We start from the raw sequence: 56,774 nt of genomic DNA on the forward strand, positions 1-56,774 counted from the left end.
TGCCAGCCCCAGGCTCGGCTCGTCGAGCATCAGCAAGCGCGGCTGACCCATCAACGCCCGGCCCACCGCCAACATCTGCCGCTCCCCGCCCGAGAGCGTGCCCGCCGCCTGCCGCCGCCGCTCCTTCAAGCGTGGGAACAAACCGAACACGGTCTCCAACTCGCTCATGTAGTGACGCTCCCCGCGCTTCTTGCGCGCGTACGCCCCCAACTGCAAATTGTCCTCCACCGTCATGCTCGAGAACAGTTCGCGCTTCTCCGGCACCAAGCACATGCCGCGTGCCACCCGCGCCTCGATGCTCAACTCCTCGATCGACTCGCCCAGGTACGCGATGTGGCCCGACGCGTGTCCCGTGATCGGCAACGCGCCCATCAAGCCATTGAGCAACGTCGACTTGCCCGCCCCGTTCGGCCCGATCACCGTCACGATCTGACCCGCCTGCACCCGCAAGCGCGCCCCGTGCAAGGCCTCCACCTTGCCGTAGCGCACCGCGAACTCGCTCACCTCTAGAATTGGTGCGCTCGTCGGGTTCGCGTGGGGGCTGCTCGTGCTGCCCCGCGCATTGTCCTGGCTCGTTGCGGCCACCGGCGTGCCCTCGCTGCGGTTTGCGTTCATGCTTCCACCCCACCCAAGTACGCCTGCAGCACCGCCGCGTCCTGCTGCACCGTCTCGGGCAGCCCCTCCGCTATCTTCGTGCCGAACTCCATCACCACCAACCGGTCCGTCAGGTTCATCACGAAGTCCATGTCGTGCTCCACCAGCAACACGCTCATCCCCTCTTCCTTGAGCTTCGTGAGCAAGCGCGCCAGCTGCTGTTTCTCCAGATACCGCAGCCCCGCCGCCGGCTCGTCCAACAGCAGCAGCACCGGGTCCGCACACAGCGCGCGCGCAATCTCCAGAATACGCTGCTGGCCCAGCGCCAGGCTGCCCGCCTCCTCGTGCAGGTGCGCGCCCAGCCCCACCCGCTCCAACTGCCGGGCCGCCTCCGCCATCAGTTGCGCTTCCTCCGCGCGGTTCATCCTCAGCACGCTGCGCCACACGCCCGCCCGGCCCCGCAGGTGAGCGCCCAGCGCCACGTTCTCCAGCACCGACATCCCCGCGAGCAGCCGCACATGCTGGAAGGTGCGCCCCACCCCGCGCCGTGCGATCTCGCGCGCGCGCAGCCGCTCGATGCGCTCGCCGTTGAACGTCACCGCCCCCGCGGTGGCCTGCAGCACCCCCGTCACCAAGTTGAAGGTCGTCGACTTGCCCGCCCCGTTCGGCCCGATCAGCCCGATGATCTCGCCGGCCTTCACCTCGAAGCTCACGTCGTTGACCGCCACCAGCCCGCCGAAGGTCTTGCGCACCGCTTCGAGCTTGAGCAGGCTGTGCCCCGCCGGCGGTTGCGTGCGCCGTGCCAGGGGCGCCGCGTTCGGCTCCACCGCCGTGGGTTTTGCGCTGGGCAGCCAGCGGCTCAGGTACGACCACACCCCGTCGCGCGCGTACTGCAGCAACACCACCAGCAGCACCCCGTACACGATGATTTCAAAGTTGCCGCTCTCGCCCAACAGCTTGGGCAGCAGCGTTTGCAGCCAGTCCTGCAGCAGCGTGAGGAGTGCTGCGCCCAGCAGCGCGCCCCACACCTGCGACACGCCCCCCACCACCGCCATGAACAGGTACTCGATGCCGTGATCCAGCCCGAACGGCGTCGGGTTCACCGAGCGCTGCAAGTGCGCGTACAGAAACCCCGAGAGCGCGGCCAGCACCGCCGCGTAGACGAAGATCACCACGCGCAGCCACCCCGTGTTGATGCCGAACGCCTCGGCCATCAGCGTGCCGCCCTTCAGTGCTCGGATCGCCCGCCCCGGGCGGCTGTCCAGCAAATTCAGCAGCGACATCACCGCCAGCACCACCACCGCCCAGATCAGGTAATAGATGCTGCGCCCGCTCTCCAGATGCCAGCCCAGCAGGTTCAGCACCGGGATGCCGTTGATCCCGTCGTACTTGCCCAGGAACTCCAGGTTCCCGAACAGGAAGTACAGCGCCAGGCCCCAGGCGATCGTGCCCAGCGGCAAGAAGTGCCCCGACAAGCGCATCGTCACCGCGCCCAGACACAGCGCCAGCAGCCCCGTGAGCACCACCCCGGCGATCAGCCCCAGCCACGGCGACAAGCCCAGCGTCGTGCTGACATAGCCGGTGGCGTACGCGCCGATCCCCACGAACGCGGCCTGCCCGAACGAGGTCATGCCGCCCACCCCCGTGAGCAGCACCAGCCCCAGCGCCACCAGCGCATACAGCCCGATGTAGTTGAGCAGCGTCACCCAGTATTCCGGGATCTGCACCGGCTGCGGCAGCACCGGCAACAACGCCAGTATCACCGCCAGTCCTAAGAGTCCTCTGTATTTCATGTTGTCTCTTTCATGCTGTGCTTCTCATCCTGTGCTTCGTCCGTGGCATGTCATGCTTCATGTCTCATGCCGGGGGTTTCGTCGTCCGTGCGCGCTACTCTTCGCTGTCGTCCAGCGTATGGCTGGCCAGCGAGCGCCACAGCAGCACCGGGATGATCAGCGTGAACACGATCACCTCCTTGTACGCGCTCGCCCAGAACGACGAGTACGACTCCAGCAGCCCCACCAGCAATGCGCCCGCTGCCGCCAGCGGGTAGCTCGCCAGCCCGCCGATGATCGCCCCCACGAACCCCTTCAGCCCCATCAGGAAGCCCGAGTCGTAGTAGATCGTCGTGAGCGGCGCCACCAGCATCCCGCACCACGCCCCCAGCGCCGCCGCCAGCGTGAACGCCAGCTTGCCCGCCTGCGCCGTGCCGATCCCCATCAGCCGCGCCCCCAACCGGTTCACCGCTGTCGCCCGCAACGCCTTGCCCGACAGCGTGCGCCCGAAGTACACGTACAACGCGCCGATCAGCACCACGCTGCTGCCCATCACCCATAGGCTTTGTCCCGAGATCGTCACGCTACCCAGCGTCACGCTCGCATCCGAGAACGCCGTGGTGCGCGAGCCCTCCGCACCAAACATCAACAAGCCCAGTCCCACCAGCGCGAAGTGCACCCCCACCGAGACGATCAGCAGCAGTAGCGTGCTCGCCTCCGCCAGCGGCGCAAACGCGAGCCGGTAGATCAGCGGGCCCATGGGCGTGACGATCAACAGCGCCAGCCCCACCTGCACCACCAGCGGCAGGTTCGCACCGTACCCCGCCAGCAGCGCCTGCGTGAGCCCGAACACCGCCACCGGGAACAGCACGTAACGCCCCGCCAGTACCGGCAGCGTGCGCCACGCCCGACGCCGCTCGCCCGCGTGGCTGAGCACCCGCGCGCACTCCGCCAGGAAACACCCCGCCCCCAGCACCAGCAGCAGCCAGCACGTGCCCGGCAACTTCTGCATCTGCAGCGCCGCCAGCGTGAGCGCCCCGTACGACACGAACTCCCCCGCAGGGATCAGGATCACCCGCGTCACCGAGAACACCAGCACCAGCGACAGCGCGAGCAGCGCATAGATCGCCCCGCTCGTGATGCCGTCCTGCAGCAGGATCGCCGCGATTGATAAATCCATACTTCCTCGATAAAAAAAACCCGCGCCACCGGCGCGGGGCACCTACGCTTTTACTGCTTCGCTTGACGCCTTACTGCGCGCTTTACCTGATGCCTGACTTACTGCTGCAGCTTCCACTTGCCGTCCACGATCTCCACCATCACCCGTGCCCGCTCATCCAACCCGTTGTGGTTCTGCGGCGTCGTGTTCATGATCCCGTGCGACAGCGGCAAGTCCTTCACGTTCTCCAGCGCCGTGCGCAACGCGGCACGAAACTCGGGCGTGCCGGGCTGCGCCGTCTTCAGTGCCACAGGAACCGCCCGGTTCAGCATCTGACCGGCGTCCCACGCGTGCCCACCGAACGTCGCGATGCTACCCGCGCCGTACACCTTCTCATACGCCTCGCGGTACGTCGTCGCCGACGCCTTCACCGGGTTGCTCGCCGGCAATTGCTCCGACACCAGCAACGGGCCCGCCGGCAGGAACGTACCTTCACACGCACGGCCGCACACGCGCAGGAAGTCGTTGTTCGCCACCCCGTGCGTCTGGTAGATCTTGCCCTTATACCCACGCTCCTTGAGCGCCGACTCCGGCAACGCCGCCGGCGTCCCCGAGCCCGCGATCAGCACCGCGTCCGGGTTCGCGCTCGTGAGCTTCAGGATCTGCCCCGTCACCGACGTGTCGCCCCGGTTGTAGCGCTCCACGTCCACCAACTGCAGGTGGTTCGCCGCCGCCGCCTTCGTGAACTCGCTCAACCAGCTCTCGCCGTACCCGTCCGAGAAGCCGATAAAGCCCACCGACTTCACCCCGTGCTGCGCCATGTGCTGGGCAATCGCGTTAGCCATCAAGCTGTCGTTTTGCGGCACCTTGAACACCCACGCGCGCTTGGCGTCCATCGGCTCGATGATCCCCGCCGACGCCGCCAGCGAGATCACCGGCGTGTGCGTCTCCGCCGCCACCTCCGTCATCGCCAGCGCGTTGGGCGTCACGCTCGAGCCGATCACCGCATCCACGTGGTCCTCGCTCGTGAGCTTGCGCATGTTCTGCACCGCGTGCGTCACGTCCGTCGCGTCGTCCAGCACGATGTACTCCACGCTCTTGCCGCCCATCTCCTTGGGCAGCAGCGCGATCGTGTTCTTCTCCGGAATTCCCAACGACGCCGCCGGGCCCGTCGAGGATAGCGTCACCCCGATCTTGATCTGCGCTTGCGCCATACCCGCGGCGCCCAGCAGACCCACGCCCAACAGCACGCCAGCCACAACCCCAAACTTGTTCTTCTTCTGTACGACCTTCATCTCTCAGTCTCCTCGGTGTGTTCCGCTTCTTTAGCTCAGCGCGGATCGCGATAAAAAATAAACAACTTCAATGACGGCAGCGCATTCCTGCGCCGTCGTGCTCGAGAAAACCGCCTCCTCTGTCACATACGAGGCGGACCCAAAAAATACTTTGGAATACTAATTTATTGACGATGACCGCCGCACCGCAAATCGCAGACCCGCGCGCATAACATGCCGCGACGCCGACAAACACAAGGTAACACCCGATGCCTGACGAAACGCAGACAAGATGCAAACAAGACGCGAGGGGGAATGCAAGCGAAGAGGGGCGATCATAAAAAATTTGGACAAATAAAAAGCGCTGTTGGATTTAACACCCAACAGCGCTTTCCGTGGCACTGAATGCCTTATTGTCTCCTCGTTCCCCGCCTTGCAAATGCGGTGCATCGAACTGACCGAAAGATAAACCATCGACGCCCCTTGCGACAAGCTAGCATTTACCCTAGGAAGGTGCAAAACCGTCCATTTTGGTGAAAGTCGGCAGCATTATCGCGACTGCATGCACCTAGGCAGCGCCGACTTCCACCGCCGCGTTCACGATCTGAGCGGCTTTACCCGCGCTACGATTTCGCCGACGATCCCCCGACGGAACGCCAGCACGCAGAGAATAAAAATGAGTCCGATCACGATGGTGACCGACTCGCCCAGTGAGTTGAACCACTGAACGCCCGTCACAGAGGCCAGGAAGCTCCCGATGTCCCCCAGCCTATCCTCCAGTGCCACGATGATAAACGCGCCCACCAGCGGCCCGAACAAGGTCCCCATGCCACCTACCAGCGTCATCAGGATCACCAGGCCGGAAGTCGACCAATGCGCGTCGCCCAGGGTCTCGAAACCGAGCACCAGCGCCTTGAGCGATCCGGCCAGCGCCGCGAGCCCCGCCGACAGCACGAACGCAAGCAGCTTGAAACGATCGGTGTCATACCCCAGCGAAATTGCGCGTGGCTCATTCTCCTTGATCGCCGCCAGCACCCAACCGAACGGCGAATGCACGATGCGCACGATCAACAGGAACGCTAGCACCATGATCGCGACCACAACGAAATAGAGCGTCAAATCGGAATCGAGCGAGAGCACCCCGAACAGCTTGCCGCGAGCGATGCCCTGCAGGCCGTCTTCGCCGTGCGTAAGCGGTATCTGCAGAAACACGAAATACAGCAGTTGGGCCAGCGCCAGGGTAATCATCGCAAAGTAGATACCTTGGCGGCGAATCGCCAACACCCCCATCACAAACCCCAGCACCACGCCGGCGACCACTCCGGCGAGGATGCCGAGTTCGGGCGTCAGGCCCAGCGTCTGGATCGCGTAACCGGTAACGTAGCCGGCGGAGCCGAGAAACGCCGCGTGCCCGAAAGACAGCAACCCGGTATAGCCGATCAGCAAATTAAATGCCGCGGCAAAAAGCGCAAAGCACAGCACCTTCATCAGGAACAGGGGATACACGCCCAGCCACGGCGCCACCAGCAGGCCCAACAGCAGCAACCCGTAAAGCGCTTTCTTAAGCATTGCTGTCCTTTTACTTTTCTTTACCGAACAGGCCCGCCGGACGAACCAGCAGCACCAGTACCATGATCACGAACACGACGGTCGCCGACCCTTCCGGGTAAAACACGCGCGTGAGCCCTTCCACCACGCCAAGCATCAGGCCGGTCAGGATAGAGCCCATGATCGAACCCATGCCGCCGATCACCACCACCGCAAACACGGTAATGATCATAGGCTGCCCCATCAACGGCGAAATCTGAATCACCGGAGCCGCCAGCACACCCGCAAATGCCGCCAGCGCGAGGCCGAAGGCGTAGGTGAGCGTAACCATCAGCGGCACGTTGATACCAAAGGCTCCGACCAGCCGCGGGTTTTCGGTACCGGCACGCAAATAGGCACCCAGCTTGGTCTTCTCGATCACGAACCAGGTCGCGAAACAAACCGTCAACGACGCCACCACCACCCAGGCGCGGTAGTTCGGCAAGTACATGAAGCCGAGGTTGGTCGCGCCCGTCAACAGTGCAGGTACGTCGTAAGGCTGGCCCGAAGATCCGTAGATCGAACGGAACACGCCTTCGATCACCAAGGTGATGCCGAACGTCAGCAACAAGCCATATAAGTGGTCGAGTTGATAGAGCCAGCGCAACAAGGTGCGCTCAAGCACGATGCCGAACAGGCCGACGACCAAGGGCGCGAGGATCAGCATGGGCCAATAGCCGATGCCGAAATAGGCGAACCCCATCCAGGTGACCATCGCACCGAGCATGAAGGTTGCGCCATGCGAAAAATTGATGACGTTGAGCAGGCCGAAAATCACCGCAAGGCCCAGGCTCAGGATCGCGTAGAACGAGCCGTTCACGAGGCCCAGCAGCAGCTGACTCAGCATAGCCGGCAACGGAATGCCAAAGATATCCATCGAATCGGTCTGTCCGCTTGAATAACCAAAAGAAACGCCCACGTTTGCACGGTGTGCGGTGTAAAGGCGCATGAATGCGTGCAACGCCCGGTCCTGCCTATGGCTAGAGACAGACGCGCCGCGGACCTTGAGGTCACCCGACGCGCCGCCCTTCGCTATTTACCGCTCTTCATATCGTCGATCAAGCCGACGACCCTTCTTCGACGGATGGCCGGGCAGGGGTCGAGGCATAGTCAACTCAACACCCGAGGTACTTCCACGGGGTTACTTCCAGCGAGTTACTTCCACATCGCGCAACGCGTTTCAGCCTTGGTCGTGAAAGCTTGATCGCCCGGCACTGTCGCGACCACCTTGTAGTAGTCCCACGGCTTGGTCGATTCGCTCGGCTTCTTCACTTGCATCAAGTACATGTCGTGAATCATCGAACCATCGGCGCGGATGTAGCCCTTGGCGTAGAAGTCGTTGACGCCAGCCTTCTTCATCTGAGCAGCAACCTTATCCGGATCGGTCGAACCGACTGCCTGAACTGCCTTGAGCCAGTTCATCGTGGCCGAATAGTCAGCCGCCTGCAGGCTGCCCGGCTCTTTCTTCATCTTGTCGAAGTAACGTGCCGCCCATGCGCGCGACGCAGGGTTCTGATCCCAATACCAGCTATCCGTGAGCAACAGGCCTTGCGTGGTCTCCAGGCCCAAACTGTTCACGTCGGCGAGGAAGACCAGCAGTGCCGCGATCTTCATCGTCTTGGTGATGCCAAACTCTTTGGCCGCCTTGATCGAATTCACCGTGTCGCCGCCGGCGTTAGCCAAACCGAGCACCTGCGCCTTCGATGCCTGCGCCTGCAACAGGAACGACGAAAAATCCGATGCCGACAGCGGATGGCGTGCTGCGCCAAGCACCTTGCCGCCATTGGCCAGCACCACCGTGGTGGCAGCCTTCTCAAGCGCCTTGCCGAATGCGTAGTCGGCTGTCAGGAAATACCAGGTCTTGCCATCGGGTTGCTTGGTAATGGCCGAGCCCGCTACCTTCGCAAGCGCGGTGGTGTCATACGCGTAGTGGATCGACAGCGGCGAGCATTGCTCATTGGTCAGATTGTCCGCACCAGCGCCGACGTTGATGTAGAGCTTTTTCTTTTCGATCGCAACTTGGTTGGTCGCCAGTGCCGTGCCCGAGTTGGTGCCGCCGAGGATGAAGTCGACGCCGTCACGGTCGAACCATTCGCGCGCGCGCGATGCGGCGATATCCGGTTTGTTCTGGTGATCGGCCAACAGCAGCTCGATCGGTTTGCCGTTGACCTTGCCGCCGAAATCGGCAATTGCCATGCGCACGGCTTCCACGCCGCCCTGGCCATCGATATCGGCGTACACGCCCGACAAATCCGTGATGAAGCCCATCTTGACCGTATCGCCAGCGGCGTTAGCCACCGGCATGCTGCCCAGCGCCGCAACCATGGTCAAAGCCACCGCACCCGCGAGTTTCTTGAGTTTCATGCCCTGTCTCCCTTGTCGTGAATCTTCTTGTAGGTAAAAAAAACGGATTGCGCAAACCGCGCGTATGTTACTGGCCCCTTACGAGGTCGGCGCCGCTTACGCATACGCCCCCAGCGCTATACGGCGCCACAGCGCAGAACTCCCTCAGACGCCCAGCAATTCGTGCAGCACCGGCATCTTGGCATCAAGCTCGCGAGCATTGAAATGCTCGACGATATTGCCATGCTCCATCACATAAAACCGATCTGCCAAAGGCGCCGCGAACCGGAAATTCTGCTCGACCATCACGACCGTATAACCGCGCGATTTCAGCATCAGGATCATGCGCGCGAGCGCCTGCACGATGACCGGCGCGAGCCCTTCGGAAATCTCGTCGAGCAATAACAGATTCGCGCCCGTACGCAGGATGCGCGCCACCGCCAGCATTTGCTGTTCCCCGCCCGAGAGCCGGGTGCCCTGACTGCCGCGGCGCTCTTTCAGATTCGGAAACATCTCGTAGATTTCATCGATCGACATCGATTTCGCCGAGCGCGAAATTACCGGCGGCAACATCAGGTTCTCTTCGCACGACAAGCTCGCGAAAATACCGCGCTCTTCCGGACAATAACCGACGCCGCAATGCGCGATCTTGTGCGACCGCAGCCCGACGGTTTCACGGCCATTGACCTTGATCGAGCCCGTACGTCGGCCCGTCAAGCCCATGATCGCGCGCATCGTCGTGGTGCGGCCCGCGCCGTTGCGCCCCAGCAAAGTCACCACTTCGCCGCGGTTCACGCGCAAATCGACGCCATGCAGAATGTGGGATTCGCCATACCAGGCCTGCAGCCCGGTGATTTCCAGCGCCGCTTCGCCGTTGGCCGCCTGTTGCGCAGCACTCGGCGCAAGGGTTTCGTTTTCAGCGTGCATCAGCCGTGGGCTCCCTGCAATGCAGCGTCGACGCTGCCCATGTACGCCTGCATGACCAGCGGGTTCTTCGACACTTCGCTGTAGGTACCTTCGGCCAAAACTTCGCCGCGCTGCAAGACAGTGATGGTGTCGGAGATTCCGGCAATCACGTTCATATTGTGTTCGACCATCAGAATGGTGCGACCCGCCGACACTTTCTTGATCAGCGCCGTAACGCGATCGACGTCCTCGTGACCCATGCCCTGCGTCGGCTCATCGAGCAGCATCACCTCGGGTTCCATCGACAGGGTCGTGGCAATCTCGAGCGCGCGTTTGCGCCCATAGGAAAGTTCGACCGTCGCTGTATCGGCGAAATCGCCAAGACCCACTTGCTCGAGTAATTCCATGGCCCGGCCGTTGAGTTCGGTCAACGAGCGTTCACTGCGCCAAAAATAAAAGGACGTGCCCAACTGACGCTGCAGTCCGACTCGCACATTTTGTAGCGCCGTCATGTGCGGAAATACCGCCGAGATCTGGAACGAACGGATCACGCCGCGCCGTGCAATCTCTGCCGGCTTTTCACGCGTGATGTCGATGCCGTTGAAAACGATCTGGCCGGAAGTCGGTTCGAGGAATTTCGTGAGCAGGTTAAAGCAGGTGGTTTTGCCCGCGCCGTTGGGTCCGATCAATGCATGGATCGTACCGCGCCTGACACTCAGGTTCACGCCGCTGACCGCAGTGAAGCCACGAAACTCTTTCGTCAGCCCACGCGTCTCAAGAATGATTTCGTTTTGAATCATGTCCTCTGCCACGGTGTTTTGGATCGGTGATCTGCGCTACGGCCGAGCGCAAAGAAATTCTGATGCGATTCGCGTGCAGCGCAGCATAGGCGCGCGCGCGTGTTACTGTAAAGCACAGCCGGATCGTATTGTCGCAATAATGATGCGCCGCACTTATCGGTGTTTGCACTAACAAATCGCAATCATTTGCTTTTCTGCGAAAACCCAGTACGCAAAAGGGCTTCCCGCCATCGAATCGATGCAGGAAAACCCTCGCCGTAAGCTTTTTGCATGCTGTCGTGCGTGAGCGCCGCCGCGCACGACGTGCGCTCAGCGAGCGCGTCGGGCCGCCCGTATCATCTCGCTCGCGCGTTCCGCAATCATCAATGTCGGCGAATTGGTGTTGCCCGAGGTGATACGCGGCATCACCGAAGCGTCGACCACACGCAGACCCTCGATACCGATCACCCTGAGCTGGCTGTCGACCACGGCCGACGGATCTTCGACGCGCCCCATCGCACACGTGCCGACCGGATGAAAAATGGTTGTGCCGATTCGACCTGCCGCCGACACGAGTTCGTCCTCGCTCTGGAACTCGACCCCGGGCATGATTTCTTCGGGTCGATAACGCGCCAACGCGGGGGCGGCTGCGATACGGCGAGTGAAGCGCAAACCATTCGCCGCAACGTGACGATCATGGTCAGTCGACAGATAATTCGGTGCAATGCGCGGGGCCGCAAAGGGATCTGCCGCTGTGATGTGCACGCTACCGCGCGAGCTTGGCCGCAAATGACAGACCGATGCGGTAAACGCATTGAACGTGTGCAGCGGCTCGCCAAACTTTTCCAGCGACAACGGTTGCACGTGATATTGGATGTCGGGTCGAACGATCGCCGGATCATCGGGGTTCGATTTTGCGAATGCGCCCAACTGTGAAGGCGCCATGCTCATCGGTCCGCTTTGGTTGAATGCATAACGCATGCCGATCGCCAACTTGCCCCACCAATGTGCCTGCAAGGTATTGAGCGTCGACACGCCGGTGACCTTGTACGCCATGCGCAGTTGCAGATGATCCTGCAGGTTTTCGCCGACGCCACTCAAATGATGGATCACGGGTACGCCTAATTGCTGCAGCCGCGCGGCGTCACCGATGCCTGAGCGCTCAAGCAGCGCCGGCGAATTGATCGAACCCGAGGCGAGCAGCACTTCGATGCGTGCCTTGGCGTGATAATCGGCGCCGCCTCCCAGATATTCGACACCGGTGCATCGACGCCCTTCGAAGCTCAGGTGTTTGACTTGCGCGCCGGTAATGATGGTCAGGTTGCCACGCCGCGAAGCCGGCCGTAAGAATGCCTTGGCCGTAGACCAGCGTATGCCGCGCCGCTGGTTCACATCGAAATACCCGACACCGAAGTTGTTGCCGCGGTTGAAGTCCTCGGTCGCCGGCACGCCCACTTCTTCCGCTGCCTTCGCAAACGTTTCAAGTATGTTCCAGCGCAATCGCTGCTTCTCGACTCGCCACTCGCCGCCCTTGCCGTGAAACTCGCTATTGCCGCCGTGATAGTCCTCGCTACGTTTGAATACCGGCAGCACCGAGTCCCATGACCAGCCGGAGTCTGCGGTCAGCTCAGCCCAACCGTCGTAGTCTTCGCGCTGGCCGCGCATATAGATCATGCCGTTGATCGAGGACGATCCGCCCAGCACACGCCCGCGTGGATACGACAGCGCGCGTCCATCGAGGCCGGCCTCGGCTTCGGTCTTGTAGAGCCAGTCGGTACGCGGATTGCCAATGCAATAGAGGTACCCGACGGGGATATGGATCCAATGGTAATCGTCCTTGCCGCCCGCTTCCAGCAACAGTACTGATACCTCGGGATCCTCGGTCAGACGGTTGGCCAGTACGCAGCCCGCCGTGCCTGCGCCGACGATGATGTAATCGTATTCACCTTCTAAGGTCGCCACGGCGAGTCTCCCTGCTACTGTTATTTTTTGTACTTATCTGAACGACGGCTTGTTGCCTGTTTGCGCTAGGCCCCTATCGGACCCACCTCACGATCGCCGCTCGATCTTGCGCCGCGCGTCGGAGCCAGAATATTAGATTGACTCATAACTGTTCTCTCTGTGGACCGCGTATCAGCTAGGCCAACCCTTTGCCCAAGCGTTGTGCCGATTCAACACCGTGCTCCAACACGGCCATCCGCCCACCGTGGTACAAAGGATAGAGCGTGTTGCGACGCACTTTCCAATGATTTCTTTTGAGATCAGATATAAATCCTGCTTATATTGCTGATATGGACCTTACTCTACTACGCGCGTTTGTGATGGTGGCTCGCGAGGGCAACCTGACCCGTGCCGCCGTCCAGCTACATTTGACGCAGCCGGCTGTGAGCTTGCGCATCAAGCATTTGCAGGAAATCCTCAATCTGGCTTTGTTTTCACGTAATGCGCACGGTCTGACGCTCACGCGCGATGGCCAAGCCTTGTTGCCGTTGGCCGAACGCACGCTGGCCAGTGCAACCGACCTGGAGCGCGCGGCTGCCGCAATGCGCGAGACGGTGCGCGGCCAATTGCGTATCGGCACCATTCTCGACCCCGAATTTCTGCGTCTGGGCGGATTTTTCAAACGCCTGGTGGAGGGCTATCCGCAGATCGAAACCGGTTTACGCCACGGCATGTCGGGTTGGGTGCTGGAACAAGTCGCCGCCGGCGAACTCGATGTCGGTTATTACATCGGCGAGCCCCAGGCTCCCGCGGCCGGGCAACCGGCCTTATATACGGTCGCGCTCACCCCGTTCAACTATCGGGTGCTGGCGCCGGCCGGCTGGAAAGACCGCGTGAGCGGGCGAGACTGGTCGGCACTTGCGGCCTTGCCGTGGATCTGGACGCCTCCGGCGTCGGCACACCATCGGCTGCTGTGCGCGATCTTCGGCGCATTGGGAGTTTCGCCACTCAAAGTTGCCGAAGTCGACCAGGAAAGTTCGATGCTGGATTTGGTCAAATCGGGTATCGGTTTGAGCTTGGCGCGCGACGCGATTGCGCTGCGCGAGGCCCATGCGCACGGGCTCGCAATTGCCGACAGCGTAACGGTTGCCACGCAATTGTCATTCGTGACCCTCGCACAGCGACGCGAAGAACCGGCGATCGCCGCGGCGCTGCAATTAATCAAAGAACAGTGGGCAGCGTAAGCGGACAATAAGTACACTACGCACAGAACCATACTCCGCTTCCGGGCTCAAACCCCTTCAATTCACGCTCAAGAGGTCCACATGGCTCGCAATATCGAAATCAAAGCTCGCATCGACAATTACGATGAACTGGTGGAACGCGCGGCAGCAATGGCCGAACATCCCCCTCTGTCATACCGCCAGCACGACACATTTTATGAAGTGCCCTCGGGTCGACTGAAACTGCGCCGCTTTGACGACGGATCGCCTGCCGAACTGATTTTCTATCAACGCGATGACGCCGATGGCCCCAAGGTTTCGTTCTACATGCGCAGCCCCGTCACCAATGTCGAGGCCACCCAGGCGTTGTTCGCGGCAGCACTGAAGATACGCGGTAACGTTTCCAAGGAACGGCTGGTTTATCTGGTCGACCGCTCCCGCATCCAGCTCGATCGCGTCGAAGGCTTGGGCGATTTCGTCGAAATCGAAGTGGTGCTGGCGCAAGACGACGACGAAGCCACCGGCGAAAAAGAAGCGTTCAAGATGTTCGAGAAATTGGGCATTCCCAGCGAATCTTTCGTCCCCGGTTCTTACATCGATTTGCTCAACGCCCGCTGAATCGACGACAACGCGCGACGACAACCCGCGACAATAGCCCGCGACAATAACCACGCGCCGGCAACCAAGCGACTTCAGCCGCTCAGCCCGTTCTCGCCTCCGGCACCGTTCGATCAGCTCGCGGCGGTGCCCGGCGAAAGCTGGCTGAGCGGATAAGCGCCGTTGCGCTTGAAGGTAGTCAACACGATGTTGGAGCGCACGCTATCGACGCCCGGCACTCGCATCAGTTTCTTCATGACGAAGGTCGATAGCGCATTGAGGTCGGCGCTGACGATGCGCAACATGTAATCGGCGTCGCCCACCACGGCATGACATTCGAGCACCTCTGGCAGGAGCTCGATCTGCTGCTGGAACTGCTCGATGATCGAGTCGCCTTGATGCTTGAGCTTCAGGCTAGTGAAGGCCGTTACGCTGAGCCCAAGCTTTTCCGGGCGCAGGATCACTTGGTACCCATCGATCACCCCCGCCGATTCAAGCCGCTGCAGGCGCCGCCCGATCTGCGACGGCGACAACGGTACCTGTTCGCCCAATTGCTGATGGGTCGCACGACCGAAGCGCTGCAGTACCTCAAGCAGCGCCAAATCGAAGTGATCTAACTCCAGCATGGCAATCTCCCGCAAAAATTCGATTCATTTTGCAGGATTATTGCATATGAAGCGTAAACTCATCGCCCCATGCGCGAACGGAGCGCTTTATTTGCGGCGAAGCTCACTTGATTCAATTTGCGTTTCTGAACCGCCTAGCCGCCAGGACGCCTGCCCACCAGAAATCGTGCTCGATATCGTGCAAAAGCGAATTGTGCAAGAATGACTCACACTCTGGGCGCGCGATGGCACGCCTCATTCATACCGCTTCGCAGCAAAGGCTACATGATGCACAAACTCACTTCAGAAGAACGCGCGACGCTGTTGCCCACGCTCGCGGGTTGGGTCGCCACCCCTGGCCGGGACGCGATACATAAGCAATTCGTTTTCCCCGATTTCAACGCGGCATTCGGCTTCATGTCGCGTGTGGCGCTCAAGGCCGAGCGGCTCGATCATCACCCGGAGTGGTTCAACGTCTGGAATAAGGTCGATATCACGTTGACGACTCACGATGCCGAGGGCGTGACCGCCCGCGATATCGAATTGGCTCGCTTTATCGAGAGCATCGCGCCTCAACCCTGAACAAAAACTGAAACTTAGAGCCCGGCGATAGGGCCAGAGATGGGCCAAAGACGGGCTAAATAGGGGCTAGATGCCGGCCAAAACGCACGAAAACCTGCGAAAAGCCGTCAAAACGTCAGCCGATTGTAATCTATGCCCCTCCATTCATAAGCGATTCGTAAGACTGATACGCCATTAGCGCATTTGGCTCAAGTTCACTTAGCGGAAGCGTCTTACGCCGCTGTACAATCATCAGAGCATAAGGTTTCGATAAGGCATTGGCCTGCTGGCACAACTTCATTTCGTCACCGTACGAAGGAAGTTGGGCACGCCAATAATTGATCGCCGCCTCGAGCTGCGTGATGTCGATTTCCCGCATGCCGGCGTTATGCCCGGGTTGGTCCACATGCCTCGATCCGGCGGCCGGATCGGTAGCGGAACTCGATTGTGTCGCGAGATCTGTCATAGGTCCTTCATCGGTCCTTTAGTGCCCTTCATGTCTGGCTTGCGGGCTACCCGGGTCTGCGAACGAGAGCGCCCCTTTCAAATTGTACTTGAGCGATAGCTATGCGACTCCTACTCATCGAAGACGACCGCCCGATCGCGCGCGGTATCCAAAGCAGCCTCGAACAAACCGGCTTCACGGTCGACATGGTTCATGACGGCATTTTCGCCGAACAAGCGTTTGCGCAGAACCGTCACGACCTGATTATCCTGGACCTGGGCTTGCCCGGCCTGGACGGCATGACCTTGCTCTCGCGCCTGCGCCAGCACAACCGCCATACCCCGGTGATTATCCTCACTGCGCGCGACGAACTCGACGATCGTCTACAAGGCCTGAACAGCGGCGCCGACGACTATATCTCCAAACCGTTCGAGCCCGCTGAACTCGAAGCGCGGATTCGCACGGTACTGCGTCGCAGCGGCACGCACGGCGTGATCTCTCGCCCCGAAATCACCTTGGGTGGCGTGCGCCTGTCGGGCGTAGACCGCCGTATCTTCAACCAGGACAAGCCACTCGAATTGTCGCCGCGCGAGTTCGCCGTACTCGAAATGCTGTTGCAACGGCATGGCCGCGTGGTGAGCAAGGCCCAATTGCAAGACCACTTGACCCATTTCGGCGGCGACCTGGGAGACACAGCCATCGAAGTGTACGTCCACCGCGTGCGCAAAAAACTTGAAGGCTGCCGCGTCGAGATCGTGACCGTGCGCGGCTTCGGCTATCTGCTCCAGGAAATCGCTTAAGTTCGGCTGGGCTGGGCCGAGCGTCTCTTAAAGTTAAAGCATTCGAGCATTAAAGCATTTTGGAAACACACATGCTTATGCCCACTTCCGTTCCCGCGGTCAGTCTACGGCATACGTTGCTGCGGCGGCTGATCGCGCCGCTTTCCCTGCTTGCGCTGGCCAGCGGCATGGTCGCCTTCGGACTCGCTTTTCGATATACCGAACGCACCGTCGACCGCTCGCTGACCGAATTCGCCAATGCCATGGCTCAGCAGTTTCTCAGCGCGAACACGACACCGCTTATCACCGTGCCGCAACTCGGCGATGCGATGTTCTCCGACCCCGCCGATCACCTGACTTATCGCGTGACCGACGGCGTACATGAGATCGCCGGCCAATCGAACTTGCCGCTCACCGGCACCTTCGTGCGCGATACCCGCCGCGCCGTGATTTTCGAATCGGATTTCGAGGGCGGTGCGGTACGGGTCGCGCAGATCAAGGTCAAGCGCGCAGATGGAAGCGTTGTGACCGTCGAGGTTGGACAGCGGCTTGCGCGGCTATATCGGCTTGCGGCAGAATCGCTGCTTGCCGTGATGACCCCCTTATTACTGCTGCTGGTGGCCGGCTGGCTGATCGTGCTCGGCGCCGTGAACCGACAGCTCAAACCGCTTACCCAACTGGCCGATTCATTGAACCGGCAGACGCACACGTCGCTGGAACCCGTTGACGAAACGTTCGTGCCCGCCGAAATCCGGCCGCTGACCGGCGCATTGAACGCGCTGCTGGCACGCCTCAAAACCGCACTCGATGCGCAGCGCAGTTTTATCGCCGATGCCGCGCATCAATTGCGCACGCCGCTCACCGCCCTCAAACTGCATGCGGAACAAGCCGCCACGGCGCGTGACCCTCAAGCGGTTCAAGTTGCCGTGCAGGAGTTGCGTGCTTCCGTCGACCGGGCAGTTCGTTTGTCCAATCAGTTGTTATCGCTGGCACGCGCCGAGCCGGGCGAGCACGTGGCGCAATTCTCCAAGGTCGATCTCGCATTGCTGGCGTTCGACACGGGCGCCGAATCCGTGCCACGGGCGTTGGCTCATGGCGTCGACATGGGCTTTCAGCGACTTGACGCAGCAGCCGGCGAGGCCGGTAGCGGCTCGCCCCTGTACGTGATGAGCAACGCGATATTGTTGCGCGAGGCGTTGGCCAATCTGATCGACAACGCGCTGAAATATGCAACGCCGCGCGATGACGAGGGCGGGCGTCTCACGTTGAGCGTGGGAACAAAGCGCACGCCGGGCGAACCCGCTCAAGCCGAACTGGTGGTCGAAGACGATGGGCCGGGTGTGCCACCCGAGATGCGGACGGATCTTTTCAAACGCTTTTTTCGCGGCGACGCGCAAACCAACGCCGCCAGCGGCGCCGGTCTGGGGCTCGCGATCGTGCGCGATATCACGGTGCTGCATGGCGGCGATATCTATTACGAAGACGCGCCCGGCGGCGGTTCCCGCTTCGTCATCCGGCTACCGCTTGCAATTTGAAACTGCTGGGTACTTAAAGCCAAACCAAGGCTGGATGAAGATCAGACCCAAGATTAGACCCAAGCTCAAACCCAAGATCAACCGCTTCAAGGTTTAAGACTTGGGCGCCAGCATCGTGCCCCGACACTTCGATGCGCCGCACAGGCATAAATAGTCACGCTTGAGTGCCTTGGTATAACGCGCGTCGATGACCAGGCCGTAATCGTAGAAGAGTTCCTCGCCGGCTTTGATCGCTCGACGCGCCTTGATGAACACGCGGCCATCGATTTCCTCGGCTTCGCAGTTCGGCTTGCACGAGTGATTGATCCAACGGGCGTTGTTGCCCTTGATCTTGCCGTCGATGACACCACCGCTATCGAGCGAAAAATAAAACGTGTGATTGGGGTGATCCGGATCGTGAGGATGGCGCCGCAACGCTTCATCCCAGGAGATGCGCTCACCCTTGTATTCGATCAGGCGTTCGTTAGCGGCCAGCGCGACGCTTGCGAACACCCCGCGCCCGTGCACTCCCGAGCGACGCACCACAATACGGGGCAAAGCCATGCTTCGATACCTCATTGCTAAAGATGGACTGCAAGGCGGGCTGCAACCCGGTCCGGACGACCCGTCGGGCGCAATCCGGCTGGCCCGCTCCCTTATAGTGGCAGGTCATTATTGCGTTGCCAAGATGGAGCGAAGCAGCCCGATATCAGCGTTGCCCGAACTGAATGTCGCCAAACAGATGTTTGTATTGATGTGGATTGCAGCGCCAATATTGCTTGGGAGCACTGACTTGCGCGCCCAGCTCGGCCGCAGCATGCCACGGCCAGCGCGGATCGTACAGCATTGCGCGCGCCATGGCGACCATATCGGCTTGGCCACTTGCGACAATCTGCTCGGCCTGACGGGGTTCCGTGACCAAACCGACGGCGATCGTCGGCAGGCCTACCTCACGTTTGACGACTTCGGCGAACGGTAGTTGATAACCGGGGCCCAACGCGATTTTTTGCAGCGGCGACACACCGCCGCTCGACACGTCGATCCAGTCGCAGTTGCGGGTTTTAAGTTCCCGAGCAAACACCAGCGTCTGCGGCAGATCCCAGCCGCCCTCGACCCAGTCGGTCGCCGATACCCGTACGCCCACCGGTATGCCGTCGGGCACTACCGCACGCACTGCATCGAATACTTCGAGCGGAAAGCGCATCCGGTTTTCCAGCGAGCCGCCATAGGCGTCACTGCGCTGGTTCGCCAACGGCGAGAGGAATTGATGCAACAGATAACCGTGCGCCGCATGTAACTCGATCGCCTGGAAACCGAGACGAACCGCGCGCTTGGCTGACGCGACAAAAGCCGTCCTGATCCGTTCAAGACCGGCCTCGTCCAGCGCCAGCGGCGCCGACTCACCTTCTTTGTGCGGCACCGCCGAAGGCCCAACCGTTTGCCAACCACCTTGCGCCACGCTCACCAACTGGCCGCCTTCCCATGGCGCACCGCTCGATGCCTTGCGGCCCGCATGCGATAACTGGATCGCAAGTGGAATGGGGCTATACCGTCGAATTGCCGTGACCACGCGTGCGATCGCTTGTTCGGTCGCATCCGACCACAAACCCAGATCGGCCGCGGTAATCATGCCTTCCGGTTCGACGGCCGTGGCCTCGACGCAAAGCAGGCCCGCTCCAGAAACCGCAAGCTGCCCGAGATGCATCATGTGCCAGTCGGTGGCTTGCCCCGCCTCGGCGGAATATTGGCACATCGGCGATACAACGAGCCGATTCGGCAGTGTCAGTTCGCGCAGCGAAAACGGAGAAAAAAGTATGCTCATAAGAAGACGATTTCAGGCCTGACAAGAGTAAACAACGCAGCAAACCATGCCGAGCAGCGAGCTTCCCGCACGCGGCCTCGCACGCAATGTCTCGTACTGGCCCATACACGCACTCGCACGTATTCACCCGCACTTACACAGCGTGCACCCGTGAATACTCTCTCTGCCCTGAGCGCCGCACTCAATTACCGGAAAAAATCTTCCAGGCTTTGCGCTGCTGCAATGCATCGCCTTCGTCATAGAACGAACAATCCAGGCGCACCCCGGTATCGTCATATTGAATCTTGAGCAGGTTGCAATGATGAACGGCCTGCTTGCGCGCGCTCGCACGACCCGGCTCAAAATGGCTGCAACTCAAGCACATGCGGTGCAGCGGGATGGTCTCTTTAAGCTCGAGGTCCCGAATCACTTTGACTAGCGAACGATATAGAGCCACCTGCTCGCCGCCGCTCAGAATATCGACAGCGCCCGAGAGAAAGCCCGGCCACTGCAGTGCCTTGCGTGCCGCGGTACGTCCTCGGCTTGTCAGTCGCACCGCGAGTGCACGGCCATCGTCCAGTGCTCGACGCTTTTCAACCAGCCCTTTGGTTTCCAACGTACTCACCGCGTCGCTCGTGGTCGCTGCCGTCAACGCTGTTTCGCGTGCGATCTCGCCCAGGCGAAGCGATTCCTTGCGTTGCATCAGCAGCACCAGGATTTCTCCCTGAGTCGGCGTAAGCCCGACTTGTTCGGCCCAGTTCCAGGCCTCGCTGCGCATCGCGGTACTTAACCGTAACAGACTGTGGGTGATTCGACCGGTGGCCTGGTCGCCGTAAATGCCTTCGCTCATAGTAATCAGTCGGTAAGCGGCCGTTTGACGTGCCGCTGGATTATTCGAAGGAAGGTTTGCCGTGGGCATTCAACCCCTCCACGCTTACTAGTATCTCAAACTTTGACGCTTCTCACTTGCTAAGCAATAAATACCATTTTGCGTTTACGCCTGCCACCATCAACCCTTTCTGGAAGATTACAAATAATCTCACGTTGTTGGCGCTTTGCTGTGCATAAGCTGTGGAAATTTCTTGTATGAGACCGGGAGCGAAAGTGGATAAGTTGTTCGACTCGCACGCAAGTATAAAAGTTGTCCCTTCTTTGCGCACGTAATCATGCATGGGCCCACATGGTTATCCCGCAGCCAAGTTCTTGATAGAAATTAAAAAAATTCAGTTATCCACAGAAATTGGTGTGTGTTGTTAACGATTACTATCATTAAATAATGATTCTGTTAACACCATAAAGACAAGAACGATCACCGGCGAGGCCACCGCTGAGAATCATGCGCCGCGGCCTCACCGTTGGCCGAAGGCCCAGCCACCGCCTTTCTGCGCAAACCTGCTTACAGGCCGCTGGCGGACCTCGAAGAGACCCCTCACCCCCGTGGGTTCAGATTAACGAACGCGCCTGCGCAAGGGGTCGTTTAATCGTCCAGCAGGCCAACAACCTCTGCCGAGCCCAGTCCAAAAACAAAAAAGCGAACCGAAATTCGCTTGTCATCCTCAAGTCACCGATCGCCCCCTATGCGCTCCTCATGCGCTCGCTTATCGCGGGTGCGGGTCGGTGCGACGTATTGTCGCGTATCGTCGAGACGTCTCGCCATGTGCCCCGGCGTGCCCTAGGCTCGACCGCGCCATTGCAGACATTGCTGCCTGACCGCCTCGTTCAAAGAGTGGGAGTGTTCGCCTTCCTGAATTTGACGCAGCCAGGTTGCATCGTTGATCCCCGATCGCACCATAGAGCGAATTTCCTCGAGTGCGTCCTCCGACTTCAGTACAGCCGCATGCGGCGCGAGCAGGTCCAGCGTTTGGAGAATATCTTCCGCAATGGTCTTGCGCGCGCTGTTGTGCGCATTGGCATAGTGACCTGCCAGGCCAAATCGGCAGGCCTCGAAGCGGTTGAACGTGTAGACCAGGTAATCGTCTTCCTCGGGCGTAACCGGCTTGTCGAGCAAGAGGTAGCGCGCCAGCGTCTGGATATAGGCTGCAATCGCGGCGGCTCGTTCGATGGACAAAGGTGTATCCATCACCCTGACTTCGATCGTGCCGAATTCGGGCTTGGGCCGAATATCCCAATAGAAATCCTTCATGCCTTCGACAACACCCGTCGCAACCATCTTGGAAAAATACGCTTCAAAATCCTGCCAAGTCAGCACGAACGGCGCGCGCCCGGAAAGCGGGAACGCAAATACGGAGTTCAGCCTGGCTGAATGAAAACCGGTGTCCACGCCCTGAACGAACGGCGACGAAGCGGATAAAGCGATGAAGTGCGGGATGTAACGCGACATCGAATGCAGCAGGTATAGCGCTTGATCGGCGTTCGGACAGCCGATATGGACATGCTGGCCGAATACCGTGAACTGCTTGGCAAGGTAGCCGTATAGCTCCGACAGATACTGGAACCGCGGCGAATCGAAAATCTGCCGCTCGGTCCAGTGCTGAAAAGCATGAGTTCCCCCGCCGCATAAACCGACGTTGAGATGATCGGCCGCGTCGACGAGCACATCGCGGATCGTGCGTAGTTCGTCGAGCGCCTGCGCATGACTGGTGCAGATACCGGTCGCCATCTCGATCATGCTTTCGGTAATTTCCGGCTTGATATCGCCAGGTACCTTCTTGTTGCCGACCAGTCGCATCAAATCCGACGCGGCGTTGGTCAAATCGTAATCGTGGGTATTGACGATCTGAATTTCCAGTTCAACCCCAAAGGTGAACGATTCTGAATCGTGGAATGGACCCAATGACATGCTGCAACTCCTCAAATATTTGTTCCAACCGCTATGCTCGACCCGTAAGGTCCGGCATTGATGATCGCCTTACTGTTCACATTTGCTGATCGCGTTCGCCGCTCGTGTTACTGCTGATGTCACGGCTCATTTTATTGCTTATGCTCATTGTTTCCGCTCCCCCACCCACGCCAAACAGCGATACACCAACAACGGCGCCCCAACTTGCAAAATCACAATGGCGCACATGATCACAGCACGCAGATCCGGATCGAAACCGGGGTACAGGGTGTACGTATCGTCGACTAACAGATAGGCCAGCGAAGACATCGGCGCGAGCGACAAGCCCAATGCCGTCCCTTGTTTGAAGTCAATACCGCTGGGCTTCGCAAACGCCAATACGCCAGCGAGCTTGGCCACCAACCTGGCAGCGATAAGCACCAGCGCAGCGAGTCCACCATATTCGATGAATTGCCAATGGAAGGTGGTGAGCGTCAGCACGAACAGAATCACGGTCAGCAAGCGCCCCGCCGTGCCGAAATGCTCGGGCCACAACTGCGGACGGTCATCCATATTCTTGAACAGGATACCGGCGCCCAACATCACCAGGATGATCGATAGCTTGAATACCTGCGCAACCGCTACGGCCAGCAGAATGAGCCCCATCAATGCCACGAACGAATGCTCGTCCTGGATACTGAAGCGCCGATAAAACAAATTACAGCCGCGCGCCAGCAAATAAGCAAGGATCAACGATCCACCGATCAAGTACAGCGGCGCGAGTAGCGTCGCGAAAAAATCGCCGTAAAACGTCTGATGCAGCCAGCCGGAAATAAGCTTGGTCAAGATCACGGCCAGCATGCTGTTTAACGCAGTGAGCGTAAGCAGGCGCTGAGTCACTTGGCCTTCGGCTTTCAACTCGGTCTTGAGTTGAATCACCATGGCCGGTGAAGTCGAGATGGCAATTGCTGCGATCACCATTGCAGTCAAGATCGGCAAACCGATCGCTCGCATGGCAACCAGTACGAGCACAAATGTCAGTAGCGCTTCCGCAAGACTGGTCACGATCAACCAGACGTTCTTGCGCATCCACTGCAAATTCAGGCGGCTGCCCAATTCAAACAGCAGCAAGCCGAGCGCAACATCGAGTACGAGTCTGGCCTCTACGCTGAGGTTGGCATTAATGACATCGAACCCAGCAGATCCTGCCAACAAGCCAATCACGGCATAAGCGCTAATGCGTGGCAAACGCCACGCACGCCAGCAAATTTCGCTGAGCAAGCCCGCGGCAAGCAAGGCCAAACCGGCCCAAAAAATTGAATCAGGCACAAGTGGCCAATCCGGCAAAAATGAAAATGCCGATGTCATGGGGCAAATTCCTCCAATTGTTTCAGTTGCGCCCGCTTCGCCTTGGCGACGAGCGCGATTGATAAGACGTGACCCAAAGCATGACCCGATGCGTCGTCCGAACCGGAACCCGGTCTAGAACGATGACGCGTTGACGGCGGGCTCGCGTCGGCCCGATGCCGCTTCATGGAAATTGATGGAATCGAAGCCGCGTGTAGCGTAGTCGTCCGGCAAAACTCGATTTTTCTACAAAAATGAGCAGATCTTGGAGATGTACTTCGCAGCACGAGAGGCTTGAGCGCCCTAGCCAGCCTGAAACCTCGACAGATTTCGCAGGTTTGCCGGTTCGGGAAGCGACATCATTGTGCCATAGCTTGTTCTGGACCCTACTCCAACGCTCCCTGGAGCGGGGCTGCTTTACTCCTCTTGGTTTTTGATCGGTTTTGAAACGATGCGGCGCTGCAGTTAGCTCAGACAGTCGAGTTTCAGATTTGTTTTAAATCTTTTATATGTATACATCGTAGTAGTTAACAAGCAGGGACGATTTCTGTGGATAACTGTCTTATTCGTTGATAAATCATGTGCTTAACGGCCGCACAACCGCTCTGACAAAAGTTGCGTGGCGTCGGGGAGCGCGGGATAAGTTTTGAGGCGAGGGGCGGGCAAGCCAAGTTATCCAGAATCCGTCCACAGGCAATACAGAATTCGCAGCGGTGTTTGTCCACAGCTTATCAACGGGGTTAGGCTCGCAACGTCTGCCGTAATACCCGCAATAGAAAACGCGCCGGATCCACGCCGTCGGCTAGCTTGCGATCGACTGGCCAGGGCTCGCCATCAAGTTGCGAAGCGATAAGTTCAGCGCCCAGCGCTGCCCACGTCAAACCCCTGGAGCCATAGGCCGTCGCTGTGTATAAACCGGGGATGCGGGGTATATCCGCCAAATGAGCACCATTCAAGGTACTGGCGAGCGCCAAGGCCGCAGCCTCATCGGCAACCGGTCCGATCACCGGCATGCGATCCGAGGTGACACAGCGCAAGCCTACTCGGCCGGCGAGTGTCGCCGAATCGAAATGGCTACGCGATGAGGGCACCAGATGCGCAAGCCGATCGAGATTTTCGCGCTGGCTGGTCCACCGCACCTCAGGATCGGTATCGTCTAAATCGTAGCTGGCACCGGTCATCAGTGACCCGGAGTTCAAGCGCACTAAGTAGCCGTCGCCGATCAGCGGTATTTCGGGCGCTAGATGTGCGGCGTCGGATGAGAGCGGCAACACGGTAATTTGTCCGCGGATGGCGGTCAGCGGCAAATGTCTTGAGCCAAGCAGACGCTGCGCATCGACCGCGCTGGCCACGATCACCACCGAGGCATCGGCGATCGACGCGCCGTGCGCATCGATGACATGCCAGCGGTCGCCGCGCTTTTCAAGGCGCTGCGCCGCTTGACCGAAAAGACGCTTAAGCCGCACGCCGGCCGCATCAAGTTGAGCTTTACACAAGGCTGCCGGATCCAGCCATCCGCCACGCGCAAACAACCATCCGCCAAAGGCTGGTGTCACGCCTATGTGTAAAGCGGCTTGTCTGCGGCTAACCAGCCTGACGTAGGAATCCGGCAATGCCAAGCGTTCGAGCGTCGCTTGCATCGCTGCAAACTCCTCCTCATTTTGCGCGGCAACGAATAGGCCGTCCGAATGCCAGTTAAACGACGCGCCGCAATCACGCAGATCGGACCAGCGACGCAATGCATACAAAAACCCCGCACGTGACAGGCGAGCCGCAAAGCTATCGTCTGACGTGACGATAGGGTGAAACACACCCGCGGGATTGCCCGAAGCTTCTTGCGCCGCGCTCGCTTGTCGTTCAATCAGAGTGACTTGCCACCCGCGTGCGGCGAGTCGTTCGACCAACGCGCAGCCAGCAAGGCCGGCACCGATCACGATCGCGTCGCGCGCGGCGTGAGGGCAGATTTCAGAAAAAGGCGCAGGTGGCTCGTGGCGTCTGACTCGAAATCGTGGCGCGAAAGAGGCCACGATACGGCCGCTGTTGCCGTCATCGTTATCGTGGTCATCGTGCACCGCGGTTATTTCAAAACCGTATTCACGCAGCCGTTTGCGTAACCCCGCGTGCATTGATGTAGCCACTAGCGTGGCATGCTGTGCTGCCAAGCGCGTTAAACCGCGTAATAGAAACGGGCCCTGTACGGTCTGCGCGTCGGCAGGTGAGTTGCTAATGAGTGGATCAACGAGCGAATCGACGAGCGAAGCGGAATTCGAGTTGGAAGTCGCATCGACATAAAACGCGTCGGCACGCATCGCTAGGGTCGGCAATGTCGATAGCAGCTCGCCGAAAACCAACGTGAGCACGACGCGGCCTGCGGCGAACTCTAGCCGTTGTGTTCCCGATAACAGGGTGGGCCATTGCGCGCACAGATGTCGCGCGAGCTCTCGCACCAGCGGATCGAATGCAACTGCGGTCAGTGTTTGGTGCAATGCGGTGGCGTCCGGCGGACTCGCTTCGAGCACGACGAAATGCAGTCGCTCGCATCTCAGTGAATCGTTCTGCCAGGCTGCCCAGGTGGCCAGAAAATCGAGTCCAGTGCCAAAACCGGTTTGTAGAATCGCAAAACGATCGCGATGCTGCCAGCGTTCAGGCAAACCACTATCTCGTAAAAAAACCTGGTTGGACTGTTCGGGGTGGGTCACGAAATGGGTCGGTGGAGCGCGAAAGCCAGTGCGCAAATGGGGATGCGGGATGGCAAAGCCAGTGTGGGCAAGCGCCGCCTGGGTATCAATGCGTTGGCAAAAACCAACGTTAGAACGCGGTTAGAGGGGAATTCCCAGAACATAAAAGCGCTCTTTTTCGCAATTGCTGCCCAATTTTGGGTAAAACTGGCACATTACGTGAAAACCCGCGTCAAATCTAAGCCCGGAGGTGGTTATCATAGCAAGCCTGCCGTGGTAACGTAGTGCAGTCGCGGTCAGTAACCGGTCTGCCTCTCGTTAAGCGACTTTTTTTGCGGCACTACGTAAATGCTCGACGGCACGGCCCGCATACGTATAATCGTGGCGGTTGTGCTGTTCGTATCAACCCAAACCGAGAAAGGAACCTCATGAATAAACAGGAACTGATCGATGCCGTCGCCGCTCAGACTGGCGCGAGCAAAGCTAGCACCGGCGAAACGCTGGATACGCTGTTGGAAGTGGTCAAGAAAGCCGTTGCCAAAGGTGATGCAGTTCAATTGATCGGCTTTGGAAGTTTCGGTTCGGGCAAGCGCGCTGCGCGCACTGGCCGTAACCCGAAGACTGGCGAAGCAATCAAGATTGCTGCGGCAAAGACCGTCAAGTTCACTGCCGGCAAAGCGTTCAAAGACGCCGTCAACAACAAGAAGTGAGTTGAACCCTCACGTTGTTGATGCCCGCCGCCGGCGGGTTTTTTTTCGTCCGCGTTTTGTCGATGTACGGCAACGCCGCGCGGATAGAGGTGGGTAGGATAGGTTAAGGACGTTGTATTTTTAAGCGCTGGCACACGCTATCGGGGCGGGCGGTGAATGAATTCGTTGTCGTTGCTCGCGCCACGATAAATCAGTACGCCTGATTGCTTGCTCACGCTACGGGATGGTTGGGCGATATTTTTTGCCGACTTGGGTGTCTCGATCACATCCGTCGAGCGCGGGAAATTACTGGGCAAAGGTGGAGGCAAATCGCCCACCTGATTCCAGCCTACGAGGATGGCGTAGATTTGCTGGCCGTACTGGTCGCGCAGCGCCGGCGTTGCGGAATGGTAAGCACCGACTGCCTGCCAAGTGTCGCCGTAGCGCAGCATTTGCCGGCGCAGATGCCAGGCGCCGATATACACGTTGGCGCATGGTTGCATCAGCGTGTCGAGCGAGATGCCGTATTGCGACAGCGCCGGCATATGAACGGAGTTGATCTGCATCAGGCCGTAATCGACCGTACCGTTGTTGTTGGAGTGTGTCGCGTCCGCATGGTTATGTGACTCTTGCCAAGCGATCGCGCGCAACAACATGGGATTGACATGTTCATAGGCCGCAGCCTCGTCAAAGCAATCGGCATGCGCCGCTTGGCCGATCGCGAGCGCCGCAAGCGCAAACGATACGCGGGCCCAGCGCATAATGTGCCAGGTTAGTCGTAACGGTTTCAAACTGGCGCGCTGTTGCATAAGGACGAGTGGCAAGGTCGGATCGGCCGGAAACGATGCAGCGGATTTGCGAATTCAGTGGAACAGCGCAACGAGCGGCGCAACAAGCAGCCTTTTGCCGTGAGCGAGATCAACCTTCGCCCCCGTACTTTGAGCGACAATAGTGCGCCCGTCACTTTTTTGCTCATTATAGAGGTTGCAGCATGCGTTCTTACTATCCCCGTGCAGTCCCCGGTTCGTCTTTCCGGGCCACGTCGGCCTCGCGTCGTCGTCAGGCAGGACTGACCTTATTGCGTCTCATGCTGTTGCTGGGTGCCATCGGTATCGTGTTGACGATTGCCGCGCACTACCTGCTCGCACACTGAACGTATGCCCTAATTACACCGCGCCTCAGTGCGTTGCCGAGTCGCGAACTCGCGCTAGGCTAAAATGGTCGGAACAAGGCACCGTAACGAATCACGGTAACAAATCATGAAAAAAACGCGCGGTAATAAATCGTAAGGTCGCCGCCGGCTCACGTAACCCGCGGCAAATCCGCAGCAGATATCCTGTTCGCGACCCGCACCCAGCCTTTCATCGTAACCTTCACCTCAGGATTGCCCATGCGACTTGCCCGCCTCTCTCACCGCGCCGCGCCACGAATCACGGCGAGAGGAACGATGCGTCTGTCGCGTCTGGGATTGCGTGCGGTGCTGCTGACCAGCCTGTTGGCGGGCTGCACGGTGGGTCCCGATTACAAACGTCCAGCGGTGGCAGTGCCGGCGCAGTTCAAGGAAGCTGCACCGGGATGGAAGACCGCGCAACCTGATGATCAAAGCACGCGCGGTCCGTGGTGGGAAGTGTTCAACGATCCCGAGCTCAACGCGCTGGAAGTGCGCGTGAATGCGGCGAACCAGACGGTGGCGAGTTTTGAGGCAGCTTACCGGCAGGCCAACGCGTTGGTATCCCAAGCGAATGCCGCGTATTTTCCGACCTTGGGGCTATCGGCCAGCCACACACGCTCGAAATCGTCGTCGGCCAGCTTCAGCACGGGCAGTACAAACCTGAGCACGCCGGGCCGCATCAGCAACGACAATTCGACCTCGCTCGACGCTTCATGGGAACCCGATCTCTGGGGCAAAATCCGGCGCCAGGTCGCGGGAGAGAAAGACAGTGCGCAAAGTGCCGCCGCCAATCTCGCCAATGCACAGCTCTCGGCACAGGGCACCCTGGCCCAGACCTATTTTCAACTGCGCGCGCTGGACGCTGCACAGCAACTGCTCGACTCGACGGTGGTTGCTTTCCAGAAATCGCTAGACCTGACTCAGAATCGGTATAACCAAGGCGTCGCCGCGCGCTCCGACGTGCTGACCGCACAAACCCAGTTGCAACAGGCGCAGGCGGCCGCGTTGGACAACGGCATCCTGCGTGCTCAATACGAGCACGCCATCGCGGTGCTGATCGGCGAACCCGCATCGACGTTCACGCTTGCACAGGTGCCGCTTGCGGCGACCCCGCCCGCTATCCCGTCGCAACTGCCGTCCACACTGCTGGAGCGACGCCCCGACGTAGCGGCGGCCGAACGAAACGCGGCCGCGGCCAACGAGCAAATCGGTGTTGCGATCTCGGCCTACTATCCGACTTTGACGTTGTCGGCATCAGGTGGGTTTGAGAGTAGCTCAATCAGCAATTGGCTGACGGCTCCGGCGCGTTTCTGGACTCTGGGCCCGCAGCTCGCAGGCACCTTGTTCGACGGTGGCTTGCGCGCGGCCCAGACGGATGCTGCCCGTGCGACTTATGACCAGAATGTCGCGACTTATCGCGGGACGGTGTTGTCGGCATTCCAGGATGTCGAAGACAATCTCGCCTCGCTGCGGATCCTTGCTCAGGAAGTCGAGATCAACCGCGCAGCTGCGCAATCGGCCGATCAGGCGCTCGATATTCTTCTCAATCAATATAAAGCCGGCACCGCCACCTATTTGCAGGTGATTGTTGCGCAAACCACCGCCTATTCGGCGCACCGCACGCTGGTCAACACCAACGGCAGCCGGATGGTCTCGGCGGTAGGCTTGATCAAGGCGTTGGGTGGCGGTTGGGATGCCAGCGAGCTGTCTGTCGCGAAGCACGGTTGAATCGGCCCGGTTGAATTAGCGCGGTTGAACCAGCGGGCCTGATTTAGTACGCTTGAGTCGGCATGGTTGACCAGCGCGGCCGAATCGCCGCGCAGCGCTAACGTACCGGTCAGCGCTGGCGCAGGCGCAGGCGTTGCCTAAGGCGCCGACAGCGGCGATGCCACGTCGAAGGTCCGATACGCTTCGATATACGCATCGAAATCGCTCGCTTCGTCGCGTTCAAGACGTTGCTGCTCGGCAAGTGAAGCGCGTGTCAGCTCTTCGAAGTACGCGCTTTGCCCTGCTTCGAGCGGACGCGCCCGAAAGCCCCGCGCATGCTCCTCACTGATTTGCAGCGCAAATTGCGCGAGACTTTGCTTGCGCGAGCGCAGGGTTTCCAGAACGCGTGCCGATGGCGTCAGCGACAGATCATCGAGCTTGGCGCGTTGTGTCGCAATCGCTGTGCAATGACTATCGCTCGTGCAGCGAGTGCCGCGAGCATGATCGAGTGCCTGCGCCGCTTGCTCGATTTGCTCGAACAACTCGCGCGCCCATTCCTGCATATCGAGTGCCACGCCGTTGCGGCGCAACTGCAAACCCGGGCGACGACCTTGCGTGACGACCTGCGCAAAATTGGCGTTGGCCTCGTCGTGTTCGGCGCGCGCCAGCAGCGGGCTATCCTGCAGCGCACAGAACAGTAGGAACGCATCGAGAAAGCGCGCGGTCGGTAACGCGATGCCGGTGGGCTCGAACGGGTCGATATCGAGGCAGCGCACTTCGACGTATTGAATCCCGCGCGAGGACAAGGCGCGCAGAGGACGCTCGCCTGAGTTAATCACGCGCTTGGGACGGATCGTCGAATAGAACTCGTTTTCTATTTGTAAAACATTGGTATTGATCTGTACCCACTCGTGGCCTTGCCGCGTGCCGATTTTCTCGTAGGCCGGATGCGGTTGGCTGACGGCGCGCGCGAGGCTCTCGACATAGGCCGCGAGCGTATCGTAGTTGGGCGCCATGCCCGCTTGCGCCGGGTTGTTCTGATAACCGAGATCGCTCATGCGCAAACTGGTTGCATAAGGCAGGAACAGCGTATCGGCGTCCAGCGTTTCGAGCTGATGCGCGTGGCCGCGCAAGAAGTTGGTGCTCACAGCCGGCGACGCGCCGAACAACACCATCAGCAGCCAGCTATAACGCCTGAAATTGCGCAATAGCGCGAGATAGCGCTCGGACTGGAAATCGACAGAGGCCGCGTCGCTGTGCTCATGTTCTCGCAGCACGCGCCAGACATCGTCAGCCAGCGAGTAGTTGTAATGTATTCCCGCGATGCATTGCATCGAACGGCCGTAGCGTAGCGCCAAGCCGCGACGGTACACATGCTTGAGCCGACCGATGTTCGAGCTGCCGTATTCGGCGATCGGAATCTGGTCGTCGGCCGGCAATGCGCACGGCATCGATTCGTTCCACAGCAGTTCCTGGCCGAGCTTGCTATAGACATGGCGATGCAGCGCATCGAGATAATCGAGGGTCATCGCCACATCCGGCTCGGCGGGCGTGATGATTTCAAGCAGTGCTTCGGAATAGTCGGTGGTGACGAGCGGATTTGTTAGTGCCGAGCCCAGCACGCGGGGGTGCGGTGTCATCGCCAGCGTTCCCTGCGGGGTGACTCGGAGGCTTTCTTTTTCGATTCCGCGCAACCCCTGCGCCAGCAAGTTGGGCGAGGGCGATGCGTCGCCTGCGTCATCCGTAAATAGAGCGAGGCGTTGGGCAAATACGCCATAGGGCGCGGAAGAAAACGTGTTCGACATGAGTGGCCAAGTGCGCGGCGCACTGGCGACGGGCCAGTTTGCAGCTATCGATAAGGTAGGCGCACTTTATCATTCCCTCTCAGACCTTGCTTGAGCCCGCGCCAGCCGGGCCTCTGGCTCAGATAGACGTTCCTGATCGAGCAGGGCTGCTTTGCGCGCAAGCCCCCACCGGTAACCGGCCAGAGCACCGCTTTTTTGAACAATACGATGACACGGAATCAATAGCGCAACCGGGTTGCGCGCACATGCACTGGCCACCGCGCGTACCTTGTTCGGGGCGCCCAACGCCTGGGCAAGTTCGGTGTAGCTCAGGGTGGTGCCATAAGGCACCTGCTGCAACTGTTGCCAGACTTGCTGCTGAAAAGCGGTGGCTTGCACGTCCAGGGGCATTTGCAGGAAACGCCGCTGGCCGCCCAGATAAGCGGTGATTTGCTCGAGCCAGGCGCCAAGCCGGCCCTGATCGGGTAGCAATTTCGCGTGATTGAATTGCGTATGGAGTTGGGCGAGCAAGGTCTCGCTGTCGTCGCCCAGCGCGAGCGCGCATACCCCTTTATCAGTAGCGGCGATCATGCAGGTGCCCAACGGCGTTTCGCAACTGGCGTATTCGATCGCGAGTCCGGCGGCACCCTTGCGGTAAGCGGCCGGCGACATGCCCAGAGTGTCGCGTACCGCGTGATACATACGTGAGGTCGAACCGAAACCGGCGGCGTGGGTCGCCACGGTGACGCTAGCGCCGGCGCTGAGCGCGTTTTTTAGCGTGGTCACCCGCAAACTGGCTTGATAGGCACGCGGGGACACGCCCAGCACACGCTTGAAGAGCCGTTGCAAGTGGAAGGGGCTCAGATAAACCTGTGCGCTCAACTGCGCAAGTGTCATGCGCTGTTCAGGGTGGCGCGCCAGCACCGCGCAGGCGCGCTGCACCATTTCGACTTCACGTGGCACCGTGGTCGGTCGACAACGTTTACAGGGCCGGTAGCCGGCAGTCAATGCTTGCTCGGCATCGTCGAAGAATGTCACGTTCTCGCGGCGGGGCAAACGTGAGACGCAACCCGGTCGGCAAAAAATACCGGTTGTGCGTACGGCGTAGAAAAAGGCTAGGGCCGCCGCTTCGTCTCGTTCGACCAATGCCGCCCAGCGCGCCGCGTCACTGGCGTAATCTGTCTGCGCTGCGGGTGCGTCGGAGCGCGATAAGGGGGAATAATTTGAGTTCATAGCCTTACTTTAGCGATGCCAGACTCTTTTTGCGGCCCGAAACTTGCTGTTACATTGGGTCGGCCCGACTCGCAGAAGACCGCCCAGTATAGAAAACAAGCGTTGCTGATAAACAACATGTTGGAAAACCCTAATATAGGTGTTGCAACGCAACATGCTTTCCGCTATATTTGAGCTGTCTCCTCCATGTCTCCTCCTGATATGGATTCCGCCCGCTCCTCGTGAGCGGGTTTTTTTTGCCCAAAAATCGGCCGAGAAGGTAGAGCGACAGGTTTGCGGCACGGCCGACCGAGCGCGTAAATACGGCCGTCGAGATTCAATTCTGCGCTCTGGGCGGTGATAATGCGACAGCCCCAAGAAAAGCCGCCACCTCCGATACACTGCTACCGAAGGCGTACAGCGCTCATTCGCCCACCTCTGATGCGGTTCACGATGAAATTTTCGATGCACTCTTATCTGCCACCGCTAGTCACGCTGTGCGTTGCCCTGTCGCTGACAACCGCCACCGGCGTCGCGCACGCGCAATCGAGCCCGACGTCCTCTGCCTCACCCGCGGCCGCATCTGCCGTAGCTACACCCTCCACAGCAACAACTTCCGCAGCGACATCGGCGGCAGTAGGATCGGTGCCGCCTCAGTCGGATTGGGTCGTTACATTGGGTGCTGGGGTCATGGTCGGGCCGAAATATCCCGGCAGCAACTCGATGCGCTTCCAGCCGATTCCGGCTATCGATATCGAATACAAGAACCTGTTGTTCGCCAAGCAAGACATGCCGCTAGGCGTGTATTTTATCAACACGCCGGTTTGGAGCGCCGGCTTGGCGGTGCAGTACGATAATACCCAGCGCCGCCCCAGCGACAATCCGGCACTCGCGGCGATAGGCGGCGTCGATTCGACCTATCGAGCCAAGTTGTTCGGTTCCTACACCTTGTCGGCTCTGACGTTTTCCACTTCGGCCGCGCAGGATATCGGCGGTCATTCGGAAGGCCTGTTGATCGACGCGAATGTGATTGGCACGTTGCCGCTGGGTTCGAAGTGGTATCTGAGTGCGGGGCCCGGTACTACCTGGGGTAACAGCCAGTATCAGAACACCTTCTTCGGCGTGAACCAGGCGCAAAGCGCCGCGTCGGGGCTGCCGCAATACCAGGCCCACGCGGGGCTGCGCGATATCTACCTGAGTTTTGAAGCCGATTATCTGATTACCAAGCATTGGACAGCCACGGCCACGGTCAAAATCGCGCAGCTGCAAAGCAGCGCAGCCCACGGGCCGGTTACGCAAAGCCGCCAGCAGACGACTACGACGGCGGCGCTGTCTTACACGTTCTAACTGCGACGTTTTAACCCCGAGAGGCTGCAACCCCGAGGCTTTAAACCCGGCGTTCTAAGTCGTTTTAGGTTGGCACGAGGCAGAGCCTGCGTTCGCCGGTTCACCGACGATCCGGTTCCTTGAGCACAGTCCATTCCACGGCCACTGGATCGGCGTCGGCGGCGCCTACCCACACCTGGCCGTCCTGGATCGTGCATTGCAGCCGCATGGTCCGTTGCGCCAGGGTCGCGAGCGACGCGGCCACGCCATCCGCCAGGCTCAGCACGGTCAAATTACGCGCCCGGTCGAGTTTGCCACGGATAGGCTGCCACCATAAATCGGCGACCCGGCCCGAATACGCGCACAGCCAAACCTGGTCGGCGCGTCCACAGGCCTTGAGCAGCCGGCGTTCATCAGGCTGTCCGACCTCGATCCATTGTTCGATGCGCCCGGTCAAGTCCCGACGCCATAGGTCGGGCTCATCGACATCGCTCAAACCCTTGCAGAATTCGAGCCGTTCGTCGGCGTTCAAGGCAAAGGCGAGCAGCCGTACCATCATGCGTTCATCGGTTTCGGACGGATGGCGGGCGATCGTCAGCGCGTGGTCGGCGTAGTAGTGCCGCTCCATGTCCGCGATCTGCAGCTCTGCTTTATAGATGGTTGATTTGATGGCCATGGGTCTACCGAGTTGCGGCTGAATTGCGATTATGCGCGAGCGGATGCGCGCTGCGCATGATGCCACAGCCGGCGCGACTCGCCCAAGATCCTCGCATTGGGCACCATGGCTGAGCGATGCGCGCGCTGTCGCGCCTATCACCGGTGGACTGTGTCGACGCGCCGGGCTACCATGCAGCGGCACGGCAACGTAAGCGCGATGATGGCGTAGCGCTCGATTGCCACCCCTACTCCGCTATTTGCCAACAAGGATACGCGATGATAAAAGCCCTCTTTGCCGCCTTGCTCGTCGGCGGCATCGTACTGATCGCGTTTGGCTTTCAGTCCCTGCATTCGCTTGGCAACGACGTATCACGGTTTTTTACCGGTTCTCCCACCGATAAAACCATGATGCTGTTTGTCGGCGGCGCGGTGGCCGCGGCTGCCGGCCTATTCGGCCTCGCCTTCTCAAGTCGCCGTTGACCGCGACGGTGTGAGCACACTATGTGAGCGCAACGCGTGTAGGGTCATGCAACCGGTCAGACCGTCACGCCAGTAGCCGGGAGCACGATTTCCGGCTTGGTGGCTGAACGGGTACCGGGCACCGGCGCATTGTCGGCGCCGTGGTAGGTGAACACCAACGAGAGTTTGACGTCGGCGCTGGTATTCTTGCCTGCCGAATGCAAGGTGTTGCAGTGGAAAAACACTACGTCGCCCGCCCCCAGTTCGGGTGCGACGGCTGTCGCGATCAGCGACTGGTTTTCCGGCAGATCGGAGCGGAAGAATTTCGCGCCTTCGAAACGATCGGCTTCGAAGGCCATGCGGTGTGAGCCGGGCACGAACCACAGGCCACCGTTTTCGGCCGTTTCCGGCCCCAACGCGACCCACGTGGACATCAGGTCGTCGCGCTCGAATGCCCAATAACGGAAATCACGATGCCAGCCCGTCAAACTGCCATACGCCGGATGTTTAGTCATCAGGCAATTATGATGGGCACGCGACATCCATACGGTGCTGTCAAAATATTGCCGCAGCCACTCGCTGATTTGCGGGTCAGTCGCGCATGCCGCGAAGTCGGGATCTCGCCCATAGGCATCCAGCAGACGCCTGACCGTCTCTCCGCCGCGCGCATTACGCGATTCCGGGGCTCCGGGATAGCGCAGGTCTGCTTCGTATTCCAGTGGCCCCTGGCGTTGCGCCAACTGCTGCGCGGCCACGGCGCGCAGACGTGCGACCCGTGGCGGGCTGAGCAGCCCGCGCACGATCACATACCCCGTGTCGCGCAGCGTGGCGATTTGTTGCCCTATGTGGTTTGATGAAAGCATAACGATAGACCCGAGATTCCTGCCAAGTCGCTATTGTAGCGGCGCGCGCACCCCACGCGCACTCCGAGCGTATCCCGCGCGCACTCCTATAAAGCAACGCAGCCCCGAGCGCATGAGGCGGATAGCCGACGGGCGCGAGCCCGGGGCGGCGAAAAATACGCGCCGCAGCAGGGCAAATAGGTATCCGAACATAAACTATTTAACTTGCACTGCAACAACCGGCTGGCCCCCGGCTATATGGTGGACACTTAGTGTTACCGACTTTCATATTGCGTCGCAACACGCTTGATCGAGGCGGATAAGGGCTAGGCACTATCTTTTTCGAGCTTGTCTCCTATACTCAAATAGCACACATAAAACATAAGAGCGGGGACCGACAATGCCTTATTTAACGCTGAACGATCTGATTCTGTTGATACCGATGGGGCTGGCAGGAGCACTTTTCTTCGGAACCATTCCTGCAAGATCTAAAGTGAAACTCAACTCTTTGCGGATAGTCGGAGCTTTGATCGGCATGTTGGGTGCGCTCATTTTAGTGGAAGGCCTGCCTATGTTGGTCTGACGTTGCAGTCATCTATGGCGCGTCTAAGACGCGCACTACTCCGGCATTTGGCCGGAACCTGCACAGCCGCGCAACGCGGCTGTGCGCTATTCAGGCGTCTGAAAATCGCACGGCGCGACCGGCAATGACCGTCGGCGATAGCCACCACTGGGTATGTCGGAGCACACCGGCTGCGCTGGATACATTGATTGCGCGGCTCGACGCCGCAGCCTAAAATCAACCCTCCCCCACGTTTGTTCGCGTTTGCCCAGCCGATGGTTCCCGCCCGTACTCCTCGCCAGCCACGCCCGGTTGCCGCCGTCAATGCGGTGCGCTACTGGCGCACGCCCTTGATGGACGGCGACCTATTGACGGCGCAGTACCACAAACACGCATTCGGACCGCACTGGCACGATGCCTATACCATTCCGGTGATCGAGGCGGGACTCGAAACGTATCAGTATCGCGGCTCGCGGCACCTGGCCGGTAGCGGCTCGATGCCGGTGATCAATCCGGGCGAGGTCCATACGGGGTCCGGCGCGACCGATGCGGGTTGGCGGTATCGGGTGTTCTACCCTAGCGTCGAATATCTGACGCGACTGAGCGCCGAACTGACTGGGCGCCTCGACACACCTTGGTTCGGTTCGGACGTGATCGAAGACCCCGATCTGGCGGCGCGCCTCACGCATGCCCATCTGCTGCTGGAACAGAACGTCGCGGCCCTGCAGACCGAAAGCGCGTTGCTGGATGCTTTCGGCGTGTTGATCGCGCGCCATGCCTTGGCGCCGCGCCTAAGCAGCCCGCCGACGCGCGATACGGCACGTGTCGCGGCAATGCAGGCGCGATTGGCCGACGACCTGGCCGAAACGTTGACGCTGACCGAGCTGGCGGCCGGCGTGGGCTTATCGCCGTTCTACGCGGCCCGACTGTTCACGCGCTCGGTCGGACAAGCGCCGCATGCGTGGCGCAATCAGCTACGGCTCAATCGTTCACTAGGCGCCTTGCGTGCCGGCCAACCGGTAACCCAGGTTGCTGCTGCGAGCGGGTTTACCGATCAAAGCCATTTCACGCGTCACTTCCTGCGCACCTTTGGGGTACCTCCCGGGCGGTGGCAGGCTTCTTTGGCGAACGCCTCGCAGCCCGTGTCCACGACTGCGGGCGTGGGGTCCAAACGCTAATTCCAAGCGCAGACCCAAACGCAGACCCCGTGCGGTAATCCATCCAATTAGCAAGAACATACAAGCGCCGCCTAGCGGCGCCGGTTAGGCTCGTCGCTCGATTCATCAGAACAGACCCGTTCCATGCAAAACAGCGATGCGCCGCTTTCCCGGTTGAGCGAATGTGTCACCGGTGCGCGCGATACCATTCCCATGCTGATCGGCGCCGCTCCGTTCGGCGTAATTTTTGGCACCCTGGTGACCGTGAGCCCCGTGCCGTTATGGCAAGGGCAATTGATGTCGCTCGCCGTCTATGCCGGTTCGAGTCAGTTTATCGGCTTGGGTCTGATCAGCGCGCAAGCGAGCTTTCTCGTGGTGTGGGCTACCACGCTGATCGTCAACTTGCGTCACGTGTTGTACGCCGCGACGCTGCTGCCGCATCTGCGCCGCCTGCCCACGCGCTGGCGTTTGCTGCTGGGGCTGCTGCTGACGGACGAGGTATTCGCCGTCAGTCACGCCTCGCAACGCCGCCAGCCGGGGCGTATGTATGGTCATTGGCACATGCTCGGCTCGGGTGTCGCGATGTATCTGAACTGGCAGTTCTGGACGCTGGCCGGTCTGTTATTCGGCAGCCAGTTTCCGGGGCTACAGTCGTTGGGCCTTGATTTCGCGATGGTCGCGACCTTCATCGCGATCGTTGTACCGCAGCTCACCAACCTGCGTTCCGTGGCCGCCGCGCTCACCGCGGGGTCGCTGGCCTTTGCGTGGCACGACTGGCCCTACAAGCTGGGCTTGCTTGCGGCGGTGGTGGCTGGCGTTGCGGTCGGCGTACTGCTTTCACGCAATCGCAACAGTAGGCGCGATGGCGAACCGGCTGCGCGCAACGAGGTAAGGCCATGAATACGTTTTGGATAATTTTCGGCATGGCGGCGCTCACGTATCTGACCAAAGCGCTGGTGCTGATGCTGGGCGAACGCGTCACCTTCTCGCCGGGTCTGCGTACCGCGCTCGAGTTCGTGCCGGTTACCGTGCTCACGGCGATCATCACGCCGATGGTATTAGCGCCACACGGCGGCGCGGCCGAATTGAACTGGCGAAATCCACAACTGGTGGCATCGCTGTGCGCGATCCTCGTAAGCGCACTCACGCGTCATATGTTGTTGACGATCGTCGCGGCGCTGGGCGTGTTTTTCGCGTGGCAATACGGTATGGCTTGAGCTGGGCGCGCCGACGCGCTCAGCGTGCCGCCTCGGTCGATTTGCGCAGCTTGGCCACCTCGCTGGAGGAAACCGCCGGCGCGTTGTTATTCCAGGCCGCGCGAACAAACGTCGTTACATCCGCCACCTGCTGGTCGTTGAGCACCGCGCCGAATTTCGGCATCGGATACGGCGCCGGCACACCCTTGATCACCAGATCGTCGCTACCGTTGAGCACCACATTGATCAACGACGAGGGGTTGGGATCCAGCACATTCGGGTTGCCCGCCAGCGGCGCCAGGAACGGTGCATGTCCGTGCCCATCGACCGCGTGGCAATGGATGCAATATTCCGCATACACGCGCGCACCGGGTTGTCCGGCTGGCCGTGCCAGCAGTGCCGCTGTGCCCTGGTCCGAATAGGCATACTGCGGCGCGTTGCCTTCCAGTGCAGGCGGCAGGCTCTTCAGATAGCGCGCGATCGCTGTCGCGTCGTCATCACTGAGCGCCTGGGTGCTGTTATTGACCACACTCGTCATCGAACCGAAGGCCGTGGCATGCTCGTTGGCGCCCGTCTTCAGGAACGTGACGAGTTGCGCTTCGCTCCACCGTCCCAAGCCGCTATTGTGATTGCCGGTCAGGTTAGATGCAGTCCAGCCGTCCAGCACGCTGCCGCTCAAGAATAACTCGCCCGTCTCGTCCTGCGCTTTCTCCTGGAAAGCGATGCCCCGCGGTGTATGACACGCGCCGCAATGGCCGAGCCCCTGCACCAGATACGCGCCACGATTCCACATCGCATCGTGGTCCGGCTTCTGTACATAGGCGCCCGATTTGAGGAACACCATGTTCCACAGCTTCAACGGCCAGCGCATATTCAAGGGGAACGGAATCGCGCTGTCGCGATTGGCCTGGTTCACCGGCGTCACGCCGTTCATAAAGTACGTGTAAAGCGCATGCATATCGTCGTCGTTTATCTTGGCGAACGACGGATAGGGCATCGCGGGATACAGGGCGTGGCCATCCTTGGCCACACCTTCGCGCAACGCGCGGGCGAAGTCGGCCTCGGTATAGCTGCCGATGCCGGTGCTCGAATCCGGCGTGATATTCGTCGAGTAAATTGCGCCCATCGGCGTGCTCATCGGCAGGCCGCCGGCGAACGGTTTGCCTTTGGGCGCGGTATGGCACGCGATACAGTCGCCAGCTGCAGCCAGATAGCTACCGCGCTGAATCAGGTCGGCCGCCGGGGCCGCAGCGTCCGCGGACGCTGCGGTTGCAGTTGTCGTCGCGGCCATTGCAGTGCTGAACGCGAGTTGCGGCAGCAAGGCAAAAAAAGAAACGGCCAGGCCAGGAAGCCGGAATTTTTTCATGATGCCTCGCAGAATGATGGGTTCGTCGCAGGCGCACGGCTGCGCTTACGTCGCACAGTGTCCGTTGCCCGCTACTGCTGCCGCGACCGCCGCCGCGTCTGGCGGCATGGTTGCGCTCGCGGGCAGCGCTTCGCGCCGGCTAGGCGCGACCGTGACGCCGTTCTTGATCGCCGTCATTTCCGCGAGAATCGCGACGGCAATTTCAGGCGGCGTGCGTGCGCCCAGGTCCAGGCCCACGGGCCCGTGCAATCGCGCGATTTCCTCGGCAGTCAGGTCGAATAGCGCGAGGCGTTCGCGACGCCGGGCGCTATTGAGGCGCGAGCCCAATGCGCCGACATAGAACGCGGCCGACTTCAGCGCTTCGAGCAGCGCCATGTCGTCGAGCTTGGGATCATGCGTGAGCGCTACCACGGCGCTATGCACATCGAGCGCGAGCCGCACGATCAAATCGTCGGGCATCTCGCGTGACAGCTCGACACCGGGCACGTCCCATTGATCGAGATATTCAGTGCGCGGATCGCAAACTATCACGCGATAGTCGAGCGCCTGCGCCATGCTGGCCAAGTAACGCGACGCTTGCGCCGCGCCCACGATCACGAGGCGACGGCGCGGGCCATGGCTGGTCATCAGCGTGCGGCCGTCGTAAATTGGTTGAGGCGCGTGCGATCCGGCGCGCAAGCTGGCGACGCCGGTGGCAAGATCGAGCTCACGCGTAACCAACTGATAGGCGAGCACCGCATCGAGTAGCGGCTGCAGCTGCGAGCGCGCGCCGATCGGTTCCAGCACGATCTGCAACGTGCCGCCACAAGGCAGTCCGAAGCGATGCGCCTCGTCGGCGCTGATGCCATAGGTTTGCGTGAGCGGTGTGAGCGGGCGCAGCTCGCCGCTGCGAACCTTGTCGATCAGGTCGTCTTCTATGCAGCCGCCTGAGACCGAGCCTTTGACCTGACCATCCTCACGTATCGCAATCAGGGAGCCGGGCGGACGCGGCGCTGAACCCCACGTCCGCACGACAGTGCCGAGCAAGGTCAGGTGGCCGGCCGCACACCACTGGGTGGCCGCTCGCAGTACTTCGAGATCGACGCTATCCATATCAGACCGCCTGCAGTTGCGTGCCCACCGGCAACTGGCGCAAGCGCTTGCCGGTCGCGGCGAAAATGGCGTTGGTTACCGCCGGCGCAAGCGCCGCCGTGCCGGTTTCGCCGATGCCGCCCGGCGCTTCCGTGCTCTTTACCAAGTGGACCTCGATCAGCGGCGCCTCGTCGATGCGCAGCATCCGGTAATCGGTGAAATTGTTTTGTTCGACGCGTCCATCTTTGAAGGTGATTTCGCTATAAAGTGCCGCGGTCACGCCGAAATTGATGCCGCCCTCGATTTGCGCCGCTATTGTGTCGGGGTTGACGATCATCCCGCAGTCGACCGCGCAGACCACGCGCCGTACCTTGACCTCGCCCTGTGGGTTGACGGCCACGTCCGCCACCATGGCCAGGAAACTGCCGAACGCATGCATGACCGAGACGCCGCGCCCGCTCTTGTAGCCGGTTAGCTCGGTCGGCGCCGTGCCCCAGCCCGCTTGCTGCGTGGCAACCTGAAGCACATTTTTCGCGCGGGGCGTTTTATCCAGCAGGTCCAGCCGATATTGCACCGGATCGACCTTGGCAACGGCCGCGAGTTCGTCGATAAAGCTTTCGACCACGAACGTACCGCGAGTCGGGCCGACCCCGCGCCAAAATGCCGTGGCAATGCCGCGCGGCTCCTGGCGCACGTAGTCGACGTGAATATTGGGCAGGTCGTACGGCGGATCCGAGGCCACTTCGACGGCGTCCGGATCGAGGCCGTTTTTGAACGCGGGGGGGAAAAAGCGCGCCATGATGGATGAGCCGACAATGCGGTGCGTCCACGCGACCGGTTTGCCATTGGCGTCTAGCCCCGCCGAAATACTGTCGTAGTAATACGGACGGTACATATCGTGCTGGATATCCTGCTCGCGGGTCCACAGCAGTTTGACCGGCGCATTGACCTGCTGCGCGATCTTGACCGCCTGCGTCACGCCGTCGACCTCAAGCCGGCGGCCGAAACCACCGCCGATCAGAAAATTGTGGACGCGGATTTTATCGGCCGGCAGACCGGTGACCTGCATGGCGGCATCTCGCACCCGCGTCGGCACCTGCGTGCCGACCCAGATATCGCAATTGCCGTCGCTCAGGTGCACCGTGCAATTCATCGGCTCCATCGTCGCGTGCGCGAGAAACGGCTGCTGGTAAATCGCATCGACCTTTTTTGCGGCACCTTGCAGCATCTTGCCCGCGTCACCGTCGTTGCGTGCCACGGCGCCCGTGTGCTGCGCGGCGGCCGCGAGATCGGCCACCAAATCGGCGTTCGATAGCCGCGCATTGCTGCCTTCGTTCCATTCGATTTTCAGCGCAGCCAGTCCGCGATTGGCCGCCCAGGTATGGTCGCCGATCACGGCGACGGCGTTATCGAGCTTGACCACTTGGTGCACGCCCGGCAGCGTCTTGGTGACGCTGTCGTCGACCGAGGCTACCGTGCCACCGACTACAGGGCAGCTTGCGACTACCGCATACACCATGCCAGGTAGTCGTACGTCCAGCCCGAATTGCGCAACCCCGTTGACCTTGTCCGGCGAATCCAGCCGTTTGACCGGCGTGCCGATCAGTTTGAAATCCTTGGGATCTTTCAGCGGGACCGAGGCCGGCGCCGGCAGTTTGGCCGCGGCATCCACCAACGAACCGTACCCTGCGCGACGATCGCTCGCAGGATGTATCACTTCACCATTCGCCGTTTTGCAACTGGCCGGGTCCACTTGCCATTGTGCCGCGGCTGCACTCACCAACAGCGTGCGGCCAAGCGCGCCGGCTTGGCGCATCGGATCCCAGGCGTAGCGCACCGAGGTCGAACCGCCGGTCAATTGGCCGCCGAGCAGCGGGTCTGTATAGAGTTTTTCGTCGGGCGGTGCGTGTTCGAGCTGCACCTTGTCGAGCGACACTTCGAGTTCTTCGGCGAGCAGCATCGGCAGCGAGGTGTATGTGCCTTGCCCCATCTCGACCTTGGGCATGATCAGCGTGACCAGCCCCGTATTGTCGATGCGGATAAAACCATTGGGTGCAAACGCCGCGTTGGGACTGGCGTCCATTTCGGCTTGCGCCAGGTCCGCGGCTTTGGCGGGAATCGCAAAGCTCAGCAGCATGCCGCCTCCGGCCGCCGCGCTCACGCCTATGCTTGCACCGATTTTCAGAAACCGGCGGCGAGCCGCGCCGGTGGCGGGGAGTTCGGGGCCGGCGCCTTCGAGCGCCGCGTCCTGACGATGTATTGCCTGATGACCGTGTCCGTGCAGCAATCCTTGCGACATGTCAGGCTCCCTTCGCGGCTTGCTTGATCGCCGCGCGGATGCGAGTGTAGGTGCCGCAGCGGCAGATATTGCCCGCCATTGCTGCATCGATATCGTCGTCGCTGGGATTGGGGATGGTATTGAGTAGCGCAGTCGCGGACATGATTTGCCCGGACTGGCAGTAGCCGCACTGCACCACGTCGAGATCGAGCCACGCCTGCTGAATTTTCTTGCCGGCCGGCGTCTCGCCTACCGTCTCGATGGTGACCACGTGCTGGTCGCCGACCGCTGCCACAGGTGTTACGCACGAGCGCACCGGCTGGCCGTTCAACTGCACCGTACAGGCGCCACATGCGGCGATGCCACAGCCGAATTTGGTGCCGGTCAGGCCGACCACATCGCGCAGGACCCACAGTAGCGGCATGTCCGGCGGCACATCCACGTCGTGCGATTGGCCGTTAATGTTCAAAGTAATCATGAGAAATTTCCAAGGTCGTGGGGCCGTGAATCAGGCTGTGGAAATCCGAGCCGCGAATCATCATCCCGAATCGCCGCCGTGATTTGCGCCGATCGTCAAGGCGCCAGCATGCTCGGGACGTTCGCTATGCGAACCGCGCGTCAGTCCGACGTCATGGGAAATATGCCGTACGAACTTGCTCATAAACCTGATCATAACCAGCATCTACGAATCGCGCTCATTAAGCAATTAAACGTAATTAATGCACGCGTTACAAGCGAGCAACAAGCGACGAACGCGCGGGTGTCACTCCCGCTATCACGGCGCACATCTTTCGGATAATACGCCTGCGATCGCGACGCGTGGTACGACGCTCGCCCCACGGCTGGGCGTCGCTCTTAAAGCGCGTCGGGCGTGTCGATATCAAGCAGCACGCCGGGATCTTGCGTGTCGATCAAGGTCACGGGGTGCGCCTCGAACAGGCTGCGCGCGCCGCGGTCGCCATCCAGGCGCATCAGGGCGTCGCGATGCGCCGCGGCGAAACCGACCGGATGTCCGCGCTGGCCTGCGTAACACGCCGCCGCGATACTGTCGGGCGCCACGAGCGCTGCACTGACTGCATGTATCGTCGCGGCTCGCAGTTCGGGCATATCGGCCAAGGCGATCACCCAGCCCGCGGCGGGACCGCCATGGCGCACCCCGGCGGCCAGGCTTGCGCCCATGCCGCGCGTCGCGTCGGTGCTGACCAGCACCTCGCAGCCGGCCCGTGCCAGCACATGACTTAGTTCGTCGGCGCCTGCCCCCTGCGGCCTGACCACGGCGATCACTCGACCCAGCACCGCGCACAAGCGGCGCGCGGCCACGAATGCCACCGCTTCGCCCGCGTCGGGGCCGCGCGTGAGCCGCGCCAGCAGCTTGTTTTGTATGCCAGACGGATCGAACCGGGAACCGCGTCCGCCGGCCAGCAGAATGCCGATTTGGGGAGCCGACGACGACGCGGCGTGGGGATCGTGGATATTCATGATTGGGCGTTCGGACGTTGGCGGCGCGCAATCTGGGCCGCGGCCGACTATAGCATCAGCGCGGGCTGTACGTGAGCAGTAGCCGCCGCGCGCGGGCGTCGTAATAACGATTCAACACGCTGCACAGAGGCAGCAAGCACGCGACAAAGCCGGCGCCTATCCACAGTGTGGCGGTGCGCCCCGGCAGATCGTTGTAGAACGCCAGATCCTGATGGACCCACAAGCTAAGCGGGACATGCAATACATAGACGGGATACGACACCGCGCCTAGCCAACGCGCGACGCGCGCCGCATACCCAGCCGGCTCGCACCACAGCGATTGGTACACCAGCCACGGAAAAGCCACCAGCACGACCGCGCCATCGAACCACGGCTGCAGCGCGGCCGATGGGCAAGACATCAACAATGCCGCAACCAATGCTACGTATATCCACGCACGCCAGGCGGGCGCAGCCGCTCTGGGCTTGGCCCCATGCTGTTGCTGTCGTGCCGCCGCGGCCGCATATATCCGGAACAGCAGTACGCCGGCGAAAAACGAGAACCCGACTCGGATCAGTCCCGAGGAGAAACTTGCCTGACTCCAGCCTACGTCCAGATTATGCGTCGGTGCAGACCACAGCAACGCGACGGTGGCGATGGCACCGATGGCCACCACGGTCGCGAGCACACGAGTGCTCAACCACCTCAGTATCAGTGCGTAAGTGAGATTGGCGACCAGCTCGAAGAATAGTGACCAAGCCGGGTGATTCAACGGAAACGGTTGTGCGGTTTGGAAGCTTGGCAGCATCAGGCAAGCCAACACGGCTAGCCACGCCAATTGGGCGGGCGCGACGCTATCGCCCGCGAGCCACGCGCACGCGGTGAGCGCGCAACCGAGCAGGTAGAGCGGGAAAATTCGTACCACGCGCACCCAGCTAAACGTCCAAACCGACATCCCGGTGCGCAGGCGCGCTTCATAAGCATTGCCGATTACCACGCCGCTTAACAAGAAGAACACGTCGACCGCCAGATAGCTTTCCTGAAAACGTAAGTCTTCGAAGAAACCGACATGACGCAACATCACGAGCAAAGCCGCCACGCCTCGCATCGCATCGAGCGTGGTGAAAAAGGTCTTGGGTGCGTTGGATGCGCGCATGGGTGGGGGGGCTTACACGAGCGATGGACAACATGCGATTGTAGGGCATCCGCGTATCCGGGATCTGCCCCCGCCGCACGTGCCCCGCCGGCTGTAACCCATGCCGCATGCAACCGTACGGGCGGCTTTATCTCGACCACGACGTGAAACGGCCGGGACATCGTACGAAACACATTCAAAAAATGAGAAAAATCCGCATTTTTGAATAGAGCAATCTAAAAAGAATAACAATTCGTAACAAGAATCTCGGCCTTGTGACAAAACGTAAAAGTCAGGGCGTAAACCCCATGAAAGCGAAGTCGACGCGCTAAGATTGTCTCTAAATGAAGGCCAGCGGGTCTTTACACACGAATTGTCGCGGTCTGGGACAGAGGAATCAAAATGGCGAATGCAAATTCACACGTCGAAGAAGTATCTGGCAGTGAAAATCCGGCTTATTTCGAAGCCGCGCAAGCCGAGCTGTGCCAGCATCGTCGCGAACTTGCCAAGCAGGTCGCCGCGCTCTATGCCGAATTTCCGAACGTTCGCTGGGTCGGTTCGCTCGATTTTGAAGGCCTGCCCATCATAGGCGTGCTGGCGCGCAATAGTTGCATCCATGAGCCCATGCTGTCGGAATGCGGTCGTTTCACGGTGGAGCCGTCTTATTACGGTCTCTCCGAAAAGGCTGCCGCAGCGATGCAGAAAGCCAATCACGCTTTGGCTATCGGTGTTTCGGGGCGCCTCGCCCACTAAAACGGCGTGCCGGTGAACCGGCGCCAAGTTTCGTCGCACTATGAAAAGGTCAACCTGCGGGTTGGCCTTTTTGCTTTTGGACATAGTCCGTGCGGATCGTTGAACGCGGGGTTATAGACATATCCCTAGACGTGTCTATAGGCGTGTCCATGGCGTATCGCGTTTGCATCGTTCGAAATATTTTTCTGCTCACCGACGCGAATCCATCTGATAACCTTGGTCCGAACCGAACCGTACCCCACGTAGTGGGCGCCGCGAACTTGCCTGGTGCGGAACGGAGTTTGTCTGACCCTTTCAATTGATTTGCGAGAACCCTATGACCCAGCTCACCGCCCTTTATAAAGGCGATGTGCTTACCTCCGTGTTTCAGCCCATCTTCGGCATGCTGCATCGGCGTCCGGTTGGCGGCGAGGCGCTATTGCGCGTTACGAAGGAAGACGGAACATCCGTCAACCCGCTGGCCGCTTTCGCCCAATGCTCCGCGAGCGAGCAAATCGAACTCGACTGGGCGTGCATCCGCCTGCATCTGCAACATGGCGGCCGCTTGCTGGGACCGCAGGAGTGGCTATTTCTCAATGTATTGCCGCAAACGCTCTCGCACCCGTGGTACGTAGCCGAGATGTTGGAGCAGGTCGCCAGCGTCGGGCTGCGGCCTCAACAAATCGTGATCGAAGTGCTCGAAAGCGAAGGCGACAATCGGCCGCTGGCCGATGCGATCGCCGCCTTGCGAGCGGAAGGTTTCGTCACGGCGCTCGACGATTTCGGCATCCGCCGCTCGAACCTCGATCGCATTGCCTTGCTCGCGCCTGACATCGTTAAAATCGATCGCGAATTTTTGAATTTGGCGATGACGCGACGGCATTTCGAGCGGCTGCTTCCCACGCTGATCAAATTGATCCACGAAACGGGATCGCTGGTGGTGGTCGAAGGCATCGAAACCCAGGGCGAGCTCGATTTCGTCGCGCAGTGTAATGCCGATCTGGTGCAGGGCTTTTTGTTGGGCAAACCGATCGAAGGGCGGGCGCCCCCGCAAGCCGCAGTCGGGTCGATCGATCAAGCACACGATGCGTTGGCGCGTCGCCGCCAGCACGAAAACGAATATCAGTCGACTACGCTCGCAGCGTACCAAGCCACGCTCAGGTCGGCGGCGCAGCAGATGATGGCTGGCTCGCCTTTCGAATCGGCGGCGAGCGCGCTCGCCCAGTTGCCGTTTTTTACCCGTGTGTATCTGCTCAATGCATCAGGCTATCAAGTGGGGGCGGTCATCGAAACTCCCTCGAATGAGGAAAACGGCAACTATGCCCGGTTCGCGCCGCTGCGCAATCCGCAAGGCGCGCGTTGGGGCATGCGGCCGTACTTCAGCGATGCCGTGCGGCGACCCGGCGAAGTCGTCGTGACCGAACCTTACCTCGGCATCATCGGCGACCTGGGTTGCGTCACACTGGCAATCGCTTTCAAATGCAAGGACGAGCTGGCGGTGATGGGCGTCGACTTGTCGTGGCGTTGGGAGGAAAAAAACTGAGACCCAAGCTGTAAGGCGGGACGATCGGGAACGAAAACCCGCTGCTGATCTCAAATCGAGCATACGAGCCCGCAGCTGGACCCGCGGCCGGTGTCCATACTCACCTGTTGGATTGCCCACGATGAAGCCGCCACCGCACAGCATGGACCGCACGCTACTCGAAACCAACCGTCAGTTTTACGACGGACTGTGGTCAGGTGCGCGTCTGGTGGAACCGGAGCGCTTCAACACCTGGCCGTTGGTCAGCTCCTTACTCGCGACGGGTCAGCGACGGCTCGAAGTGGCACCGGGGCTGCGCCCGCGCTTGCCGCTAGACCTGACCCAGTTTGTCGATATCAGCGAGCCTGCCCTGGAGAAACTGCGAGCGCGCGGCGCTGACGCGACATTCGGGCAGGTGAGCGCGCTGCCGTTTGACGATGCCATGTTCGATCTGGTCTGTGCGCTCGACATTGTGGAACACGTCGACGATGACGATGCCGCCCTGTCGGAACTCACGCGTGTTCTCACGCCGGGCGGAACGTTTTTGCTGTCGGTGCCGCTGCACCCCTCGCGCTGGACGCCGTTCGACGATTTCGTCGGCCACCGCCGCCGTTACGAGCCCGCACGGCTGATCGAAAAGTTGGCCCAGCACGGGCTCGTGGTCGAGCGCAGCGGCGTGTATGGGATGCAGCCGCGCTCCTCGCGTTTGCTCGATCTCGGCATGTGGTACCTGACCCATCGCCGGGAACGCGCCCTATGGTGGTATAACCGCGTCTTCATGCCATTGGGGGTGCGTTTTCAGGACAAGCTGAAACTGGCGCCAGGCATGATCGCATTGGACGATGTCGATGAGATCGTGATGGTGTGCCGCAAGACGGGCGACGTCGCATCGACCGATACGCATGGCGTCGCATTGAGCAGCATCGAGCACTAATGGAATGGGAGCCAAATGAAAACGTTGATGGCGTTGCGCCACGTGGATTTTGAAGATTTGGGCGAGCTGGAGCCGCTTTTCACGCAGGCCGGCATGTCGATCCAGTACCTTGACGCGACCCGCGCATCATTAGCCGAGGTCGACCCGCTCGAGGCCGATGTCATGGTGGTGCTGGGCGGCCCGATGGGGGTGTACGAAGCGGCCCGATACCCGTATCTGCAGGACGAAATTCGCATCCTCAAACATCGGATCGAGGGCGGCCGCCCGACTCTGGGCATATGTCTCGGAGCGCAGTTGATCGCTGCGGCGGTGGGCGCAAACGTATTTCCCGGTGGCTCGCAGGAAATCGGCTGGGCGCCCATCGTGTTGAGCGACGCGGGTCGGCAAGGGCCGCTCGCGTGCCTCGGTGGCACACAAGCGGGGCCTGCGCCGCTGGTACTCCATTGGCACGGCGACACCTTTGATTTGCCGCCGGGTGCCACGCGGCTGGCCAGCACCTCCACCTACGAAAACCAGGCTTTTTCGATTGGCCGCCATGTGCTCGCGCTTCAATTTCATCTAGAAGTGCAACCGGGCGCGATCGATACCTGGATTGAAGGCAACAAGGATCAACTGGCGGCGCTCGGCATTTCGCCCGAGTCGCTGCGCGTGCACCGCAACGTGGTAAGCCCCGACGCCGCACATCAAGTCATGAGCGCATGGCTGGCCGGATTCGCACGCGACTGACGCTCCAAATTTTGGCTTCCTTGGTTGTGGTGCAAATAGCGCAGGCGAGCGCGAAGGCGCGCGGCGGTTCGTCATCTCGAGCAGATTTGCACCAGAGCCGATCGCGGCACCTCGCACACCGCGGCGACTGTGCTGCTTGAGGCAAATGATCATTGCTCGCATGCGCCTTTCAGAATGGCTACGTGCCGCCTAGAATATCGGGGTGGCTATCGCTATTGCTCGAAGGAGACTGTTATGAAATTCGCCTTCCGCGTTCTAGTCAGCGCGCTACTCGGCGCATTGTGTGTCAGCACGGCATTTGCTCAAGTGAGCGCATGGTCTTGCGATCCCAATGCGCCAAAGACGCGTGCCGAAGTCAGAGCCAATTACCTCGTCTGGCTCGCAGCCGGTTACGATCAGTTGGACTCGATCGATTATCCCGACAATGCCATTCGCGCAGGCCGGATTATCGCCGAGCAGCGGGCCAGGGCCGGCCAAACGTGCCCGGGCTGATGGTGTCGCGATAAGGGCGGTAAGGCGACGAAATACCGATAAAATCAGGACTACTTATATTTTAAACGAGTAGAATTTCTCGGCGGCGGGTGATGCAATTTTGCCCAGGCATTTCATCTGCCCTTTCGTGATCTTCTGCATCAAGTCGAAAACCTCGCCGTCCCATGCCCTGAACGTCTATGTCGGATCGCTCGATTACAAGCGCGGCCCGCTATACCTCGGCGCCAGTCACGCGGAGCAGGGCTGGACCGCATCGAGCATCGGCGAAGAAAAGCGCTTCAATCCGCATCTGGCCGGAACGACTCAAGCGCAATATGTCGAATTGATGAACAACCTGCCCCTGCCTCATACCAAGATGATGGATATCGCATTTGCCTGCGAATCTTTCTTGCGGCCAGCTCCCCGTCTCGTCAAAATCTGCGGTTGACCGATCCCGCCCCTTGGGCGTTTACACCATGAGTTCACTCGGAGTTCGGGCGAGCGGAACTTTGTATCACAATCTCGTCTCGTAAACGGTCCATAATGGCGAGAGTCAATACATGCGCCGGCATTTGCGTGGCGCGTTTCTGGTGAACGGTGCGGCACGCCTACGTGTCGTCGTGGAGTCCTCGCAATGCTGCATGACTTGGTGGCGAGCTACGGCCCGCTACTGGTATTTATCAATGTGCTCGCGGCCTCCCTGGGCCTGCCGGTTCCGGCGCTGCCGACACTGATCTTCGTCGGCGCCTCGATCGCGATGGCGCCGGGCGAGGTTTGGTCGAGCCTGCTTCTGGCACTGGCCGTGTCTGTGGTCGCGAGCCTGCTCGGCGATACGGTATGGTTCAAGGCCGGACGCCGTTACGGCGGAAAAACTCTTCAGACCCTTTGCAAGGTCTCGCTGTCACGGGACACCTGCGTCAAACAAACCGAGCGTTTCTTCGGACGCTGGGGTGCGCGTGTGCTGTTCGTCGCTAAATTCGTACCGGGTCTGTCGATGGTGTCGGTGCCGCTCGCCGGCGCGATGGGCGTGCGCTATTCCACGTTCCTGCAATACGACGGCGTCGGCGCGGGGCTTTGGGCCGCAGCCGGCCTTGCGCTGGGCGCGATCTTCGCCTATCAGCTCGATTTGCTGTTTGCCCTGCTGGGTTTATACGGCCGCGACGCTGCCGCGACTGCCGTGGTCTTGCTGGTCTTGTACATCGGCTACCGGTGGTACAGCCGGCGTGCCTTGACGAAGAAGCTTGAAACGGCGCGCATGAGCGTCGGCCAACTGCACACACTGATGCAGGCCGGCGACATGCCGCGCATATTCGATATCCGTTCGGCCGAAAAGCGCTTCCTCGACCCCGTGATCATCCCGGGCGCCCAATTTGCCGATGAGCGGGACTTGGGTGGCCTCGTGGGGTCGCTTAAACGCGGGCAGAAGATCGTGATTTATTGCTCCTGCCCCAATGAAGTATCGGCCGCATGGATGGCCAAGCATTTGCGGGAGCTGGGTTTCCCGGACGCGATGCCGCTGCTCGGCGGCCTCGAAGCGTGGCGCGACGAGGGCTGGCCGCTGGAGCCCATTGCGGATCCCGGTGAACTGGACGAGCACGGCGCGCTCGATATGAGCGGCCGCGCGGCGCGACGCTCGGCCGATGGCTCTGGGGATGTCTGCGCCTTTACGCCACCGCCTGCGTCGCCCATTGGGGCGTCCACTACGCCGCCGACTATTCCGCAACTCGTGCCCCAACCCGTGCCGCAACCCGCGCCGACCCCAACGCCCCTCGACGCTCGCAGCGGGCCCGACGCCACCGAGCTTGGCTAAGCCGAACTAATTCTGGAGTGCCCGAAATGAATCCCCCAGCCGATATCCAAGGCACCGATGGTGGCGCCGTGCAGTCGCCGCCAGAGGAAGGTCTGCTGTCCATGAGCGCGGATGTGCGCGGACAACCGGAGAACAATGTCGCGGCGCCCGACGAGGTTGGCGACGCGCCGTTTTCGTCGCTGGAGTCGCGGCGTCATCAAATGTACCCCGTCCTAACCCCCGCCGAGATTGGACGCATGCGGCGCTTCGGCGCCGTTCGGCATTATGAAGCGGGCAAGCTGCTGTTCTCGATCGGAGAACGCGGGCCCGGCTTGCACGTGTTGTTGCGCGGGCGCGTGCGCCTGTTGCAGCGCGACGGTTTTGGGCACTCGAAAGCCGTCGTGGAAGAGGGGCCCGGCCAATTTCTCGGCGAGGTCGGACAATTGTCGGGCAGGCCCGCGATGGTCGATGGCCTCGCGCTGGAAGCGGTCGAAGCCTTGGTGATCCCGCCTGACCAATTGCGCGCACTGTTGGTCGCTGAAGCGGATCTCGGCGAGCGCATGATGCGCGCGATGATCCTGCGGCGCGTGGGGTTGATCGAGCGAGGGATGGGGCTGGTGCTGGTGGGCTGCTCGGCTGCAAACGCAAAACTGCATCTGATGCAAAGCTTCCTGCGGCGCAATGCCTATCCACACACCGTGCTTGACGCGCAAACCGATGAAGACGCGGTGACTTTGCTTGAACGCATCTCGACGACGAAGCACGATTTTCCGCTGGTGATCTGTCCGGACGGCACGGTGTTGCGCTCGCCGGACTTCGGACAACTCGCGTCGCAGCTGGGTCTATTGCCGGAGTTCGATCCGGATCACGTGTACGACGTGACGGTCGTGGGCGCCGGCCCGGCGGGTTTGGCCACGGCCGTGTACGCGGCGTCCGAAGGCTTGTCGGTCGCGGTCTTCGATGCTCGCGCGCCAGGCGGTCAAGCCGGCGCCAGCGCCCGCATTGAGAATTATCTGGGCTTTCCCACCGGTATTTCGGGCCAGGCGCTGGCTGGACGCGCCTTCGTGCAAGCGCAAAAATTCGGCGCGCACATTGCGATTCCGCTCAAGGTCAAGGCGCTGCACTGCGGCGACCGTCCGCTGGAAATGGAACTGATGGATGGGCGGCGCGTGCCCACGCGCACCGTGGTGATCGCCAGCGGTGCGGTCTATCGCCGGCCGGCCATCGAAGGCCTGGAGAAATACGAAGGACGTGGCGTGTACTACTGGGCGTCGCCCGTGGAAGCCAAGTTGTGCAAGGACGAAGAGGTCCTGCTGGTGGGCGGAGGAAATTCGGCGGGCCAAGCGGCGGTGTTTCTTTCCTCGCATGCGGCGCGTGTACACGTGTTTATTCGTGCCGCCAGTTTGGAGTCCAGCATGTCGCGGTATTTGATCGACCGGCTGGCCTCCTTGTCCAACGTGATACTGCATCCGCGTTCGGAAATTACGGCCCTGGAAGGCGACGAGGCGATGCTCAGCGGAGTCCGGTATCGCACGCGCGGTGAGGAGGGCAGCGTCGAAAATGGCACGATGGCGCTGCGGCATTTATTCCTTTTTGTCGGCGCGAATCCGAACACCGAATGGCTGCGCAGTTGCAACGTGCACATCGATGCAAAGGGGTTTGTGCCCACGGGAGCCGCGGCCGGCAATGCGGACTTTACGCCGACGTGCCCGTTGGAAACCAGCGTAAGCGGCGTGTTTGCCATCGGCGACGTACGCTCGGATTCGACCAAACGCGTGGCGGCCGCCGTGGGCGAGGGCGCTGCGGTGGTCGCACAGATACACGGTTTTCTATCGAGAGCCACCGAGAAACCGACGTTGATGTAGACGATGAGGTAGAACGGGTTCCAACGGGTGTTCCAACGGGTCTTCCATCTGTATACTCGGGGTCCGTCCCCAGCCCGCTACCCTTACCTCTCGAGAAATCATGTCTGCCATCACCTGCATCGAAGATTTACGCGTGCTTGCGCAGCGGCGCGTGCCGCGCATGTTCTACGACTACGCTGACAGCGGCTCATGGACAGAGAGCACCTACCGCGCCAACCAGATCGACTTCCAGCCCATCAAGCTGCGCCAGCGAGTCGCGGTCAATATGGCGGGGCGCAGCACGCGCACCGAGATGATCGGGCAGCAGGTCGCGATGCCGGTCGCGCTCGCACCGACAGGGCTGACCGGCATGCAGCATGCCGATGGCGAAATCCTCGCGGCGCGTGCGGCGGAAAAATTCGGTGTCCCATTCACCCTATCCACGATGAGCATCTGCTCGATCGAGGACGTGGCCGCGCGGACCACCCAGCCGTTTTGGTTCCAGCTCTATATGATGCGCGATCGCGATTTCATCGTGCGCCTGATCGAGCGCGCCCGTGCCGCGCGATGCAGCGCGTTGATGCTCACGCTTGACTTGCAGATCCTCGGCCAACGCCACAAGGACATCAAGAACGGCTTGTCGGCGCCGCCCAAACTCACGCTGCCCAACCTGATCAACTTGGCGACGAAACCGCGCTGGTGCATGGGCATGCTGGGCACGCCGCGGCGCAGCTTCGGCAACATCGTGGGTCATGCCAAGGGTGTGGGCGACCTGTCGTCGCTGAGTTCGTGGACGGCGGAGCAATTCGACCCGGCGCTGAGCTGGGCCGATGTCGAGTGGGTCAAGAAGTTGTGGGGCGGCAAGCTCATCCTGAAAGGCGTGCTCGATGCTGAAGACGCTCGATTGGCCGCCGACAGCGGCGCCGACGCGCTGATCGTCTCCAACCATGGGGGGCGCCAGCTCGACGGCGCGCCATCCTCGATTTCCGCGCTACCCGAGATAGCGCAGGCAGTCGGTTCGCGTATCGAAGTGTGGATGGACGGCGGTATCCGCAGTGGGCAGGACGTGTTGAAAGCCGTGGCTCTGGGCGCGAAAGGCACAATGATAGGTCGCAGCTTTCTCTACGGGCTCGGTGCGATGGGTGAGGCGGGCGTTACCAAGTGCCTGGAAATCATCCACAACGAACTCGATATCACGATGGCCTTTTGCGGGTATACCGACATCCGTCGCGTAGACGGTGGCATTCTGTTGCCGCCGGTGCGCTGAAGGCCCATCACCTTACGCGGGCCGGCGCCGGATTTTTTCCGCGGTTTTTTCCGATTCTGCGGCTTCGGATACGGGCGGCGCCTCGATAGACGCGGGGTCCACCACCAACTCCGCACCGGGTTGGCTGGATAACCCACGCTCGAGCATCTGCGTCAGTGCGATCGAAATCTGCGGACCCGACCATTCGCCATCCGGCGAGTACCACTTGCGGCACCAGTTCAGGGCGCCCATCGCCACGAAAATGGCCATTTTGGGATTACATGGCGCGATGCTGCCGTCGCGGATGCCTTCCTCGACCAACCCGCGTAAGCCGTATTCAAACGCATCGCGACGCTTGATGATGGCGCGCACATGTGCCGGCTTCATCGCATTTTCTTCGAGCAGCACCACGTAGGATCCCTCTTCACCCAGCATCAATGCCAGATAACTCCGCAACGTGCGCGTGAACTTCTCGAGGCCTGTGCCGCCGGCCCGTTGGGCGCGCTCCAGGCTTGCCACCGCGGTGTCCATGGCCGAATCGTGGCAGTAGTACAGCAGTTCTTCCTTGCTGGGCACATAGGTATAGAGCGCGGCTTTGGTCACGCCGAGTTTCTTGGCGATCTCGGCGAGCGAGGTGCCGTGATAGCCGCGTCGATTAAAGGACGCCGCGGCTTCCTGTAGCAGCACCTCGCGCTTGCGTTCGAACTGCTGACTTGCAGCGGGCACCACATTTTTCCATACAGCCATTTTTTTTCC

The 56,774-nt window shown here is 60.6% G+C and carries 53 protein-coding genes and 1 pseudogene; 23 read left to right on the forward strand and 31 right to left on the reverse strand.

Going from position 1 to position 56,774, the window contains the following annotated elements; genetic code table 11:
- From GSQ77_RS21350 to GSQ77_RS21395, 10 genes are all read right to left on the reverse strand, one after another.
- A partial coding sequence (locus tag GSQ77_RS21350; protein ID WP_158906438.1) for an ABC transporter ATP-binding protein occupies window positions 1–615 on the reverse strand: 615 nt, incomplete at its 3' end.
- Complete coding sequence (locus GSQ77_RS21355; RefSeq protein ID WP_158904752.1) at window positions 612–2,387, reverse strand: ATP-binding cassette domain-containing protein; 1,776 nt, start codon at window positions 2,385–2,387, stop codon at window positions 612–614. The genes GSQ77_RS21355 and GSQ77_RS21350, both read right to left, overlap by 4 nt.
- A 94-nt stretch (window positions 2,388–2,481) precedes the next feature.
- Window positions 2,482–3,546 (reverse strand): branched-chain amino acid ABC transporter permease, encoded by a 1,065-nt coding sequence (locus GSQ77_RS21360; protein ID WP_158904753.1) that lies wholly within the window; start codon window positions 3,544–3,546, stop codon window positions 2,482–2,484.
- Window positions 3,547–3,644: 98 nt separating this feature from the next.
- Entirely contained in the window at window positions 3,645–4,739 is a 1,095-nt protein-coding gene (locus GSQ77_RS21365) for an ABC transporter substrate-binding protein (RefSeq protein ID WP_254067818.1), read from the reverse strand.
- Window positions 4,740–5,396: 657 nt separating this feature from the next.
- On the reverse strand, window positions 5,397–6,368 hold the full coding sequence (locus GSQ77_RS21370; RefSeq protein WP_158904755.1) for a branched-chain amino acid ABC transporter permease: 972 nt from the start codon (window positions 6,366–6,368) through the stop codon (window positions 5,397–5,399).
- 10 nt (window positions 6,369–6,378) lie between these two features.
- Window positions 6,379–7,263 carry a branched-chain amino acid ABC transporter permease gene (locus tag GSQ77_RS21375; RefSeq protein ID WP_158904756.1) on the reverse strand — a complete coding sequence of 295 codons (885 nt, stop codon included), beginning with the start codon at window positions 7,261–7,263 and terminating at the stop codon, window positions 6,379–6,381.
- Window positions 7,264–7,541: 278 nt separating this feature from the next.
- Entirely contained in the window at window positions 7,542–8,750 is a 1,209-nt protein-coding gene (locus GSQ77_RS21380; protein WP_158904757.1) for an ABC transporter substrate-binding protein, read from the reverse strand.
- Window positions 8,751–8,894: 144 nt separating this feature from the next.
- Window positions 8,895–9,656: an ABC transporter ATP-binding protein gene (locus GSQ77_RS21385; RefSeq protein ID WP_158904758.1), complete on the reverse strand. Its 762-nt coding sequence runs from the start codon at window positions 9,654–9,656 to the stop codon at window positions 8,895–8,897.
- Window positions 9,656–10,435 (reverse strand): ABC transporter ATP-binding protein, encoded by a 780-nt coding sequence (locus GSQ77_RS21390; protein ID WP_158904759.1) that lies wholly within the window; start codon window positions 10,433–10,435, stop codon window positions 9,656–9,658. Before GSQ77_RS21390 ends, GSQ77_RS21385 begins: the two co-directional genes overlap by 1 nt.
- A gap of 309 nt (window positions 10,436–10,744) precedes the next feature.
- Window positions 10,745–12,376: a GMC family oxidoreductase gene (locus GSQ77_RS21395; RefSeq protein ID WP_254067731.1), complete on the reverse strand. Its 1,632-nt coding sequence runs from the start codon at window positions 12,374–12,376 to the stop codon at window positions 10,745–10,747.
- A gap of 329 nt (window positions 12,377–12,705) precedes the next feature.
- Between GSQ77_RS21395 and GSQ77_RS21400 the strand changes: the two genes are divergently transcribed.
- Entirely contained in the window at window positions 12,706–13,599 is an 894-nt protein-coding gene (locus tag GSQ77_RS21400) for a LysR family transcriptional regulator (protein WP_158904760.1), read from the forward strand.
- Window positions 13,600–13,680: 81 nt separating this feature from the next.
- Window positions 13,681–14,196 carry a class IV adenylate cyclase gene (locus tag GSQ77_RS21405; RefSeq protein ID WP_158904761.1) on the forward strand — a complete coding sequence of 172 codons (516 nt, stop codon included), beginning with the start codon at window positions 13,681–13,683 and terminating at the stop codon, window positions 14,194–14,196.
- Between the two features lie 113 nt (window positions 14,197–14,309).
- On the opposite strand, the gene GSQ77_RS21410 is transcribed toward GSQ77_RS21405, so the two are convergent.
- Window positions 14,310–14,801 (reverse strand): Lrp/AsnC family transcriptional regulator, encoded by a 492-nt coding sequence (locus GSQ77_RS21410; RefSeq protein WP_158904762.1) that lies wholly within the window; start codon window positions 14,799–14,801, stop codon window positions 14,310–14,312.
- A gap of 264 nt (window positions 14,802–15,065) precedes the next feature.
- Here GSQ77_RS21410 and GSQ77_RS21415 point away from each other — a divergent pair, with 264 nt between their 5' ends.
- Window positions 15,066–15,362, forward strand: coding sequence for a 4a-hydroxytetrahydrobiopterin dehydratase (locus tag GSQ77_RS21415; RefSeq protein ID WP_158904763.1), 297 nt, complete (start codon window positions 15,066–15,068; stop codon window positions 15,360–15,362).
- Window positions 15,363–15,492: 130 nt separating this feature from the next.
- On the opposite strand, the gene GSQ77_RS21420 is transcribed toward GSQ77_RS21415, so the two are convergent.
- Window positions 15,493–15,720, reverse strand: a complete 228-nt coding sequence (locus GSQ77_RS21420) for a DUF3717 domain-containing protein (RefSeq protein WP_158906442.1) — start codon at window positions 15,718–15,720, stop codon at window positions 15,493–15,495.
- 188 nt (window positions 15,721–15,908) lie between these two features.
- Between GSQ77_RS21420 and GSQ77_RS21425 the strand changes: the two genes are divergently transcribed.
- A complete protein-coding gene (locus GSQ77_RS21425) occupies window positions 15,909–16,586 on the forward strand; it encodes a response regulator transcription factor (protein ID WP_158904764.1) in 678 nt (225 codons plus the stop codon).
- A 77-nt stretch (window positions 16,587–16,663) separates the two neighbouring features.
- On the forward strand, window positions 16,664–18,100 hold the full coding sequence (locus tag GSQ77_RS21430) for a sensor histidine kinase (RefSeq protein WP_158906444.1): 1,437 nt from the start codon (window positions 16,664–16,666) through the stop codon (window positions 18,098–18,100).
- A gap of 93 nt (window positions 18,101–18,193) precedes the next feature.
- Here GSQ77_RS21430 and GSQ77_RS21435 read toward each other — a convergent pair whose 3' ends face one another.
- From GSQ77_RS21435 to mnmC, 6 genes are all read right to left on the reverse strand, one after another.
- Window positions 18,194–18,643 (reverse strand): SET domain-containing protein, encoded by a 450-nt coding sequence (locus GSQ77_RS21435; RefSeq protein WP_158904765.1) that lies wholly within the window; start codon window positions 18,641–18,643, stop codon window positions 18,194–18,196.
- A 145-nt stretch (window positions 18,644–18,788) separates the two neighbouring features.
- Window positions 18,789–19,901 carry an NADH:flavin oxidoreductase/NADH oxidase gene (locus GSQ77_RS21440; protein WP_158904766.1) on the reverse strand — a complete coding sequence of 371 codons (1,113 nt, stop codon included), beginning with the start codon at window positions 19,899–19,901 and terminating at the stop codon, window positions 18,789–18,791.
- A gap of 181 nt (window positions 19,902–20,082) precedes the next feature.
- Window positions 20,083–20,730: a MarR family winged helix-turn-helix transcriptional regulator gene (locus GSQ77_RS21445; RefSeq protein ID WP_158904767.1), complete on the reverse strand. Its 648-nt coding sequence runs from the start codon at window positions 20,728–20,730 to the stop codon at window positions 20,083–20,085.
- Window positions 20,731–21,552: 822 nt separating this feature from the next.
- On the reverse strand, window positions 21,553–22,680 hold the full coding sequence (locus GSQ77_RS21450; RefSeq protein WP_158904768.1) for a YbdK family carboxylate-amine ligase: 1,128 nt from the start codon (window positions 22,678–22,680) through the stop codon (window positions 21,553–21,555).
- A 144-nt stretch (window positions 22,681–22,824) separates the two neighbouring features.
- Entirely contained in the window at window positions 22,825–24,027 is a 1,203-nt protein-coding gene (locus tag GSQ77_RS21455; protein ID WP_158904769.1) for a cation:proton antiporter, read from the reverse strand.
- Window positions 24,028–24,746: 719 nt separating this feature from the next.
- A complete protein-coding gene (gene mnmC / locus GSQ77_RS21460; protein WP_301951178.1) occupies window positions 24,747–26,705 on the reverse strand; it encodes a bifunctional tRNA (5-methylaminomethyl-2-thiouridine)(34)-methyltransferase MnmD/FAD-dependent 5-carboxymethylaminomethyl-2-thiouridine(34) oxidoreductase MnmC in 1,959 nt (652 codons plus the stop codon).
- A 407-nt stretch (window positions 26,706–27,112) separates the two neighbouring features.
- Here mnmC and GSQ77_RS21465 point away from each other — a divergent pair, with 407 nt between their 5' ends.
- On the forward strand, window positions 27,113–27,394 hold the full coding sequence (locus GSQ77_RS21465) for an HU family DNA-binding protein (protein ID WP_158904771.1): 282 nt from the start codon (window positions 27,113–27,115) through the stop codon (window positions 27,392–27,394).
- A gap of 332 nt (window positions 27,395–27,726) precedes the next feature.
- Here GSQ77_RS21465 and GSQ77_RS21470 read toward each other — a convergent pair.
- Window positions 27,727–28,134 (reverse strand): annotated as a pseudogene (locus tag GSQ77_RS21470) (lytic transglycosylase domain-containing protein); the annotation flags it as partial.
- A 230-nt stretch (window positions 28,135–28,364) separates the two neighbouring features.
- On the opposite strand from GSQ77_RS21470, the gene GSQ77_RS21475 reads away from it, so the two are divergent.
- Together GSQ77_RS21475 and GSQ77_RS21480 are read left to right on the forward strand one after the other, a co-directional pair.
- Window positions 28,365–28,526 (forward strand): hypothetical protein, encoded by a 162-nt coding sequence (locus tag GSQ77_RS21475; RefSeq protein WP_158904773.1) that lies wholly within the window; start codon window positions 28,365–28,367, stop codon window positions 28,524–28,526.
- A gap of 294 nt (window positions 28,527–28,820) precedes the next feature.
- Window positions 28,821–30,272 (forward strand): efflux transporter outer membrane subunit, encoded by a 1,452-nt coding sequence (locus tag GSQ77_RS21480; protein WP_158904774.1) that lies wholly within the window; start codon window positions 28,821–28,823, stop codon window positions 30,270–30,272.
- A 137-nt stretch (window positions 30,273–30,409) separates the two neighbouring features.
- On the opposite strand, the gene gshA is transcribed toward GSQ77_RS21480, so the two are convergent.
- Both gshA and ada read right to left on the reverse strand, forming a co-directional pair.
- Complete coding sequence (gene gshA / locus GSQ77_RS21485) at window positions 30,410–32,056, reverse strand: glutamate--cysteine ligase (protein ID WP_158904775.1); 1,647 nt, start codon at window positions 32,054–32,056, stop codon at window positions 30,410–30,412.
- Window positions 32,057–32,125: 69 nt separating this feature from the next.
- On the reverse strand, window positions 32,126–33,268 hold the full coding sequence (gene ada, locus GSQ77_RS21490; protein WP_158904776.1) for a bifunctional DNA-binding transcriptional regulator/O6-methylguanine-DNA methyltransferase Ada: 1,143 nt from the start codon (window positions 33,266–33,268) through the stop codon (window positions 32,126–32,128).
- 444 nt (window positions 33,269–33,712) lie between these two features.
- Here ada and GSQ77_RS21495 point away from each other — a divergent pair, with 444 nt between their 5' ends.
- Entirely contained in the window at window positions 33,713–34,594 is an 882-nt protein-coding gene (locus tag GSQ77_RS21495) for a MipA/OmpV family protein (protein WP_158904777.1), read from the forward strand.
- Window positions 34,595–34,694: 100 nt separating this feature from the next.
- Here GSQ77_RS21495 and GSQ77_RS21500 read toward each other — a convergent pair whose 3' ends face one another.
- On the reverse strand, window positions 34,695–35,249 hold the full coding sequence (locus tag GSQ77_RS21500; protein WP_158904778.1) for a YaeQ family protein: 555 nt from the start codon (window positions 35,247–35,249) through the stop codon (window positions 34,695–34,697).
- Between the two features lie 257 nt (window positions 35,250–35,506).
- Between GSQ77_RS21500 and GSQ77_RS21505 the strand changes: the two genes are divergently transcribed.
- Window positions 35,507–35,710, forward strand: coding sequence for a DUF3185 family protein (locus GSQ77_RS21505; protein ID WP_158906446.1), 204 nt, complete (start codon window positions 35,507–35,509; stop codon window positions 35,708–35,710).
- 56 nt (window positions 35,711–35,766) lie between these two features.
- Here GSQ77_RS21505 and GSQ77_RS21510 read toward each other — a convergent pair whose 3' ends face one another.
- Window positions 35,767–36,552, reverse strand: coding sequence for a phytanoyl-CoA dioxygenase family protein (locus tag GSQ77_RS21510; RefSeq protein ID WP_158904779.1), 786 nt, complete (start codon window positions 36,550–36,552; stop codon window positions 35,767–35,769).
- Window positions 36,553–36,931: 379 nt separating this feature from the next.
- Between GSQ77_RS21510 and GSQ77_RS21515 the strand changes: the two genes are divergently transcribed.
- From GSQ77_RS21515 to GSQ77_RS21530, 4 genes are all read left to right on the forward strand, one after another.
- Window positions 36,932–37,114 carry a hypothetical protein gene (locus tag GSQ77_RS21515; protein WP_158904780.1) on the forward strand — a complete coding sequence of 61 codons (183 nt, stop codon included), beginning with the start codon at window positions 36,932–36,934 and terminating at the stop codon, window positions 37,112–37,114.
- Window positions 37,115–37,368: 254 nt separating this feature from the next.
- A complete protein-coding gene (locus GSQ77_RS21520) occupies window positions 37,369–38,271 on the forward strand; it encodes an AraC family transcriptional regulator (protein ID WP_158906448.1) in 903 nt (300 codons plus the stop codon).
- 123 nt (window positions 38,272–38,394) lie between these two features.
- Entirely contained in the window at window positions 38,395–39,150 is a 756-nt protein-coding gene (locus GSQ77_RS21525) for an AzlC family ABC transporter permease (RefSeq protein WP_158904781.1), read from the forward strand.
- Window positions 39,147–39,467 carry an AzlD domain-containing protein gene (locus GSQ77_RS21530; protein ID WP_158904782.1) on the forward strand — a complete coding sequence of 107 codons (321 nt, stop codon included), beginning with the start codon at window positions 39,147–39,149 and terminating at the stop codon, window positions 39,465–39,467. The genes GSQ77_RS21525 and GSQ77_RS21530 overlap by 4 nt, the downstream gene beginning before the upstream one ends.
- Before the next feature lie 19 nt (window positions 39,468–39,486).
- Here GSQ77_RS21530 and GSQ77_RS21535 read toward each other — a convergent pair whose 3' ends face one another.
- From GSQ77_RS21535 to GSQ77_RS21560, 7 genes are all read right to left on the reverse strand, one after another.
- Window positions 39,487–40,737 (reverse strand): cytochrome c, encoded by a 1,251-nt coding sequence (locus GSQ77_RS21535; protein ID WP_254067819.1) that lies wholly within the window; start codon window positions 40,735–40,737, stop codon window positions 39,487–39,489.
- A gap of 120 nt (window positions 40,738–40,857) precedes the next feature.
- The gene (locus GSQ77_RS21540) at window positions 40,858–41,904 is read right to left on the reverse strand and encodes an XdhC family protein (protein WP_158904784.1); all 1,047 of its coding nucleotides are present in this window, start codon (window positions 41,902–41,904) and stop codon (window positions 40,858–40,860) included.
- Between the two features lies 1 nt (window position 41,905).
- Window positions 41,906–44,182: a xanthine dehydrogenase family protein molybdopterin-binding subunit gene (locus GSQ77_RS21545; RefSeq protein WP_158904785.1), complete on the reverse strand. Its 2,277-nt coding sequence runs from the start codon at window positions 44,180–44,182 to the stop codon at window positions 41,906–41,908.
- Window position 44,183: 1 nt separating this feature from the next.
- The gene (locus GSQ77_RS21550; RefSeq protein WP_158904786.1) at window positions 44,184–44,639 is read right to left on the reverse strand and encodes a (2Fe-2S)-binding protein; all 456 of its coding nucleotides are present in this window, start codon (window positions 44,637–44,639) and stop codon (window positions 44,184–44,186) included.
- Window positions 44,640–44,699: 60 nt separating this feature from the next.
- The gene (locus GSQ77_RS29855; RefSeq protein WP_301951179.1) at window positions 44,700–44,822 is read right to left on the reverse strand and encodes a hypothetical protein; all 123 of its coding nucleotides are present in this window, start codon (window positions 44,820–44,822) and stop codon (window positions 44,700–44,702) included.
- 194 nt (window positions 44,823–45,016) lie between these two features.
- The gene (locus GSQ77_RS21555) at window positions 45,017–45,640 is read right to left on the reverse strand and encodes an NTP transferase domain-containing protein (protein ID WP_158904787.1); all 624 of its coding nucleotides are present in this window, start codon (window positions 45,638–45,640) and stop codon (window positions 45,017–45,019) included.
- A gap of 55 nt (window positions 45,641–45,695) precedes the next feature.
- Window positions 45,696–46,775 (reverse strand): acyltransferase, encoded by a 1,080-nt coding sequence (locus GSQ77_RS21560; protein ID WP_158904788.1) that lies wholly within the window; start codon window positions 46,773–46,775, stop codon window positions 45,696–45,698.
- Window positions 46,776–47,156: 381 nt separating this feature from the next.
- Between GSQ77_RS21560 and GSQ77_RS21565 the strand changes: the two genes are divergently transcribed.
- The 9 genes from GSQ77_RS21565 (at window position 47,157) to GSQ77_RS21605 (ending at window position 56,039) form a co-directional block, all read left to right on the forward strand.
- Window positions 47,157–47,507, forward strand: coding sequence for a hypothetical protein (locus GSQ77_RS21565; RefSeq protein ID WP_158904789.1), 351 nt, complete (start codon window positions 47,157–47,159; stop codon window positions 47,505–47,507).
- Between the two features lie 316 nt (window positions 47,508–47,823).
- Window positions 47,824–49,029 carry an EAL domain-containing protein gene (locus tag GSQ77_RS21570; protein ID WP_158904790.1) on the forward strand — a complete coding sequence of 402 codons (1,206 nt, stop codon included), beginning with the start codon at window positions 47,824–47,826 and terminating at the stop codon, window positions 49,027–49,029.
- Between the two features lie 121 nt (window positions 49,030–49,150).
- Window positions 49,151–49,942, forward strand: coding sequence for a class I SAM-dependent methyltransferase (locus GSQ77_RS21575; protein ID WP_158904791.1), 792 nt, complete (start codon window positions 49,151–49,153; stop codon window positions 49,940–49,942).
- A gap of 15 nt (window positions 49,943–49,957) precedes the next feature.
- Entirely contained in the window at window positions 49,958–50,668 is a 711-nt protein-coding gene (locus GSQ77_RS21580; protein WP_158904792.1) for a glutamine amidotransferase, read from the forward strand.
- A 234-nt stretch (window positions 50,669–50,902) separates the two neighbouring features.
- Window positions 50,903–51,160 carry a DUF4148 domain-containing protein gene (locus tag GSQ77_RS21585; protein WP_158904793.1) on the forward strand — a complete coding sequence of 86 codons (258 nt, stop codon included), beginning with the start codon at window positions 50,903–50,905 and terminating at the stop codon, window positions 51,158–51,160.
- A gap of 100 nt (window positions 51,161–51,260) precedes the next feature.
- Complete coding sequence (locus GSQ77_RS21590) at window positions 51,261–51,587, forward strand: hypothetical protein (protein WP_158904794.1); 327 nt, start codon at window positions 51,261–51,263, stop codon at window positions 51,585–51,587.
- A gap of 186 nt (window positions 51,588–51,773) precedes the next feature.
- Window positions 51,774–52,949, forward strand: a complete 1,176-nt coding sequence (locus tag GSQ77_RS21595; protein ID WP_158904795.1) for a DedA family protein/thiosulfate sulfurtransferase GlpE — start codon at window positions 51,774–51,776, stop codon at window positions 52,947–52,949.
- A 101-nt stretch (window positions 52,950–53,050) separates the two neighbouring features.
- Complete coding sequence (locus tag GSQ77_RS21600) at window positions 53,051–54,793, forward strand: FAD-dependent oxidoreductase (protein ID WP_158906450.1); 1,743 nt, start codon at window positions 53,051–53,053, stop codon at window positions 54,791–54,793.
- A gap of 100 nt (window positions 54,794–54,893) precedes the next feature.
- Window positions 54,894–56,039, forward strand: a complete 1,146-nt coding sequence (locus GSQ77_RS21605; protein ID WP_158904796.1) for an alpha-hydroxy acid oxidase — start codon at window positions 54,894–54,896, stop codon at window positions 56,037–56,039.
- A 12-nt stretch (window positions 56,040–56,051) separates the two neighbouring features.
- Here the strand turns inward: GSQ77_RS21605 and GSQ77_RS21610 are convergent, their stop codons facing one another.
- Complete coding sequence (locus GSQ77_RS21610) at window positions 56,052–56,765, reverse strand: TetR/AcrR family transcriptional regulator (protein WP_158904797.1); 714 nt, start codon at window positions 56,763–56,765, stop codon at window positions 56,052–56,054.
- Between the last annotated feature and the right edge of the window lie 9 nt (window positions 56,766–56,774).

Source organism: Burkholderia sp. L27(2015) (assembly GCF_009765705.1).
Lineage (GTDB): Bacteria > Pseudomonadota > Gammaproteobacteria > Burkholderiales > Burkholderiaceae > LMUX01.

Bases quoted from the DNA above. Each gene is read 5' to 3' on its own strand.
- GSQ77_RS21355 (WP_158904752.1), bottom strand. From the start codon at position 2,387: ATGAAATACAGAGGACTCTTAGGACTGGCGGTGATACTGGCGTTGTTG.
- GSQ77_RS21360 (WP_158904753.1), bottom strand. From the start codon at position 3,546: ATGGATTTATCAATCGCGGCGATCCTGCTGCAGGACGGCATCACGAGC.
- GSQ77_RS21365 (WP_254067818.1), bottom strand. From the start codon at position 4,739: ATGGCGCAAGCGCAGATCAAGATCGGGGTGACGCTATCCTCGACGGGC.
- GSQ77_RS21370 (WP_158904755.1), bottom strand. From the start codon at position 6,368: ATGCTTAAGAAAGCGCTTTACGGGTTGCTGCTGTTGGGCCTGCTGGTG.
- GSQ77_RS21375 (WP_158904756.1), bottom strand. From the start codon at position 7,263: ATGGATATCTTTGGCATTCCGTTGCCGGCTATGCTGAGTCAGCTGCTG.
- GSQ77_RS21380 (WP_158904757.1), bottom strand. From the start codon at position 8,750: ATGAAACTCAAGAAACTCGCGGGTGCGGTGGCTTTGACCATGGTTGCG.
- GSQ77_RS21385 (WP_158904758.1), bottom strand. From the start codon at position 9,656: ATGCACGCTGAAAACGAAACCCTTGCGCCGAGTGCTGCGCAACAGGCG.
- GSQ77_RS21390 (WP_158904759.1), bottom strand. From the start codon at position 10,435: ATGATTCAAAACGAAATCATTCTTGAGACGCGTGGGCTGACGAAAGAG.
- GSQ77_RS21400 (WP_158904760.1), top strand. From the start codon at position 12,706: ATGGACCTTACTCTACTACGCGCGTTTGTGATGGTGGCTCGCGAGGGC.
- GSQ77_RS21405 (WP_158904761.1), top strand. From the start codon at position 13,681: ATGGCTCGCAATATCGAAATCAAAGCTCGCATCGACAATTACGATGAA.
- GSQ77_RS21410 (WP_158904762.1), bottom strand. From the start codon at position 14,801: ATGCTGGAGTTAGATCACTTCGATTTGGCGCTGCTTGAGGTACTGCAG.
- GSQ77_RS21415 (WP_158904763.1), top strand. From the start codon at position 15,066: ATGATGCACAAACTCACTTCAGAAGAACGCGCGACGCTGTTGCCCACG.
- GSQ77_RS21420 (WP_158906442.1), bottom strand. From the start codon at position 15,720: ATGCGGGAAATCGACATCACGCAGCTCGAGGCGGCGATCAATTATTGG.
- GSQ77_RS21425 (WP_158904764.1), top strand. From the start codon at position 15,909: ATGCGACTCCTACTCATCGAAGACGACCGCCCGATCGCGCGCGGTATC.
- GSQ77_RS21430 (WP_158906444.1), top strand. From the start codon at position 16,664: ATGCCCACTTCCGTTCCCGCGGTCAGTCTACGGCATACGTTGCTGCGG.
- GSQ77_RS21435 (WP_158904765.1), bottom strand. From the start codon at position 18,643: ATGGCTTTGCCCCGTATTGTGGTGCGTCGCTCGGGAGTGCACGGGCGC.
- GSQ77_RS21440 (WP_158904766.1), bottom strand. From the start codon at position 19,901: ATGAGCATACTTTTTTCTCCGTTTTCGCTGCGCGAACTGACACTGCCG.
- GSQ77_RS21445 (WP_158904767.1), bottom strand. From the start codon at position 20,730: ATGAGCGAAGGCATTTACGGCGACCAGGCCACCGGTCGAATCACCCAC.
- GSQ77_RS21450 (WP_158904768.1), bottom strand. From the start codon at position 22,680: ATGTCATTGGGTCCATTCCACGATTCAGAATCGTTCACCTTTGGGGTT.
- GSQ77_RS21455 (WP_158904769.1), bottom strand. From the start codon at position 24,027: ATGACATCGGCATTTTCATTTTTGCCGGATTGGCCACTTGTGCCTGAT.
- GSQ77_RS21465 (WP_158904771.1), top strand. From the start codon at position 27,113: ATGAATAAACAGGAACTGATCGATGCCGTCGCCGCTCAGACTGGCGCG.
- GSQ77_RS21475 (WP_158904773.1), top strand. From the start codon at position 28,365: ATGCGTTCTTACTATCCCCGTGCAGTCCCCGGTTCGTCTTTCCGGGCC.
- GSQ77_RS21480 (WP_158904774.1), top strand. From the start codon at position 28,821: ATGCGTCTGTCGCGTCTGGGATTGCGTGCGGTGCTGCTGACCAGCCTG.
- gshA (WP_158904775.1), bottom strand. From the start codon at position 32,056: ATGTCGAACACGTTTTCTTCCGCGCCCTATGGCGTATTTGCCCAACGC.
- ada (WP_158904776.1), bottom strand. From the start codon at position 33,268: ATGAACTCAAATTATTCCCCCTTATCGCGCTCCGACGCACCCGCAGCG.
- GSQ77_RS21495 (WP_158904777.1), top strand. From the start codon at position 33,713: ATGCACTCTTATCTGCCACCGCTAGTCACGCTGTGCGTTGCCCTGTCG.
- GSQ77_RS21500 (WP_158904778.1), bottom strand. From the start codon at position 35,249: ATGGCCATCAAATCAACCATCTATAAAGCAGAGCTGCAGATCGCGGAC.
- GSQ77_RS21505 (WP_158906446.1), top strand. From the start codon at position 35,507: ATGATAAAAGCCCTCTTTGCCGCCTTGCTCGTCGGCGGCATCGTACTG.
- GSQ77_RS21510 (WP_158904779.1), bottom strand. From the start codon at position 36,552: ATGCTTTCATCAAACCACATAGGGCAACAAATCGCCACGCTGCGCGAC.
- GSQ77_RS21515 (WP_158904780.1), top strand. From the start codon at position 36,932: ATGCCTTATTTAACGCTGAACGATCTGATTCTGTTGATACCGATGGGG.
- GSQ77_RS21520 (WP_158906448.1), top strand. From the start codon at position 37,369: ATGGTTCCCGCCCGTACTCCTCGCCAGCCACGCCCGGTTGCCGCCGTC.
- GSQ77_RS21525 (WP_158904781.1), top strand. From the start codon at position 38,395: ATGCAAAACAGCGATGCGCCGCTTTCCCGGTTGAGCGAATGTGTCACC.
- GSQ77_RS21530 (WP_158904782.1), top strand. From the start codon at position 39,147: ATGAATACGTTTTGGATAATTTTCGGCATGGCGGCGCTCACGTATCTG.
- GSQ77_RS21535 (WP_254067819.1), bottom strand. From the start codon at position 40,737: ATGGCCGCGACGACAACTGCAACCGCAGCGTCCGCGGACGCTGCGGCC.
- GSQ77_RS21540 (WP_158904784.1), bottom strand. From the start codon at position 41,904: ATGGATAGCGTCGATCTCGAAGTACTGCGAGCGGCCACCCAGTGGTGT.
- GSQ77_RS21545 (WP_158904785.1), bottom strand. From the start codon at position 44,182: ATGTCGCAAGGATTGCTGCACGGACACGGTCATCAGGCAATACATCGT.
- GSQ77_RS21550 (WP_158904786.1), bottom strand. From the start codon at position 44,639: ATGATTACTTTGAACATTAACGGCCAATCGCACGACGTGGATGTGCCG.
- GSQ77_RS29855 (WP_301951179.1), bottom strand. From the start codon at position 44,822: ATGAGCAAGTTCGTACGGCATATTTCCCATGACGTCGGACTGACGCGC.
- GSQ77_RS21555 (WP_158904787.1), bottom strand. From the start codon at position 45,640: ATGAATATCCACGATCCCCACGCCGCGTCGTCGTCGGCTCCCCAAATC.
- GSQ77_RS21560 (WP_158904788.1), bottom strand. From the start codon at position 46,775: ATGCGCGCATCCAACGCACCCAAGACCTTTTTCACCACGCTCGATGCG.
- GSQ77_RS21565 (WP_158904789.1), top strand. From the start codon at position 47,157: ATGGCGAATGCAAATTCACACGTCGAAGAAGTATCTGGCAGTGAAAAT.
- GSQ77_RS21570 (WP_158904790.1), top strand. From the start codon at position 47,824: ATGACCCAGCTCACCGCCCTTTATAAAGGCGATGTGCTTACCTCCGTG.
- GSQ77_RS21575 (WP_158904791.1), top strand. From the start codon at position 49,151: ATGAAGCCGCCACCGCACAGCATGGACCGCACGCTACTCGAAACCAAC.
- GSQ77_RS21580 (WP_158904792.1), top strand. From the start codon at position 49,958: ATGAAAACGTTGATGGCGTTGCGCCACGTGGATTTTGAAGATTTGGGC.
- GSQ77_RS21585 (WP_158904793.1), top strand. From the start codon at position 50,903: ATGAAATTCGCCTTCCGCGTTCTAGTCAGCGCGCTACTCGGCGCATTG.
- GSQ77_RS21595 (WP_158904795.1), top strand. From the start codon at position 51,774: ATGCTGCATGACTTGGTGGCGAGCTACGGCCCGCTACTGGTATTTATC.
- GSQ77_RS21600 (WP_158906450.1), top strand. From the start codon at position 53,051: ATGAGCGCGGATGTGCGCGGACAACCGGAGAACAATGTCGCGGCGCCC.
- GSQ77_RS21605 (WP_158904796.1), top strand. From the start codon at position 54,894: ATGTCTGCCATCACCTGCATCGAAGATTTACGCGTGCTTGCGCAGCGG.
- GSQ77_RS21610 (WP_158904797.1), bottom strand. From the start codon at position 56,765: ATGGCTGTATGGAAAAATGTGGTGCCCGCTGCAAGTCAGCAGTTCGAA.